Source organism: Streptomyces chlorus (genome assembly GCF_042655885.1).
GTDB classification, from domain to species: domain Bacteria; phylum Actinomycetota; class Actinomycetes; order Streptomycetales; family Streptomycetaceae; genus Streptomyces; species Streptomyces chlorus.
This window is the reverse complement of sequence record NZ_JBHSOA010000070.1, coordinates 44,143-101,813: the sequence shown is the minus strand read 5'-3', so window position 1 is coordinate 101,813 and position 57,671 is coordinate 44,143. Positions and strand designations below refer to the sequence as shown.

Here is a 57,671-nt window from a genome sequence, read left to right as displayed (position 1 = left end):
ATCGCGGGAACTGCCGCCATGGCCGCCCACGCGGAGATCTTCCGCATGTCGTCGTTCTGCCGGACGCTCACCTGGGCCAGATGCGCCGAGAGGATGTCCGAGACCAGCCGGTCCAGGCCCTCCACGGACTCGTTCACCCGCGTGAGGTGATCGTGCACGTCACGGAAGAAGGGCCGCGCCTTCTTGGCCACGAAGGGAACCGCCGCACCGAACGCGCCCGTCCCCGCCAGCCGCGCCATCGGCGCCGTCAGTGGCCCCGTCGCCCGGCGGAACTCCAGGATCTGCCGCTTGAAGGTGTAGATCCGGGACGCGGTGTGCCGCGTACCCGCGACGTCCGGGGAGAAGACCTCCGTCTCCAGCTCCTCCAGGTCGGTCTGCAGCTCGGTCGCCACGTCGAGATAGTGGTCGACGGCGGCGTCGGCGATCGCGTACACCACCGACGTCGGCCCCTTGCCCAGTATTTCCGGTTGGTGCTCCAGACGGCTCTGTACGGCGTTCAGCGGGGAGTCCTCGCCGTGCCGGACGGTCACCACGAACGCGTCCCCCAGAAAGATCATGATCTCGTCGGTGGAGACGGTGCCGCTGCTCGGCTCGTAGACGACCGGCTTGAGGACCATGAACAGCGAGTCGTTGTACACCTCCAGCTTGGGCCGCTGATGCGCCTTGAGGGCGTCCTCGACCGCCAGCGGATGCAGCCCGAACACCTGCGAGACCAGGCCGAACTCGTCCGCCGTCGGCTCGTGCAGCCCGATCCAGACGAAGCCCCCCGAGGTCCGCGCCTGCTCGAGCGCGTCGGAGGGGCCGGCGGGCTCCTCCGACCGGCACCCCTCCCGGTACACGGCACAGTCGACGATCACGGAGCGCACCCTCCCCTCACCGGCCGGACGACGCATCCGGCAGCGCACCGGACAGCACACCTTGCGACGCACCCGGCCACGCACCCGCGCGTGCGCTTACCCTGGGCCGCATGCCCACGTTGCTCCTGGTCCGGCACGGACGATCCACCGCCAACACCGAGGGACTGCTCGCCGGCTGGACGCCCGGCGTCGCCCTCGACGAACGCGGGGCCGCGCAGGCCGCGGCCCTGCCCGGACGACTCGCCGCCCTGCCCCTCTCCGAGGTCGTCGCCAGTCCCCTCCAGCGCTGCCAGGAGACGATCCGGCCGCTCCTGGACGCCCGGCCCGGCCTCACCGCCCACACCGACGACCGCATCGGGGAGTGCCACTACGGCGACTGGACGGGCCGCAAGCTCGACGAGCTGAAGGACGAGCCCCTCATGGAGGTCGTCCAGGCCCATCCGTCGGCCGCCGCCTTCCCCGGCGGGGAGTCCATGCGCGCGATGCAGACACGCGCCGCCGAGGCGGTGCGCGAGTGGAACGCGCGCGTGGAGCGCGAGCACGGCGCCGACGCCGTCTATCTCATGTGTTCGCACGGGGACATCATCAAATCCCTCGTCGCCGAAGCACTCGGACTTCATCTGGACCTCTTTCAGCGGATTTCCGTCGATCCGTGTTCCGTCACCGCGATCCGGTACACGCGGCTGCGCCCCTACCTCGTGCGGCTCGGAGACACCGGCGACTTCGCCGCCCTGGCACCGCGCGACGAGCCGCCCTCCGACGACGCCCCGGTGGGGGGCGGCGCGGGCGCACCGTGATCGTCGGCCGCAGTAGGGTGAAGCCGACGCGGCAGCGCCGTGGATACAGGTACCCACAACTCTCAATGGAGACAGGACGTGTCCCGTCAGGTGTTCCTCTACGACCCACCGGAACGTTTCGTGGCCGGTACGGTCGGACTGCCAGGGCGCCGTACGTTCTTCCTCCAGGCCTCAGCCGGCCCCCGGGTGACCAGCGTGGCCCTGGAGAAGACCCAGGTCGCCGCACTCGCCGAGCGCATGGACGAACTGCTCGACGAGGTCGTACGCCGTAGCGGCGGCAGCGCGGCCGTGCCCGCCGTGGCACCGAACGAGATCGCCGACACCGCCCCGCTGGACGCCCCCGTGGAGGAGGAGTTCCGCGTCGGCACCATGGCGCTCGCCTGGGACGGCGAGGAGGAGTGCATGATCGTCGAGGCGCAGGCGCTCGTCGAACTGGACGCCGAATCCGAGGAGGACCTCGCCGAGGCGGAGGAGCGGCTGCTCCAGGACGAGGAGAACGGGCCCCCGATGCTCAGGGTCCGGCTCACCGGCGTCCAGGCCCGTGCCTTCGCCAAGCGCGCTCTCGACGTCGTCAACGCGGGCCGGCCGCCGTGCCCGCTGTGCAGCCTCCCCCTCGACCCGGAAGGACATGTGTGTCCGCGCCAGAACGGATACCGACGCGGGGCGTGACCACCGCGGACCCCGCCGCGGTGCTGCTCGCCGAGGGCGAGCTGACCGTGCGCGGCCGCATCCGTGAGGCGTCGAACGCGGCGCTGTACTGCACCGTGACCCACGAGGGCCGCGAGGCCGCCTGTGTCTACAAGCCCGTCGCGGGGGAGCGGCCCCTGTGGGACTTCCCGGACGGGACGCTCGCCGGGCGCGAGGTCGCGGCGTACCTGGTCTCCGAGGCGACCGGCTGGGGACTGGTGCCGCCCACCGTGCTGCGGGACGGGCCGCACGGCGAGGGCATGTGCCAGCTGTGGATCGAGACCGCCCCGGACACGGAACTCCTCGCCCTGGTCGACCGGGAGGAACCCGCACCCGGCTGGAAGGCGATCGGGTTCGCCGAGGTGGGCGAGGGACGCACCGCGCTGCTCGTGCACGCCGATGACGCGCGGCTGCGGCGGCTGGCCGTGCTCGACGCGGTGATCAACAACGCCGACCGCAAGGGTGGGCACCTCCTGCCCACCCGGGACGGCCGGCTCCACGGCATCGACCACGGCGTCACCTTCAACGTCGAGGACAAGCTGCGCACCCTGCTGTGGGGCTGGGCGGGGGAGCCCCTGACGGGGGAGGCGCGCGAGGTCCTCGAGGCCCTCGGGAAGGCACTCGCCGAGGGTGGCCCGCTGGCCGCCTCGCTGGCCCCGCTGATCACCCCCGCCGAGATCGAAGCCACCCGCGCGCGTGTGGCGTCCCTCCTCACCTCCGGCACCCATCCCGAGCCCGGCGGGGACTGGCCGGCGATCCCCTGGCCGCCGGTCTGACCCGAGCGCGGTGGTCCGGCCCGGGTCCGGTGGTCCGACCCAGGCCCGGCCTCGGTCCGACCCGCGCCCGGGCCGGGTGGGGACGGCCCCGCACACCCTCCGCCCGCGCGCCACCTGCACGTTCGGCGGTGATGCGCAAGAGTGCCTTCCCGGCCGTCCGGCCTGCTCCGGTTCGTGTCCTGGACCATGGTCCGGTTACGCTCATGACATGCATGCCTGGCCCGCTTCCGAGGTCCCCGCCCTGCCCGGTCAGGGACGCGACCTGAGGATTCACGACACCGCGACCGGGGGCCCGATCACACTCGACCCCGGCCCTGTAGCCCGTATCTACGTCTGCGGCATCACCCCGTACGACGCCACCCACATCGGACACGCGGCGACGTACAACGCGTTCGACCTCGTGCAGCGCGTGTGGCTCGATACCAAGCGGCAGGTTCACTACGTCCAGAACGTCACCGACATCGACGACCCGCTGCTGGAGCGGGCCGAGCGGGACGGTGTCGACTGGGCCGCGCTCGCCGAGCAGGAGACCCAGCTCTTCCGCGAGGACATGACGGCCCTGCGGATGCTGCCGCCGCGGCAGTACATAGGCGCCGTGGAGGCGATACCCGGCATCGTCCCGCTCGTCGAACGGCTGTGCGATCTCGGCGCTGCGTACGAACTCGAGGGCGACACCTACTTCTCGGTCGAGGCCGACCCCCACTTCGGGCAGGTCTCGCGTCTCGACGCGGCCGCCATGCGGCTGCTGTCCGCCGAACGCGGTGGCGACCCGGACCGTCCGGGCAAGAAGAACCCCCTCGATCCGATGCTCTGGTCGGCCGCCCGCGAGGGCGAGCCCAGCTGGGACGGCGGGTCGCTGGGCCGGGGCCGTCCGGGCTGGCACATCGAGTGCGTGGCCATCGCCCTCGACCACCTGGGCATGGGCTTCGACGTCCAGGGCGGCGGCTCCGACCTGGTCTTCCCGCACCACGAGATGGGCGCCTCGCACGCCCAGGTGCTCACCGGCGAGTTCCCCATGGCCAAGGCGTACGTCCACGCCGGGATGGTCGCCCTGCACGGCGAGAAGATGTCCAAGTCCAAGGGCAACCTGGTCTTCGTGTCCCGGCTGCGGCAGGGCGGCGTGGACCCGGCGGCGATCCGGCTGGCGCTGCTCGCCCACCACTACCGCGCGGACTGGGAATGGACCGACCAGGTCCTCCAGGACGCCGTGACGCGGCTCGGGCACTGGCGGGCCGCCGTCTCCCGCCCCGACGGCCCGTCCGCCGAGGCGCTTGTGGACGAGATCCGCGAAGCCCTGGCCAACGACCTGGACGCCCCGGCGGCGCTGACCGCCGTCGACCGCTGGGCCGTGGCCCAGGAGCAGCAGGGGGGCACAGACATGGGCGCGCCCGGGGTCGTCTCCCGCGCCGTGGACGCCCTGCTCGGCGTGGCGCTGTAAGCGACCGAGAACGCAGTGGGGCGCCCCGTCCACCGACGGGGCGCCCCACTCCTGCACGTGTGGCCCTCTGGTTCTCCGAGGAATCCTCTAGTCCTCCGAGGGGTCCTCGCCGTCCGTGTCCGGTTTCGGCGACTTCGGCGGGCGGGGCCGGCCGCCCGGCGTGTCCCGCCGGAACGACGGGCCGTCCCCGCCGTCGGCAGTGGCGTGGCCGCTGGGCTGCGGCGGGCCGGACGAGCCGTCACGGCGCCGCAGATAGCGCTCGAACTCGCGGGCGATCGCCTCGCCCGACGCCTCCGGCAGCTCGGCCGTGTCCCGGGCCTCCTCCAGTGACTGGACGTACTCCGCGACCTCGCTGTCCTCCGCGGCCAGTTGGTCCACGCCCACCTGCCAGGCGCGCGCGTCCTCGGACAGTTCGCCCAGCGGGATGCGCACGTCGATCAGGTCCTCCAGCCGGTTCAGGAGGGCCAGCGTCGCCTTCGGGTTGGGCGGCTGCGACACGTAGTGCGGAACCGCCGCCCACAGCGACACCGCCGGGACGCCCGCGTGCGTGCACGCCTCCTGGAGAATACCGACGATCCCGGTGGGACCCTCGTACTTGGTCTCCTCCAGGTCCATGCGGCGGGCCAGGTCCGGATCGGACGTGGTCCCGCTGATCGGGACCGGACGGGTGTGTGGAGTGTCACCGAGCAGGGCGCCCAGGACGACCACCAGCTCCACCCCGAGTTCATGGGCGAAGCCCAGCAGCTCGTTGCAGAACGAGCGCCAGCGCATGGACGGTTCGATCCCGCGGACCAGCACCAGATCGCGTGGCTTGTCACCACCGACCCGGACCACCGACAACCGCGTCGTCGGCCAGGTGATTTTCCGGACACCGCCGTCCATGAACACCGTGGGCCGGTTGACCTGGAAGTCGTAGTAGTCCTCGGCGTCCAGCGCCGCGAACACCTCGCCCTTCCATTCCCTGTCCAGATGCGCGACCGCGGTGGAGGCGGCGTCGCCGGCATCGTTCCAGCCCTCGAACGCGGCCACCATGACCGGGTCGATCAGCTCGGGAACCCCCTCGAGCTCGATCACCCAGCGCCTCCTTCCGACGTGCCCTCGCGTACGCCCCAACCTTACGGCGTGCCGGGGGAACGCCCGCAGCCCCCTCGCAGGGGGAATGCCCCAACACTGCCCCGGCAGACGCCGGGGGACACCCCGCATTGATCCGAGCTGTCCGGAAGGGCCGCCCGCTCACGGCGCGGACGGCGGGCCTTCACAGCGTGGAGCGCAGCCACTGCTCGACGCTCGCGATGTGGACGGTGGCCCACGACCGCGCCGCCTCCGCGTCCCGGTCGCGCAGGGCCGCCAGGATGGCCCGGTGCTCGCGCAGGGTCCGGCCGACGGTGTCCTCCTGGGCGAGCCCCCGCCGGACGCGGGCCCGGGTGGTGGGGCCGGACAGACCCTCGAGCAGGGAACAGAGCACGGGGTTGCCCGAGCCCCGCGCGATGCCCCGGTGGAAGTCCGGATCGGCGGCGACCAGGGCCTCCACCGACGGTTCGGGGCCCAGCCTGTCCAACTGCTCGGACAGCGCGTCCAGTTCCCGCTCGCTGATCAGGGTGGCCGCGGCGACCGCCGCGGCCGGCTCCAGGATGCGGCGCACGGCGAGGAACTCCAGGACCGTGTCGTCCCGGTGGAAGTCCACGACGAAACTCAGCGCCTCCAGCAGCAGGTGCGGATCCAGGCTGGTGACGTACGTGCCGTCACCCTGCCGCACGTCCAGGAGCCGGATCAGCGACAGCGCGCGCACCGCCTCCCGCAGGGAGTTGCGCGACAGCCCCGGTTCGGCGGCGAGTTCGCTCCTTGGGCAGCCGATCGCCGGGACGCACGTGCCGGCGACGATCATCCCCTTGATCTTCTCGATCGCCTCGTCGGTGACCGCGATCCGGACTCCCTGCGGATCCACTGGGAACAGACGTCCGATGTGTCCGGGGCATTATGCGTGGCCCCGGGGGGCAGGTCCCACAGCCGGAAGGGGCGACTCCGCCGGCCCGCAGGACCGGTCCGGAGTCACCCCTTCGCGTCACCGTCCCCGTGCCGGAGGGAGGACCGCTCCCGCGCGGGCAGGACCGGTGGCCGGTGCGGTCACTTCTTGTCGAGCAGGTCCTGGACCTCCGCACGGACCTCGTCCGTGGCCAGTCCCCGGATCGTCAGCGTCGTACGGCGGCGCAGCACGTCGTCCGCCGTCTCGGCCCACTCGTGGTCCCGGGCCCAGACGACCTGCGCCCAGATCTCCGGCGCGTCCGGGTGGACACGCCGGGCCAGCGACGGGTCGTCGTTGGCCAGCCGGGCGATGTCGAAGGCCAGCGAACCGTAGTGGGTGGCCAGGTGCCGGGCGGTGTCCGCAGCCATGCGCGGGCCGGGCGCGGGGCCGTCCACCAGCAGCCGGTGGGCGACCGCGCGCGGGTTGGCGACCCCCGGCAGCGGCAGCTTGCTCGGCAGCGCCGCCACGGGCTCGAAGTCGTCGCCCAGCGGGTGGCCGGGCAGTTCCTGGAGCTTGCGCATCACCGTGCGGCCGATGTGGCGGAAGGTGGTCCACTTGCCGCCCGCGACGGACAGCATCCCGCCGCGGCCCTCGCTGACGACCGTCTCGCGCTTGGCCTTCGCGGTGTCCCCGGGGCCGCCCGGCAGCACCCGCAGGCCGGCGAAGGAGTACGTGATCAGGTCACGGTCCAGCTGCTGGTCGCGAATGGAGAACGCGGCCTCGTCGAGTATCTGGGCGGTGTCCTTCTCGGTGACCGCGACATCCGCCGGGTCGCCCTCGAACTCCTCGTCGGTCGTGCCGAGCAGCAGCATGTCCTCCCAGGGGAGGGCGAAGGTGATGCGGTACTTGTCGATCGGTGTGGCCAGCGCGGCCCGCCACGGGGCGGTCCGCTTCAGCACCAGGTGCGCGCCCTTCGACAGACGGATGGACGGCGCCGCCTTCGGGTCCTCCATCCGGCGCAGGCGGTCGACCCAGGGCCCGGTCGCGTTCAGCACCAGACGGGCGTCGACGCCGAACTCGTCGCCCGACAGCCGGTCGCGCAGCTCGGCACCGGTCACCCGGCCCCTGGTGAACCGCAGACCGGTCACCTCGGCGTGGTTGAGGACGACCGCGCCCGACTCGGCCGCCGCGCGGACCGTCATCAGAGCCATCCGCGCGTCGTTCATCTGGTCGTCGCCGTACACGGCCACGGCCTTGAGGTTGTCCGTGCGCAGCTCCGGCACGTCCCGCGCGGCCTTGGCGGGGGAGAGCAGATGGCCCACACCGTCGCCGAAGGCGGACAGGGCCGAGTACGCGAAGACACCCGCTCCGAGCTTCGCCGCGCCGTGCGGCCCGCCCTTGTACACGGGGAGGTAGAACGTGAGCGGGTTCGCCAGGTGGGGTGCCACCTGGCGGGAGATCGCACGGCGCTCGAAGTGGTTCTCCGCCACCAGCTTCACCGCGCCGGTCTGCAGATAGCGCAGACCGCCGTGGAGAAGCTTGGAGGAGGCGGAGGACGTGGCGCCGGCGAAGTCACCGGCGTCGACCAGAGCCACCCTGAGGCCGGACTGCGCGGCGTGCCAGGCGGTGGAGATGCCCAGGATGCCGCCGCCGATCACGAGAAGGTCGTACGACGCCTTGGAGAGCTGCTCCCGGGTTTCGGCCCGGCTCGGGTTCGAGCTGGAAGCCGGGCGCGTCCCCAGGGCAGGCACGGACTGCAGGGTGGACTGAGTGGTCATGTCGGGTTCTTGCTCCTCGTCAGGCTGTGTCAGTCTTCGTCGGCGAGCCAGCCCATGGTCCGCTCGACGGCCTTGAGCCAGCTCTTGTACTCACGGTCGCGGATCTCCGCGTCCATGCGGGGGGTCCACTCGGCGGCCCGGCGCCAGTTGGCGCGCAGGTCGTCGGTGTTGTTCCAGAAGCCGACGGCGAGGCCGGCGGCGTAGGCGGCGCCGAGGCAGGTGGTCTCGGCGACCATGGGGCGCACCACGGGTGCGTCCAGGAAGTCCGAGAGGGTCTGCATCAGCAGGTTGTTGGAGGTCATGCCGCCGTCGACCTTGAGGGCGGCCAGCTCGACCCCGGAGTCCTTCGTCATGGCGTCGGCGATCTCCCGCGTCTGCCAGGCGGTGGCCTCCAGGACGGCGCGCGCGAGATGCGCCTTGGTGACGTACCGGGTCAGGCCGGCGATCACACCGCGGGCGTCGGAGCGCCAGTACGGGGCGAACAGGCCGGAGAAGGCCGGTACGAAGTAGGCACCGCCGTTGTCCTCGACCGAGAGCGCGAGGGTCTCGATCTCGGCGGCGGTGGAGATCAGGCCCATCTGGTCGCGCATCCACTGCACCAGCGAACCGGTGACGGCGATGGAGCCCTCGAGGGCGTAGACCGGCTTCTGGTCGCCGATCTGATAGCCGACGGTGGTCAGCAGCCCGCTGTAGGAGTTGATGATCTTGTCGCCGGTGTTCATCACCATGAAGGTGCCGGTGCCGTACGTCGACTTGGTCTCGCCCTCGGCGAAACAGGTCTGGCCGAACAGGGCGGCCTGCTGGTCGCCGAGTGCGGAGGCGACCGGGATGCCGCCGAGCAGGTCGCCCAGGCTGCCGCCCTTGATCTCGCCGTAGACCTCGGCGGAGGAGCGGATCTCGGGCAGCATCGCCGTCGGGACGCCGATGGACTCGGCGATCTTCGTGTCCCACTGCATGGTGTGCAGGTTCATCAGCATCGTGCGGGACGCGTTGGTGACGTCGGTGACGTGCTTGCCGCCGGCCACACCGCCGGTCAGGTTCCAGATGACCCAGGTGTCCATGGTGCCGAAGAGGATGTCGCCCGCCTCGGAGCGCTCCTTGAGGCCCTCGACGTTGTCGAGCAGCCAGCGGGCCTTGGGGCCGGCGAAGTAGGAGGCGAGGGGGAGACCGGTCTCGCGGCGGAAACGGTCCTGCCCCACGTTGCGGCCGAGCTCGCGGCAGAGGGCGTCGGTGCGGGTGTCCTGCCAGACGATGGCGTTGTGGACGGGCTCACCGGTGTTCCTGTCCCACAGCACGGTGGTCTCGCGCTGGTTGGTGATGCCGATGGCCTTGATGTCGTCCCGGGTGATACCCGCCTTCTCAATGGCGCCGGCGACGACTTCCTGGACGTTGGTCCAGATCTCGGTGGCGTCGTGTTCGACCCAGCCCGGCTTGGGGAAGATCTGCTCGTGTTCCTTCTGGTCGACGGCGACGATGCGGCCGTCGCGGTCGAAGACGATGCAGCGCGACGAGGTCGTGCCCTGGTCGATGGCGGCGATGAACGGACCGTGGCCGTGGGAGGCGATGCCGGCGGTGTGGTCGTCGGTCACTGTGTGCTCCTGGAGGTTCCTTGGGTACGGGGCTGTACGTACGGCGCTTCTACAAGACTGGGGGTTCTGTGGCGGCGGGGTCACCCTCAGGCGAAGGCGATGGTGTGGACGCCCGCCGCGAGGGCGCCGCCGATCAGCGGGCCGACCACCGGGACCCAGGCGTAGGCCCAGTCGGAGCCGCCCTTGTCGGGCAGCGGCAGAAGGGCGTGCACGATGCGCGGTCCGAGGTCACGTGCCGGGTTGATCGCGTAACCGGTCGGCCCGCCGAGGGACAGACCGATGGAGACGACCACGAGGGCCGTGATCAGACCGCCCAGCACGCCGAGGCCGTTGCCCGCGTCGTTCAGGCCCTGCGTGAGCACGGCGATGATCAGCACGAAGGTGCCGATGATCTCCGTGGCGAGGTTCTGCACCGCGTTGCGGATCTCCGGGCCGGTGGAGAAGATGCCGAGCACCGGGCCGGCGCCCTTCTCCTGGGCCTCTACCGCCTTGGCGCCGGCGGCCTGCGTGCCCCGGTCGCCGACGATCTCCTTGTCGGTGAGATGCGCCTGGAACTGGCCGTAGTAGGCCACCCAGACCAGCGCGGCGCCAATCATCGCGCCGAGGAACTCTCCGGCGAAGTAGACCGGAACGTTGCTCCAGTCGCCGTCCTTGATGGCGAGTGCCACGGTCACGGCCGGGTTGAGGTGGGCTCCGGAGAGCGGAGCGGAGATGTACACCGCCGTCATGACGGCGAAACCCCACCCGAAGGCGATGGCGAGCCAGCCGGCGTTGCGGGCCTTGGATGCCTTCAGGGTCACGGCGGCGCACACACCGCCGCCGAGCAGGATGAGTATGGCGGTACCGATGGTCTCGCCGATGAAGATGTCGGAGCTGGACACCCGCGACTCCTTTGTCCTTCGTCCAGGGAAGCCGACCCCCGGGTCCCACCGGGGATGGGCGCCCTCAGTGGTGAGAGCGATGCCGATCCTTGTCGCACCCTAACGCGTAGTGCCGGTAGGTGTTCGACAATGCCGACCGATGGGCGGGAGTCTTTCTCCGCCCTCACGTGTGCGTCAAGGGTTTGGCAGTCGAAAGTGCGATCGTTATCGGTTGCCCCGGGATGTCGGTCTCCGGAAGCGATCCATGGGTGTGTCCCGACTGTCCGCCGCGGAGTACGACGACGGCCGGGACGCCGTACGGCGTCCCGGCCCGGGTCTCGTGATGTGTCCGTCGTACCGGTACCGCACGGTGTCCGGCTGGGGTCTCGCCTGTGACCCACGGGGTCTGCCGGGCCCGGCCGGCGCGCCCGCGCCGCGCTCAGAAGCGGCGGGCGCCCAGGTCCCGCGACACCGAGCGGGCGCAGTCCCGGACCGCAGCGATCAGCTCCGGACGCAGCTCGCCGCCCTGTTGCAGCCGCTCCACCGCCCCCGTGACGCCGACCGCGCCGACCGGCATGCGCCGCCGGTCGTGGACGGGGGCCGCGATCGAGGCCACGCCCTCCCAGGTCTCCTCGACGTCCGCCGCGTACCCGTGTGCGCGAGTGACGTCGAGGATCTCCTCGAAGGCGTCCGGATCGCACACCGTGCGGTCGGTGAACGCCTCGCGGTCGGCCTCCAGGGCCTCGCTGTGGGCCACCGGGTCGTAGGCCGCAAGCACCTTGCCCAGGGCCGTGGAGTGCAGCGGCTGCATGGCCCCCACCTCCAGGACCTGCCGGCTGTCGTCGGGCCGGAACACGTGGTGCACGATCAGCACGCCCTGTTGGTGCAGCACCCCCAGATAGACGCTCTCGCCGCTGGAACGGGCCAGGTCGTCCGTCCATACCAGGGCGCGCGCCCGCAGCTCGTGCACGTCGAGATAGGTGGTGCCCAGGCGCAGCAGTTCCGCGCCCAGCTGGTAGCGCCCGGAGGCTTCGTCCTGCTCGACGAAGCCCACCTGCTGGAGGGTGCGCAGGATGCCGTGGGCCGTCCCCTTGGCGAGGCCCAGCGACGAGGCGATGTCCGACAGGCCGAGCCGCCGCTCGCCGCCCGCCAGCAGGCGCAGCATCGCTGCCGCCCGTTCGAGCGACTGGATGTTCCGTGCCATCGCCGTGCTGTCTCCGATCCCCTCGACCGCCGCCCTGCGACGCTGCCACTGTTCGGCAATGCCGAACACTATCGTCCGACGCCGACCTCCCGCCAACGATCCGCCGTCATCGGCCGAGAACCGCGGTGTCGTCCGTCGCGTCACCCGAACGCGGGACACCGGGGCCCGTTCATCATGGTCCGGCTTGTGGACGGCCCGAACATCGGGGAGCGGTCCCGGCTACGCTGGCGGCGTGCCCTGCCCGGGAGGTTCCATCGGAGATCGTTCCGGACAGCCGCAAAGCCGACAGCCGTCGCATTTGAGGAGCCCTTTGACATGGCCTCGTTGCCGCTGACCCCTTCCGCCGACAGCCGGACCCGTGTGTCCGCGCTCCGAGAGGCCCTCGCCACCCGAGTGGTGGTCGCCGACGGAGCGATGGGCACCATGCTCCAGGCGCAGGACCCCACGCTCGAAGACTTCGAGGACCTCGAGGGCTGCAACGAGATCCTGAACCTGACACGCCCGGACATCGTCCGCTCGGTCCACTCCGAGTACTTCGACGCCGGCGTCGACTGCGTCGAGACCAACACCTTCGGCGCCAACCACAGTGCCGCCTCCGAGTACGACATCGCCGACCGTGTGCACGAGCTCTCCGAGGCGGGCGCCCGCCTCGCCCGCGAGGTCGCCGACGAGCACACCGCGCGCGACGGCCGCATCCGCTGGGTGCTCGGCTCGATCGGCCCCGGCACCAAGCTCCCGACCCTCGGCCACATCGGCTACGGCACGATCCGCGACGGCTACCAGGCCAACACCGAGGGCCTGCTCGCGGGCGGCGCCGACGCACTGATCGTCGAGACCACCCAGGACCTGCTCCAGACCAAGGCGTCGATCCTCGGCGCCCGCCGCGCCATGGAGGCGACCGGCGTCGAGGTGCCCTTGCTGGCCTCCATGGCATTCGAGACCACCGGCACCATGCTCCTCGGTTCCGAGATCGGCGCCGCGCTCACCGCGCTGGAGCCGCTCGGCATCGACATGATCGGCCTGAACTGCTCCACCGGCCCCGCCGAGATGAGCGAGCACCTGCGCTACCTCGCCCGGCACTCCCGCATCCCCCTGCTGTGCATGCCCAACGCCGGCCTGCCGGTCCTCACCAAGGACGGCGCCCACTTCCCGCTCGGCCCCGAGGGCCTGGCCGACGCCCAGGACACCTTCGTCCGCGACTACGGCCTGTCCCTGGTCGGCGGCTGCTGCGGCACCACCCCGGAGCACCTGCGGCAGCTCGTGGAACGAGTACGGGACGTCACCCCGCCCGAGCGCACCCCCCAGCCGGAGCCGGGCGCCGCCTCCCTCTACCAGAGCGTGCCCTTCCGCCAGGACACCTCCTACCTCGCGATCGGTGAGCGCACCAACGCCAACGGGTCCAAGAAGTTCCGGGAGGCCATGCTCGAGGGTCGCTGGGACGACTGCGTGGAACTGGCGCGCGAGCAGATCCGTGAGGGCGCGCACATGCTCGACCTGTGCATCGACTACGTCGGCCGCGACGGCGTCGCCGACATGAAGGAACTGGCCGGCCGGTTCGCCACCGCCTCCACCCTGCCGATCGTGCTCGACTCCACCGAGGTCCCCGTCCTGCGGGCCGGTCTGGAGAAGCTCGGCGGCCGGGCGGTCATCAACTCGGTGAACTACGAGGACGGCGACGGCCCCGAGTCCCGCTTCGCGCGCGTCGCGCAGTTGGCCAGGGAGCACGGCGCGGCGCTGATCGCGCTGACCATCGACGAGGTGGGCCAGGCCCGCACGGCCGAGAAGAAGGTCGAGATCGCCGAGCGCCTGATCGCCGACCTGACCGGGAACTGGGGCATCCACGAGGAGGACATCCTCATCGACTGCCTCACCTTCACCATCTGCACCGGCCAGGAGGAGTCCCGCAAGGACGGCACCGCCACCATCGAGGGCATCCGCGAGCTGAAGCGCCGCCACCCCAAGGTGCAGACCACCCTGGGACTGTCGAACATCTCCTTCGGCCTCAACCCGGCAGCCCGCATTCTGCTCAACTCCGTCTTCCTCGACGAATGCGTCAAGGCGGGCCTGGACTCGGCGATCGTGCACGCGTCGAAGATCCTGCCCATGGCCCGCTTCAGCGAGGAGGAGGTCACCACCGCCCTCGACCTGATCCACGACCGGCGCCGCGAGGGCTACGACCCGCTGCAGAAGCTGATGCAGCTCTTCGAGGGCGCCACCGCCAAGTCCCTGAAGGCCGACAAGGCCGAGGAGTTGGCCTCGCTGCCCCTGGACGAGCGCCTCAAGCGGCGGATCATCGACGGCGAGCGCAACGGTCTGGAGGCCGACCTCGACCAGGCGCTCGAGACCCGCAAGGCCCTCGCCATCGTCAACGACACTCTGCTGGACGGCATGAAGGTGGTCGGCGAGCTGTTCGGCTCCGGCCAGATGCAGCTCCCGTTCGTGCTCCAGTCCGCCGAGGTGATGAAGAACGCGGTCGCCCACCTGGAACCGCACATGGAGAAGACCGATGAGGACGGCAAGGGCACCATCGTGCTCGCCACCGTCCGCGGCGACGTGCACGACATCGGCAAGAACCTGGTCGACATCATCCTGTCGAACAACGGCTACAACGTGGTCAACCTCGGCATCAAGCAGCCCGTCTCGGCGATCCTGGACGCCGCCGACCAGCACAGGGCCGACGTCATCGGCATGTCCGGACTGCTGGTGAAGTCCACGGTGATCATGAAGGAGAACCTGGAGGAGCTCAACCAGCGCGGCATGGCCGCCGACTACCCGGTGATCCTCGGCGGCGCCGCACTGACCCGCGCCTACGTCGAACAGGACCTGCACGAGATCTACCAGGGCGAGGTCCGCTACGCCCGCGACGCCTTCGAGGGCCTGCGCCTGATGGACGCCCTCATCGGTATCAAGCGCGGTGTGCCCGGCGCCCAGCTGCCCGAGCTGAGGCAGCGCCGGGTCCGCGCAGCCACCGTGGAGATCGACGAGCGCCCCGAGGCCGGTCATGTCCGCTCGGACGTCGCCGTCGACAACCCGGTCCCGGAACCCCCGTTCCGGGGCACCCGGGTGATCAAGGGGATCCAGCTCAAGGAGTATGCGTCCTGGCTCGACGAGGGCGCCCTGTTCAAGGGGCAGTGGGGCCTGAAGCAGGCCCGCGCCGGCGACGGGCCGACGTACGAGGAGCTCGTGGAGACCGAGGGCCGGCCCAGGCTGCGCGGCCTGCTGGACCGGCTCCAGACGGACAACCTGCTCGAGGCGGCCGTGGTGTACGGCTACTTCCCGTGCGTCTCCAAGGACGACGACCTGATCGTCCTGGACGAGGCCGGCAACGAACGCACCCGCTTCACCTTCCCGCGCCAGCGGCGCGGACGCCGGCTGTGCCTGGCCGACTTCTTCCGCCCGGAGGAGTCCGGCGAGACCGATGTCGTCGGCTTCCAGATCGTCACCGTCGGCTCCCGCATCGGCGAGGAGACCGCGCGGATGTTCAAGGCCAACGCCTACCGCGACTACCTCGAACTGCACGGACTGTCCGTGCAGCTGGCCGAGGCGCTCGCCGAGTACTGGCACGCGCGGGTGCGCTCCGAACTCGGCTTCGCCGGTGAGGACCCGGCCGGAATGGAGGACGTGTTCGCCCTGAAGTACCGGGGCGCCCGCTTCTCCCTCGGCTACGGCGCCTGTCCCGACCTGGAGGACCGCGCCAAGATCGCCGAGATGCTCCGGCCGGAACGCATCGGCGTCCACCTGTCCGAGGAGTTCCAGCTCCACCCAGAGCAGTCCACGGACGCCATCGTGATCCACCACCCGGAGGCCAAGTACTTCAACGCCCGCTGACCCAGGCCCCAGTAGGTCCGTGAGGCACCGGAAGCGGTTGCCCCGGGCGCGACGTACACTGGTCGGTCCACCGCAGGCCGGTTCCCTTTGTGGGAACCGGCCTGATCGTCCCTTTGACGGAGGTACGTGGATGACCAGTACGGTTCCCGCGCTCGACACCCTTCCCCAGAGTCTCCGGCCCGCCCGGGCGGGAGAGCCCCGCACGGCCGGAGGATCCACCCTTCAGGCCGTATTCCTGGACATGGACGGCACCCTGGTCGACACCGAGGGCTTCTGGTGGGACGTCGAGGTCGAGGTGTTCGCCTCCCTCGGCCACACCCTCGACGACTCCTGGCGCCACGTCGTGGTCGGCGGCCCCATGACCCGCAGCGCGGGCTTCCTCATCGAGGCGACCGGGGCCGACATCCCCCTCGCCGAACTGGCGGTGCTGCTCAACGACGGTTTCGAGGACCGTATCGCCGACACCCTGCCGCTCATGCCCGGCGCCGCCCGCCTGCTGGCCGAGCTGTCCGAGCACGGCATCCCCACGGCCCTGGTCTCCGCCTCGCACCGGCGCATCATCGACCGGGTACTCACCTCACTGGGCTCCCAGCACTTCGCGCTGTCGGTCGCCGGTGACGAGGTCCCGCGCACCAAGCCGCACCCCGACCCGTATCTGGCCGCGGCCGTCGGACTCGGTGTGAACCCCCTGCGGTGCGCCGCCGTCGAGGACACGGCGACGGGTGTCGCTTCCGCCGAGGCAGCGGGGTGCCACGTCGTGGCGGTGCCCTCGGTGGCCCCGATCGAGGCTGCCGTCCGGCGGACCGTCGTCTCCTCGCTTGAAGCCGTCGACCTGACCTTTCTGCACGGCCTGATGACGGAAATGCGCTAGGTGTTCACCGAGTGTAGGCCGGTGTAAGGGGCTGGAATTCCAAGGGCCCACGCCCCGGCCGCGCTGATGGGTGCCCGAAGGAATTCGGACTGCTACCGAACGTTGAATTCCGTCCCTCGGGCCGGATTTTATGTGTGATATTCACCACCTTCCGGAGTCTCGACAGGGGGGTCGGCATGTGGTGTCCGCCCCTTTTCGGCGGGCCTCCGCGTTCCCTTGTGTCCCGATTGGTGGATCACTGCACCAATCCTGCCGCACCGACGTTTGTCGGTGCGTTCACACCCGGTTCCACTCCGTGATGGAGGCTCAACTCCAGTGGCGGCGAACCTTCCCGCGGGTGCGGACTAACCTCATCGCGAGAACATCTTCCCCATCCCCGTGATCGGTAGCAACACCCTGTATGCCGCATACACGGAGTCGACAGCTCTGGAGAAACTCGAGCATGAACCGCAAGACTTTGGTGCTGGCGGCCGCGATTGGTCTGCTCGCGCCGGTACTCGCCGGCTGTGGCGATACCGATGGCGGGAGCGGCAACGGCGACGCGATCGTCGTCGGCACCACGGACCGGTTCACCGTCTCGAAGGACGAGCCCGCGCCGGTCGACCCGGCGTACGCCTACGACGTCGGTACCTGGAACATCCTGCGCCAGACCGTGCAGACACTGCTGATCCAGCCGCGCGGTGACGGCGCGCCGGTGCCCGAGGCTGCCGAGAGCTGCGGTTTCACCGACTCCGGCAACGAGCGGTACAGCTGCACCCTGCGCGAAGGCCTGAAGTTCTCGAACGGTGACTCCATCACCGCGGCCGATGTGAAGTACTCCATCGACCGCGCCCTGGCGATCCAGGCCGACAGTGGTGTCTTCGCGCTGCTGTCCACCATCGACACCGTCGAGACGCAGGGCGACCGTGAGGTGATCTTCCACCTCAAGTCGGCGGACGCCACCTTCCCGTACAAGCTGTCCACCCCGGTCGCCGGCATCGTCCCCGAGGACTCCTACGACAAGGACAAGCTGCGCGACGGGTTCGACGTCGACGGCTCCGGCCCGTACACGTTCGAGACCGAGGTCGAGGACGGCGAACTGGTCCGCGCCACCTACGTCAAGAACCCTTCCTACAAGGGATCCCTGAAGGTCGCCCACGGCAGGATCGAGATGCTCTCCTACGAGAGTGCCGAGGCCATGGGCGAGGCGCTCGAGGGCGACGAGATCGACATCATGACCCGCAGCATGTCGCCGGAGCAGATCACAAAGCTCGGCAACGACTCCGACGACACCGTCGACCTCGTCGAGTCGCCGGGTCTGGAGATCCGCTACCTGGCCTTCAACACCAAGGCCCCCTCCGTGGAGACCAAGGCCGTCCGCCAGGCCATGGCCCAGATCATCAACCGCAGCGAGCTGGTCGCCAAGGTCTACGGCTCCCAGGCCGAGCCGCTGTACTCGCTGGTGCCCGCGACCGTCACCGGTCACTCCAACGCGTTCTTCAACAGGTACGGCGACCCCGACGTCTCCAAGGCCCGCGAGCTGCTGGAGGAGGCCGGGATCGCCACCCCGGTGAAGATGACGCTGCACTACACGACCGACCACTACGGTCCCGCGACCAAGGGGGAGTTCGAGCAGCTCAGCGAGCAGCTCAACGGCAGCGGCCTGTTCGACACCGACATCAAGGGCGCGGCCTGGGAAACCTTCCGGCCGGACGGCCAGGAGGGCAAGTTCGACGTCTACGGCATGGGTTGGTTCCCCGACTACCCGGACGCCGACAACTTCCTCGCCCCGTTCCTGGACGCCGACAACTTCCTCAACTCGCCGTACGCCAACACCAAGGTCCGCAAGGAGCTGATCCCGGAGTCCCGCCGTCAGGCCGACCGCCTGGCCGCCACCGGCAGCCTGAACAAGATCCAGGACATCGTTGCCGAGGACGTGCCCGTGCTGCCGCTGTGGCAGGGCAAGCAGTACGTCGCCGCGCACGACAGCATCACCGGTACCGCGTACCTGCTCAACTCCTCCTCCACGCTCCAGCTGTGGGAGCTGGGCCGTGGCGTGAGCGGCTGACACGGCAGGGCCCGGACCGGGCCCGCACACACCGAGGGCGCCTCCCGCAAGTCGGGAGGCGCCCTCGGTGTGTGCGGGTGCGGAGTGAGCGGCGGGCGCCGGGCGAGCGGGTGGGCGCTACTGCGCCCCCGGGCGCACCAACCCGCTCTCGTACGCGTACACCGCGGCCTGCACCCGGTCGCGCAGCCCGAGCTTCGTCAGGACATGACCGACGTGCGTCTTCACCGTCGTCTCGCTGACGAACAGGTCCGCGGCGATCTCCGCGTTGGACAGCCCTCGTGCCACCAGCTTCAGCACCTCGACCTCACGGTCGGTCAGCGTGTGCAGTGTGTCCGGCACCGGCTCGTCACCGGATGGCAGATGCGTGGCGTACTTGTCCAGCAGCCGGCGCGTGATGCTCGGGGCGAGCATCGCCTCACCGGCGGCCACCACCCGGATCGCCTGCACCAGTTCATGGGCCGGGGCGTCCTTCAGCAGGAAGCCGCTGGCGCCCGCGCGCAGCGCCTCCACCACGTACTCGTCGAGATCGAACGTCGTCAGCACCAGGACCTTCGCCGGGCCGTCCCGCTCGGGGCCGGTGATCTGCCGGGTCGCCTCCACGCCGTCCATCCGCGGCATGCGGATGTCCATCAGCACCACGTCGGGCTGCAGTGCCCGCACCTGATCCTGGGCCTGGAGGCCGTCCCCGGCCTCGCCGACGACCGCGATGTCCTGCTCGGCCTCCAGAATCATCCGGAAGCCGGTGCGCAGCAGCGGCTGGTCATCGACCAGTAGGACGCGGATGGCCACGTAAGTCTCCTTCGCTAGTCCGCCCTCATTGTGCCTGCGCCCTCTGTCCAGCCGGAGCCCGGGGCGCATCACACCGCGTCGGACCCGGCGGTCCGTACCGGCAGCGGATAGGGCGGGGGAGTGCCGCCGAACTCCGGGCAGTGCGCCCGGTGGTCGCACCAGCCGCACAGCTTGGTGGGGCGCGGCCGCCAGTCACCCGTCTCCGTGGCCTCCCGGATCGCCTCCCACAACGCCAGCAGCTTGCGCTCGACGCGCTCCAGATCGGCGCGGACGGGGTCGTACGTCACCACATCGCCGCTGCCCAGGTACACGAGCTGCAGCCGGCGCGGGATCACCTGCTTCAGCCGCCACACCACCAGGGCGTAGAACTTCATCTGGAACAGCGCGCCCTCCGCGTACTCCGGCCGCGGTGCTTTGCCCGTCTTGTAGTCGACGATCCGCACCTCGCCGGTGGGCGCCACATCCACCCGGTCGATGATCCCGCGCAGCCTCAGCCCGGAATCCAGCTCGGCCTCCACGAACAGCTCCCGCTCGGCGGGCTCCAGCCGGCTGGGATCCTCCAGGCCGAACCAGCGCTCCACCAGTTGCTCCGCCTCCGCCAGCCAGCGCGCCAGCCGCTCACCCTCCGGATCCTCGGCGAACAGCTCCATGACCTCCGGCCGGGACTCCCGTAGCCGGTCCCACTGCCCCGGTACCAGTGCCTTCGCCCGTCGCGAGGTGCGCTCGGCGGCCGGGACATCGAACAAGTGTTCCAGTACTGCGTGCACCAGCGTGCCCCGCGTCGCCGCCTCGCTCGGCTTCTCCGGCAGCCGGTCGATGACCCGGAACCGGTACAGCAGCGGACACTGCATGAAGTCACTGGCGCGCGACGGGGACAGCGAGACGGGTGGCGCGGAGGGTCGCACGGCAGGCGCTGCAGTGGCCCCGGCCGCCACAGCCGCGTCCCCGCCCACAGCCGTCTCCCCGGCCGCGACCTGCGCATCCACCGCCACGACCGGCATGCTGTCGGACCGCCCCGCGGCCCCGGTGCTCGTCTCCATGTCCACAGACCTTACGGCCCCGCACTGACAGTGATCGCACGGTGCGGGGTGACCGAAGGGGGAGAAGGGGAAGGAGAGGGAGAGCAGGCGCGGTGACGGAGGGGAACGGTCAGGGGTGCCGAGGCGAAACGTGCGGCAACGGCCGCATACCATCGACTCAAGACCATCCCGCCCGGCAGGCGCGGGAGACGCAGCGAACGAGGGGACACCGGTGGACGCAAGCGGCGGACGCGGGCAGCCGCGCTCCGGCAACGACGAGTCGGCCGAGCGCCACGCAGGGCACCCGGCAGGCGAATCCCCCACGGACGGGGGCCGCTTCGACCCGGCCGAAACCACCCAGGACCCCTCGGACGACCGGATCGCCGGGCACTCCGCCGACCGCACCCCGCCGAACTCCGGAAACGCTCCATCGCGGACCGGCGGTGCCCCGGCGGAGGCCGGGACCACGCTTCGGGACGGGGAGCCCGAGCGGCCCTCCGGCCCGGTGCGGCCTCCCGCCGAAGGCACCGGCACCCAGCCGCGGAACGTGGCCGGTCCGGAGCATCCGGAGGAGCCGGGCGAACCCACCGGGAACCGTGCCCCGCGAACCTCGGACGAGACAGACGCTGCCGAGAGCGGCACCGTGGGCCGTCCGCCGGCCGAACAGGCGTCCCCCCGCGAAACCCGCGGGACGGCGCCCCATGCGCCGTCGGACGGCCGGACGGCCGACGCGGGACCCGACGCCCCGTCCGGCAGCCGCGAGGCCGGGCCCTCGCCCGACGCGGCCCCGGCCGGCCGGACCGCGCCCGATCCCGGGCCCCAGCCGCCGTCCACCACCGGACCCGGACCCGGCACCACCCCGACGGCCGGCCACCGGCCCGCACCCGAGCCGGACCAGCCCCACCACACCGACCGCACTCTCGCCCACTCGCCGCTCGGCAAGGAACCCGCCCCCCAGCCCCCGGTGGAGCAGCAGCGCGGCGGACTGCTGATGGGACGTCCTTTCGGCGTGCCCGTCTACGTCGCGCCCAGCTGGTTCCTCGTCGCCATCCTCATCACCTGGGTCTTCGGCGGCCAGATCGACCGCGTGCTGCCCGAGCTCGGCGCCGCCAGCTACCTGGTCTCCCTGTTCTTCGCCGTCGCCTTCTACGCCTCGGTGCTGGTCCACGAACTCGCCCACACACTGGCCGCCCTCCGCTTCAAGCTCCCGGTGCGCCGCATCCAGCTCCAGTTCTTCGGTGGCGTCTCCGAGATCGAGAAGGAGGCCGAGACCCCCGGACGGGAGTTCGTGCTCGCCTTCGTGGGCCCGTTGCTCTCCCTCGTCCTGTCCGGCTTGTTCTACCTCGGACTGCTCGCGGTCGACCCCGGCTCCGTACCCGGCGTCCTCCTGGCCGGCCTGATGATCTCCAACCTCATCGTGGCCGTCTTCAACCTCCTGCCCGGCCTCCCCCTCGACGGCGGACGCATGCTCCGCGCGGTCGTCTGGAAGATCACCGGCAAGCCGATGAGCGGCACTGTCGCCGCCGCCTGGGTGGGCCGCGCCCTCGCCATCTCCGTCCTGGTCGGCCTTCCCCTCCTCACCCAGTCCGGAGCCCTCGGCTCCGACGCCGCGGACGGCGTCGGCATGGACACCGTCCTCGACGCCCTGCTCGCCGCCATCCTCGCGGCGATCATCTGGACCGGCGCCGGCAACAGCCTGCGCATGGCCCGCCTGCGCGAGCACCTGCCGGAACTGCGCGCCCGCGCCCTGACCCGCCGCGCGGTGCCCGTCGAGACCGACACCCCCCTCTCGGAGGCGCTGCGCCGCGCCAACGCCGCCGGAGCCCGCGCCCTCGTCGTCGTCGACGCCGACGGCACCCCGCTGTCCTTGGTGCGCGAGGCCGCCATCGTCGGCGTACCCGAGCACCGCCGCCCCTGGGTCGCGGTCAGCGGGCTCGCCCAGGACCTCACCGACGGCATGCGCGTCTCCGCCGAGCTCGCGGGGGAGGAGCTCCTGGAAGCCCTGCGTGCCGCACCCGCCACCGAGTACCTGGTCGTCGAGGCGACCGGCGAGATCTACGGCGTCCTGTCCGCGGCCGATGTCGAGCGCGCCTTCGTCAAGGCCATGGCCCGCCCCGCCTGACGCCCGCCGCCGCCCGACGGCCGTTCTGTCCGCCGCCCGCCCTCGGAGCCTGGGTGGTCAGTGGTCCGTGCCGGGACCGGTAGGCTGGTCACATGTCCGAACCGACCGGTGCCGCCCGCCGACGCGGGCCCTTCAAGGTCGGGGACCAGGTACAGCTGACCGACCCCAAGGGCCGCCACTACACGTTCACGCTCGAGGCCGGGAAGAACTTCCACACGCACAAGGGTTCCTTCCCCCACGACGAGCTGATCGGCGCACCCGAGGGCAGCGTTGTCCGCACCACCGGGAACGTCGCCTACCTCGCGCTGCGCCCCCTGCTCCCCGACTACGTCCTGTCCATGCCCCGCGGGGCAGCCGTCGTCTACCCGAAGGACGCGGGGCAGATCCTCGCCTTCGCCGACATCTTCCCCGGCGCCCGCGTGGTGGAGGCCGGTGTCGGCTCCGGCTCGCTCAGCAGCTTCCTGCTGCGCGCCATCGGCGACCAGGGCATGCTGCACAGCTACGAACGCCGCGAGGACTTCGCCGAGATCGCCCAGGCCAACGTGGAGCGCTACTTCGGCGGCCCGCACCCCGCCTGGCAGCTGACCGTCGGCGACCTCCAGGACAACCTGTCCGACACCGAGGTCGACCGCGTCATCCTCGACATGCTCGCCCCCTGGGAATGCCTGGAAGCAGTCTCCAAGGCACTCGTCCCCGGCGGCATCCTCTGCTGCTACGTGGCGACCACCACCCAGCTCGCCCGGACCGTCGAGTCCATCCGGGAGATCGGCTCCTTCAACGAGCCGACCGCCTGGGAATCGATGATCCGCAACTGGCACATCGAAGGTCTCGCCGTCCGCCCGGACCACCGGATGATCGGCCACACCGGCTTCCTGCTCACCGCCCGCCGGCTCGCCGACGGCGTGGAACCCCCCATGCGTCGCCGCCGCCCGGCCAAGGGCGCCTACGGCGATGACTACTCGGGACCCAACGCCGACGCGGGCACCGCACGCTGACGCGACCCGCCACCACGACAACGCGCGAGCGCCGTGGCGCAGTTCCCCACCCGCACCGGGAACTGGGCCACGGCGCTCTCGTGTTGACGCGACGGGAGGGGACGCGACGGGAGGGGACGGGACCGACCACTGCACCACAACCGCACACCCCGCCGTTCCCCCGCACTGTGACGTGTGGCACGATGCTGGCCACCCCACCGGCACAGCTCTCACAGGAGACGCTCCTCGTGCAGTCATCCGCCGTTCCGGAGCTCGCGCACACGCACACCCGCCCGATCCACTGGGTCGCCACCGCCACGGCCGTCGCAGGTGTGGTGGCGCTCTCCTCCCTGACGCAGCCCGGAGCCGCGACGGCGGCCCAGACGCCCGCCCTGGAGACGAAGAGCGCCCCGGCGCACATGACACCCCCCGACCCGGCGGCCGTCGAGTTCCCGCTCGAGTGCGGTCCGGTGGACGTGGTGGTCAAGAAGCAAGCGGCCGGTGACCTGGACGGCGACGGCCGGCCCGAGACGGTGGCGGCCGTCCATTGCGACGCCTCCATGGGCACCCCGCCCGACGGCGTGTACGTGCTGACCCAGGCTGCCGGGGCCGACACGCCCCGCTTGGTGGCCACCCTCGTCGACCCCAAGGATCGCACCAACGTCGACGACTTCGCCGTGCGCGACGGCGAGATCACCGCGGCGCTTCTCGGCTACTCGTCCGCCGACGTGCCCCGTTGCTGCCCCGACGTGCGCAAGAGCGTGAAGTGGCACTGGGACAACGGGGTGTTCGTCCAGTCCGAGCCCTCCGGCGCCCGGAGCGTGTGAACCCGGCGGAGGCGCAACTCGGGTCACACGCCCCGGCACGCTCCCACGTGCGCGCTACCGGAGCGCCGGAAAGTGGGTGAGGAAAAGTGGGTGAGGAAGCGGACAGCGGTGACGAGCGGTGCCGAACCGATTACCCGGCGTCCGGCCCGTACACCTCCACGCCGTCCACCACGCGACGCACATGGATGCACTCACCCGGGCACTCCTTCGCGGAATCGACCACGTCCGTGAGGATCGGCAGCGGCACGCGCGTCGTCGCCCCCGTGGCCTGCAACAACTCGTCGTCCGAGCCCTTCACGTACGCCAGTCCATCGATGTCCAGCTCGAACACCTCGGGCGCGTACTGCGCGCAGATGCCGTCGCCGGTACACAGGTCCTGGTCGATCCAGACCTCCAGGGCCTCGCCCTCGACTCCGGCCTCCTGCTGCACGCTCATCTCTCCTGCCGTCTCCCCGTGTCCCGGTCTCCCGCGTCGAACCGAATGGGAATCCGGCCAGCTCCGACGGGTGTTGAACACGTTGACCCTACCTTCGCCGGGGTTCCCGTCACCCTTGGTGGGTATTCCCCTGGCGTGAGGGAGAGCGCAAGGGTGAAGATCGGACACACCTCGACCGTCTTTGTGATCTAGGGGTTTCAATCGACACCCGCCCAGGTAGGGTCTGGAAGCGTCCAGCTCCCCTTGGAGGAGGTGAGGACCGTGGCAGCCCACGACGACGACATGAACCGCGGCATCCGCCCGGGACGCGGGTCCGAGGACCCGGCCGGGCAGATTGCCTACCTTGAGCAGGAGATCGCCGTCCTGCGCCGCAAGCTCGCCGACTCTCCGCGACACACGAGGATTCTCGAAGAGCGGATCGTCGAGCTGCAGACCAACCTGGCCGGCGTGTCCGCCCAGAACGAACGACTCGCCGGCACGCTCCGCGAGGCCCGCGACCAGATCGTGGCCCTCAAGGAGGAGGTCGACCGGCTCGCGCAGCCCCCGGCCGGCTTCGGAGTCTTCCTCCTGGCGAACGAGGACGGCACCGCCGACATCTTCACCGGCGGCAGAAAACTCCGGGTGAACGTGAGTCCCGGCGTCGACCTCGACGAGCTCCGGCGTGGCCAGGAAGTGATGCTCAACGAAGCGCTCAACGTGGTCGAGGCCATGGAGTTCGAGCGCGTCGGAGACATCGTCACCCTCAAGGAGATCCTCGAGGACGGAGAACGGGCACTCGTCCTCGGTCACACCGACGAGGAACGGGTGGTCCGGCTCGCCGAGCCCCTGCTGGGCATCACCATCCGCCCCGGCGACGCGCTCCTGCTCGAACCCCGCTCCGGGTACGTCTACGAGGTCGTCCCCAAGAGCGAGGTCGAGGAGCTCGTCCTCGAAGAAGTCCCCGACATCGGCTACGAGCAGATCGGTGGCCTCGGCAACCAGATCGAAGCCATCCGTGACGCCGTCGAGCTGCCCTACCTCCACCCGGACCTGTTCAAGGAGCACGAACTGCGTCCGCCCAAGGGTGTCCTGCTCTACGGGCCTCCCGGATGCGGCAAGACGCTCATCGCCAAGGCCGTCGCCAACTCGCTGGCCAAGAAGGTCGCCGAAGTGTCCGGTCAGGCCGCCGGCAAGAGCTTCTTCCTCAACATCAAGGGCCCCGAGCTCCTCAACAAGTACGTCGGCGAGACCGAGCGGCAGATCCGCCTCGTCTTCCAACGGGCCCGCGAGAAGGCCAGCGAGGGCACCCCCGTCATCGTCTTCTTCGACGAGATGGAATCCCTCTTCCGCACCCGCGGCTCCGGCGTCAGCTCCGACGTGGAGAACACGATCGTCCCGCAGCTCCTCGCCGAGATCGACGGCGTGGAGGGCCTGCAGAACGTGGTCGTGATCGGTGCCTCCAACCGTGAGGACATGATCGACCCCGCCATCCTGCGGCCCGGCCGGCTCGACGTGAAGATCAAGATCGAACGTCCGGACGCCGAGGCGGCCAAGGACATCTTCGGCAAGTACCTCACCGCGCGCCTCCCGCTGCACGGCGACGACCTCGCCGAACACGGCAGCGACCGGAACATGACGGTCCAGAGCATGATCCAGAGCGCCGTGGAACACATGTACGCCGAAACCGAGGAAAACCGCTTCCTGGAAGTCACCTACGCCAACGGAGACAAGGAAGTCCTCTACTTCAAGGACTTCAACTCCGGCGCCATGATCGAGAACATCGTCGGCCGCGCCAAGAAAATGGCGATCAAGGACTTCCTCGAAAAGAGCCAGAAGGGCCTCCGCGTCTCCCACCTGCTCCAGGCCTGCGTGGACGAATTCAAGGAGAACGAGGACCTCCCCAACACCACCAACCCCGACGACTGGGCCCGGATCTCCGGCAAGAAGGGCGAGCGGATCGTTTACATCCGTACCCTCATCACCGGAAAGCAGGGCTCGGACACCGGACGTTCCATCGACACGGTGGCGAACACCGGTCAGTACCTGTAAAACGCAGGGTGGCTGCGGGTGCCCTCGGTGGGTACCCGCAGCCGACTGTTTTCCCCAGTCGCGTCCGGAACACAGCAATGACGCAAATGATCTCCCCACCAGTGCAAAGGCGTTCTAGGCTCTTCGGTACCGCCGAGTCGCACAGCGCGGGGACGGGCACCGCACACGCACCGGAGCGCCAGCGGTACTTGAGCGGCGCCCCCGACCGGGGACGCCGCCGAGCAAGGAGGGCCGCATGACCGTACGGCGAGTAATGGGCATCGAGACGGAGTACGGGATCTCAGTCCCCGGCCACCCCAACGCCAATGCCATGCTCACCTCGTCCCAGATCGTGAACGCCTACGCGGCGGCGATGCACCGGGCCCGCCGGGCCCGCTGGGACTTCGAGGAGGAGAACCCGCTGCGGGACGCGCGAGGCTTCGACCTCGCCCGCGAGGCCGCCGACTCCAGCCAGCTCACTGACGAGGACATCGGCCTCGCCAACGTCATCCTCACCAATGGCGCGCGACTCTACGTCGACCACGCACACCCCGAATACAGCGCCCCCGAGGTCACCAATCCCCGCGACGCCGTCCTCTGGGACAAGGCCGGCGAGCGGATCATGGCCGAGGCCGCGGAACGGGCCGCCGCGCTCCCGGGCGCGCAGCCCATCCACCTGTACAAGAACAACACCGACAACAAGGGCGCCTCCTACGGCACCCACGAGAACTACCTGATGAAGCGGGAGACGCCCTTCTCGGACATCGTCCGCCACCTCACCCCGTTCTTCGTCTCGCGCCAGGTCTTCACCGGCGCAGGACGCGTCGGCATCGGCCAGGACGGCCACGAGCACGGCTTCCAGCTCAGCCAGCGCGCGGACTATTTCGAGGTCGAGGTCGGTCTCGAGACCACACTGAAGCGCCCCATCATCAACACCCGCGACGAACCGCACGCCGACGCCGAGAAGCACCGCCGGCTCCATGTGATCATCGGCGACGCGAACCTGTCCGAGATCTCGACCTACCTGAAGCTCGGCACGACCGCGCTCGTCCTGTCGATGATCGAGGACGGCTTCATCGCCGTGGACCTCGCGGTCGACCAGCCCGTACGGACCCTGCACCAGGTCTCGCACGACCCCACCCTGAAGCGGCTGGTCACGCTCCGCAGCGGCCGGACACTCACCGCCGTCCAGCTCCAGATGGAGTACTACGAACTCGCTCGCAAGTACGTCGAGGAACGGTACGGAGCCGACGCCGACGACCAGACCAAGGACGTCCTGGCCCGCTGGGAGGACACACTCAACCGCCTGGAGAACGACCCCATGAGCCTGGCAGGCGAGCTGGACTGGGTCGCCAAGCGGCAGGTCATGGAGGGCTACCGGCGCAGGGACGGTCTGGGCTGGGATGCCGCCCGGCTGCACCTCGTCGACCTCCAGTACGCCGACGTACGGCCCGACAAGGGGCTCTACAACCGTCTCGTCGCCCGCGGCAGCATCAAGCGGCTGCTGGACGAGACAGAGGTCGAGCGGGCCCGGACGAAGCCGCCGGAGGACACCCGCGCCTACTTCCGCGGACGCTGCCTGGAGCAGTACGCGGACGACGTCGCGGCGGCCTCCTGGGACTCGGTGATCTTCGACCTGCCGGGCCGGGACTCGCTCCAGCGGGTCCCAACCCTGGAACCGCTTCGCGGAACGCGTAATCATGTCAAAGAACTGCTGGACCGCTGCCGAACGGCAGAAGACCTGGTCAGGGTGTTGTCGGGCAACTGAGTCGGCGCACACGACCGGCCCGCCGGACAGGGTGGAAAGTCCGGCGGAAGGGAATCATCGAGGTGGCCGCCGTACGTTGTAGGAACTGCGGGGCCCATGTCGGACCCTGCTTGTAGGGTCTGATACAAGAACGTCGAACCGAGCGGGGTGAGGGTTATGGCGACCAAGGACACCGGCGGCGGACAGCAGAAGGCGACGCGCTCCACCGAGGAGGTCGAGGAGGCGCCCGAGGCGCAGGCATCCGAAGACCTCAAGGAGCGTCAGGAGCAGCTGAGCGACGACGTGGACGACGTCCTCGACGAAATCGATGATGTGCTCGAGGCCAATGCAGAGGATTTCGTGCGCTCATTCGTGCAAAAGGGTGGGCAGTAAAGGGTTCCGGGTCACTGTGCCTTTGAAGTGAAGGTTACGGGGGGTGGCTGCAGAGGCGCCCGAGAAGCAGTGCACGGGCTGTGAACGGGAGTTGCCTCTCGCAGCTTTCGCGCGGGACAGGAATCGGCGTGATGGCCTTCAGATGCGGTGCCGGGAGTGCGTGGCGGAGTGCAGTGCCGCGCACTCCCCGCGCCGCGGGAGGTCATCGGGAAGACCGTGCGCGAGAAGGTGGACGTCCCGGCTGGACCCAAGCTCTGCCGGACGTGCGACGAGATCAAACCGCACAGCGAGTGGCATATCGTCATGCGACCGCGTCCGACGGTCTCTCGACGCACTGCAAGGCGTGCAGGGCGGCCCAGGGGCGGCAAACCATCTGAAGCGTCAGTACGGCATCACCGAAGCCGAGCGCGACGAGCCGATCGCCTCGCAAGGAGACGCCTGCTGCATATGTTTGTCTGCTCCGGCCGCACATGTGGATCACTGCCACAAGACGGGTAGGGTCCGTGGCGTACTGTGCTTCAGCTGCAATGCCGCGCTGGGGCAGTTCAAGGACCGGCCCGATGCCATAAGGCGGGCTGCCGCTTACGTGGAAGGAATCGCGTGGAAGCCAACACTCGTAGCACCGGGCGTCTACCGGCTGCCTTCCTGACTCCTGGATCGTCGTCCTTCATGGACTTCCTGTCGGAGCATCAGCCGGAGATGCTCCCGGGGAAGCGGCAACTGCCGCCCACCCAGGGCGTGATCGAGGTGCCGCACGGGACCACGATCGTCGCCGTGAGCTTCCCCGGTGGTGTCGTGCTCGCCGGTGACCGCCGGGCCACCATGGGCAATGTCATCGCCCAGCGGGACATCGAGAAGGTGTTCCCCGCGGACGAGTACTCGGCGGTGGGCATCGCCGGCACGGCGGGGCTCGCCGTGGAGATGGTGAAGCTGTTCCAGCTGGAGCTGGAGCACTTCGAGAAGGTCGAGGGCGCGCAGCTGTCCCTGGAGGGCAAGGCGAACCGGCTGTCGACCATGATCCGGTCCAACCTCGGGATGGCGATGCAGGGCCTGGCCGTGGTCCCGCTGTTCGCGGGGTACGACGTGGACCGGGAGAAGGGCCGGATCTTCTCCTACGACGTCACGGGCGGGCGTTCGGAGGAGCAGGGGTACGCGGCCACCGGTTCCGGGTCGGTCTTCGCGCGCAGTGCCATGAAGAAGCTCTTCCGGGGCGGTCTGAGCGAGTCCGAGGCGACCACCCTGGTGGTGCAGGCCCTGTATGACGCCGCGGACGACGACTCGGCGACCGGCGGTCCCGATGTCGCCCGCCGGATCTACCCGATCGTCACAGTGATCACCGAGGACGGCTTCCGCCGGCTCACCGAGGACGAGACGTCCGAGATCGCCCGGTCGGTGCTGGAGCGGCGGCTGGAGCAGCCGGACGGTCCGCGCGCCGCGCTGCTGTAGGGCGCGCGGTTCGTTGATGACGGTCCTCCACTCAGCCTCCATCCAGTGACTTCGACAGAAAGGGACGGTTGACCCGTGTCGACGCCGTTCTATGTCTCACCCCAGCAGGCGATGGCCGACCGGGCGGAGTACGCCCGCAAAGGGATCGCGCGCGGCCGCAGCCTCGTCGTGCTGCAGTACGCCGACGGCATCGTGTTCGTCGGCGAGAACCCGTCCCGTGCACTGCACAAGTTCAGCGAGATCTACGACCGGATCGGCTTCGCCGCCGCCGGCAAGTACAACGAGTACGAGAACCTGCGGATCGGTGGCGTGCGCTACGCCGATCTGCGGGGTTACACCTATGACCGGGACGACGTGACCGCCCGGGGCCTGGCGAACGTGTACGCACAGACCCTGGGCACGATTTTCTCGAGTGCGGCGGAGAAGCCGTACGAGGTGGAGCTGGTGGTGGCCGAGGTCGGCGAGACCCCGGAGGGCGACCAGATCTACCGGCTGCCGCACGACGGTTCCATCGTCGACGAGCACGGCTCGGTGGCGGTGGGGGGCAACGCGGAGCAGATCAGCGGCTATCTGGACCAGCGTCACCGGGACGGCATGACGCTGGCCCAGGCGCTCGCGCTGGCGGTGCAGTCGCTGTCGCGGGACACCAACGGCAGTGAGCGGGAGATTCCCGCGGAGCGGCTGGAAGTGGCCGTGCTGGACCGTACGCGGCCGCAGAAGCGCAAGTTCAAGCGCATCACCGGACGGCAGCTGGCGCGGCTGCTCGCGGCCGACGGCGCGGAGACGGCGTCCGAGGCGGAGGCCGATGTGGAGGCGGAGGACGAGGCCGGAGGGGCCTCCGGGAGCACGTCCGAGGGCGAGGAGTAGATCCGGCCCCGCCCGGCTCGCTCGGGTGAGGTGGCGGGCCCGAGCAGCCCGGTGGGGTGTGCGTCCGTGCCGCGGGCGGACACCCCCGTCCCGTTACCGGACCTGCTGTGCGCGGCCGGTGTTTCCGGGGTGCCGAGGAGTACCCGGGAGCGCCCGCGAGTACTCAGGGGCGGGTGGCGGGCGGGGCCGTCGATCCCCGGATCACCAGGTGGACGGGGATGTCGCCGGCCTCGGGGGTGCGGTTGTCGAGGACCGCGAGGAGGGCCTGCATGCCGCGTTCGCCGAAGAGCTCCGCGTCGAGGCGGACCGTGGTGAGTTCCGGGTCGAGGGCCGTGGCCAGGGCCAGGTCGTCGAGGCCGGTGACGGAGAGGTCGTCGGGGACACGCAGGCCGAGTCGGCGGGCTGCCTTGTAGGCGCCGGCCGCGAGCTTGTCGTCGTCGCAGACGACGGCGGTGGGGCGGCCGGGGGCGGCCAGGGCGGCATGGGCGGCGGTGACGGCGCCCTGGATGGAGATGGGCGACCGGGTGGTGCGCAGGGTCGTGCCGGGGACCGCGGCCAGCTGGGCCGCCAGTTCGCGGGCGCGTACGTCGAAGGTCCAGGAGGGGATGTCCGCTGCCAGGTGGAGGACGTCGCGGTGGCCCAGGTCCAGGAGGTGGCGGGCGATCCGGCGGACACCGTCGGCGATGTCGAGGTTGACCGTCGCGGCGCCCAGGGTGCTCCGGGGGTCGCTGTCGAGCATGACCAGGGGGAGCTGGTCGCCGCGGATCGCGGTGAGGGCGTCCGCGGCCATGGAGGAGGCGATGACGCCGTCGAGGGCGGCCTGCGCGGAGGCGAAGGGGTTGCGGGCGGGGCCGATGCCCTCGGGGGAGGGGTAGAGGACGACGCCGAAGCCGTGCTGGGCGGCGACGCGCGCGGCGCCGGTGTAGACGCCGGCGAAGAACTCGGTGGTGAGGGCGGGGACGACCAGGAGCACCGTGCGGGTGTGGCCGAGGCGCAGATTGCGGGCGGCCAGGTTCGGGCGGTAGCCGAGGGTGTGCGCCGCCTCGCGTACGCGCTGTGCCGTGGTTTCCGAGACGCGGCCGCGCCATTTGTCGCCCATGACGAGGGAGACGGCGGCCTGGGAGACGCCGGCTGCCTGCGCGACGTCCCGGCTGGTGGGGCGGGTCTGGGCTCGGGCCACCGTGGGACCGCTCCTTCGACTGGACTCCGTCTGGACTGGCGAACAGCGGACATGGTACGTATGGAGAACAAGGTTATACGTACAACGTCGGGGTTCCGAGGAGCACCGGCGGGGGAGTGGAGGACGCCGCATGGCCACGGGATACCTGGAGATCCTCCGGGTGCGGCACGCGACCCGGCTGCTGGTGGGCACGCTGGTGGGCCGGCTGCCCAACGGGACCGCGGCCATCGCGATCGTGCTGTTCGTCCGCGCGGAGGGCGGTTCGTACAGTCTGGCCGGCGCCCTGGCGGCGGTGTACGGCGTGGCCAACGCGGTCGGGCAGCCGGTGCTGGGGCGGCTCGTGGACCTGCGGGGCCAGCCGCGGGTCCAGTTGCCGGCCGCGGTGCTGTCGGCGCTGGCGATGGCGGTCTTCGCGTTCGTGGGGATCGATCCGCGGGCTGCGGCGTATGCGGCGGTGGCCGCCGCGGGGCTGTTCACGCCGCCGCTGGAGGGCGGGCTGCGGGCCCTGTGGTCCTCGGTGCTGCACCGCGAGGAGCAGGTGCACCGGGCGTACGCGATGGACGCGGTGGCGCAGGAGGTGATGTTCACCGTAGGGCCGCTGCTCGTGACGGTGTGCGTGTCGGTGTGGTCGCCCCAGGTCGCCCTGCTGGTGCTGAACGGGCTGGGGGTGCTGGGCGCGCTGTCCGTGGTGGTGTCGGCGCCTTCGCGCGCGTGGCGGTCGGCGCCGCGCGAGGCGCACTGGCTGGGTGCGCTGCGCTCGCCGGGACTGCTGGCGCTGCTGGGCGCCTTCCTGTTCGTCGGCATCGCGCTGGGGTCCATCACGGTGGCCTCGGTGCCCTACGGGGACGAACACGGCGGCGGTCATGTGTACGGCTGGCTGATGGCGGGCCTGGGGCTCGGCGCGCTCGTCGGCGGCATGGCGTACGGGGCGCGGCAGTGGGCGGGTGAGCCGGCGCGGCGACTGCAGGTGCTGGTGGCCTTCCTGGCGGTGTGTTACCTGCCGCTGACACTGATGCCCGGGCCGGGGGCGATGACCCTGCTCGCGGTGGTCGCCGGCGTGTTCCTGGCCCCGGCGATCGCATGTGCCTTCGTGCTGGTGGACCGGCACGCACCGGCCGGGACGGTCACGGAGGCGTTCTCGTGGCTGGTGACGACGTTCACCGTGGGCGCTTCGGTGGGAACGGGCCTGGCCGGGCCGGTGGTCGAGGCGGGCGGCGCGCAGGGGGGCTTCGCGATACCGGCTGTCGCGGGTGGCGTGGCTTTGCTGGTTTTGATGTGCACCGGAAGGGTATTGGCGGTTCCCGCAGGCGGGTCCGTAGTTGCGGCCGGTTCGGAAAATGATCCGAACCGTGCCGTCGAACCCCGTTTGGGTTCGGGGGATCGGGCGTAATGTTCAGTCATGGACCGCCGCATTTTCGGGCTGGAGAACGAGTACGGCGTCACGTGCACGTTCAGGGGACAGCGTCGCCTGTCTCCTGACGAGGTGGCGCGGTACCTCTTCCGCCGTGTCGTGTCATGGGGCCGCAGCAGCAACGTCTTTCTGCGCAACGGCGCCCGCCTTTATCTCGACGTGGGTTCGCATCCGGAATACGCCACACCCGAATGCGACAACCTGACCGAGTTGGTCACCCACGACAAGGCTGGGGAGCGCATTCTCGAAGGACTCCTGGTGGACGCCGAACGACGCCTGCACGAGGAAGGAATCGCGGGCGACGTCTACCTGTTCAAGAACAACACCGACTCGGCGGGTAACTCGTACGGGTGTCACGAGAACTTTCTGGTGGCCCGGCACGGGGAGTTCTCACGACTCGCGGACATCCTCATCCCGTTCCTGGTGACCCGCCAGCTGCTGTGCGGCGCCGGGAAGGTGCTGCAGACGCCGCGTGGCGCGGTGTACTGCGTCAGCCAGCGGGCCGAGCACATCTGGGAGGGCGTTTCCTCGGCGACGACCCGGTCCCGGCCGATCATCAACACGCGTGACGAACCGCACGCGGACGCCGAGCGGTACCGCCGGCTCCATGTCATCGTCGGCGACTCGAACATGTCCGAGACGACCATGCTGCTGAAGGTCGGTGCCACCGATCTGGTGCTGCGCATGATCGAGGCGGGCACGGTGATGCGTGACCTCACGCTGGAGAACCCGATCCGGGCGATCCGTGAGGTGAGCCACGACCTCACGGGCCGCCGCAAGGTCCGCCTGGCGAGCGGCCGTGAGGCCTCCGCCCTGGAGGTGCAGCGTGAGTACTACGAGAAGGCGGTGGACTTCTGCGAGCGCCGCGGCATCCGCACCGGCACGGTCGAGCAGGTGCTCGAGCTGTGGGGCCGCACGCTGGACGCGATCGAGGCCGAGGACCTCGACCGTATCGGCACCGAGATCGACTGGGTGATGAAGTACAAGCTCATCGAGCGGTACCGGGCCAAGCACAACATGACCATGTCGCATCCACGGGTCGCGCAGATAGACCTCGCCTACCACGACATCCACCGCCGTCGTGGGCTGTACTACCTGCTGGAGAAGAAGGGGCAGGCCGCCCGGATCTGCAACGATATGAAGATCTTCGAGGGCAAGTCCGTTCCGCCGCAGACCACCCGGGCGCGGCTGCGCGGTGACTTCATCCGCCGGGCGCAGGAGCAGCGGCGGGACTTCACCGTCGACTGGGTGCACCTCAAGCTCAACGACCAGGCGCAGCGGACGGTGTTGTGCAAGGACCCGTTCCGCTCGGTGGACGAGCGGGTGGAGAAGCTGATCGCCGGTATGTGAGATGCGTTGTCCCGCGGTTCTCCCGAACCGCGGAACGCCACACGGGCGCCGTACGTTACTCAGTGCGGCGCCCTTCTCACGCCGTAGAGTTGCTCGGACGCCACCGACAAGATCGATGATTACGAGGCCCCCACCGTGCGCCGACGCTCACTTCTCATTGCCGTACCCGCTGGACTGGCCACTCTCGCCGCGTGCGGCGACGGCGGGTCCGATTCGAGCAAGACCAGCGAGAGCGCCTCGCCGGCCGCGCCGGACGCGTCGGCCGCGCCTCCGCCGAAGATCGTCGACGGCCCGCTGCCGGCGATCACCGCGGGCGTGAAGTTCGGTGAGAAGCCCACCGTTGCCAAGGGCAGCGGTGACCCGTCCAAGGACCTCGCGGTGAAGACCGTCATCGCGGGCGGCGGCAGGGCCATCGCCGAGAACGACTTCGTGGTGGCCCACTACCTGGGCCAGGTGTGGAGCACCGCGAAGGTGTTCGACAACTCCTACGACCGCAAGGCCCCGCTGGCGATCCAGCTGGCCCAGGGCAGCGTCATCGACGGCTGGCGGTACGGGCTGACGGGGAAGAAGGCCGGCAGCCGGGTCCAGATGGCGATCCCGCCCACCTGGGGTTACGGCACGCAGGGCAATGAGCAGGCGGGCATCAAGGGCACCGACACACTGGTGTTCGTGGTGGACGTGCAGGACACATTCAACGCGAAGAGCTCTGCCAAGGGCAGCGAGGTCGCCCAGGACACCATCGATCTGCCCAAGGTCGGCACGAACACGGACGGCAAGGCGCCCTCCATCGAGGTGCCCGACGCGGCCCCCTCGAAGAAGCTCGTGTCGAGCTACATCATCGAGGGCGATGGCGAGGAGGTCACCGCCGACAGCAGTGTGCTCGTGCAGTACAAGGGCGTGCTGTGGGACGGCGGCAAGGAGTTCGACTCGACGTACGGGCGGGGGCAGCTGACCTCGTTCTCGCTGCAGCAGGTCGTCAAGGGCTGGGCGCAGGGGCTGACCGGCAAGAAGGTCGGCAGCCGGGTCCTCATCGTCATCCCGCCGGAGCTGGGGTACGGCGACACGCCGCCGGAGGGCAGCGACATCAAGAAGGACTCCACGCTGGTCTTCTCGGTCGACATCCTCGCGAAGTTGTGACCGCGCGTGATGTAAGACTGTGTCTGTTCGCCTTTCCGTAAACAAGCAGGAGCGTTAGACGTGAGCATCGACAAGCCCGAGATCGACTTCCCGGGTGGCGAGCCCCCGGCGGACCTCGAGATCAAGGACATCTGGGAGGGCGACGGAGAGGTGGCGCAGGCGGGTCAGACCGTCAACGTCCACTACGTCGGTGTCGCCTTCAGCACGGGTGAGGAGTTCGACGCCAGCTGGAACCGGGGCACCCCCTTCCGCTTCCCGCTGGGCGGCGGCCGGGTCATCAAGGGCTGGGACCAGGGCGTGCAGGGCATGAAGGTCGGCGGCCGTCGCCAGCTGACCATCCCCGCGCACCTGGCCTACGGCAACCAGAGCCCGACTCCGGCGATCAAGCCCGGCGAGACGCTGATCTTCGTGGTCGACCTGCTCGGGGTCTGATCACTCGCCGGTCGCCGACCGGTCGCCCGTGCGGACGTCGGGTCGGGTTGCGACCGGAGTCGATCACTTGGGGTCCATGCCTGTCCGGGCGTGGACCCTCGGCTTTTGCCGCGCCACCACGGGGCGGTACGGTCATCGGACTGAGCAGCATGAGGAGGCGAAGGGCGTCGATGGCCATTGCCAAGGCCGAGCGGCTGATGAACCTGGCGCTGTGCCTGCTGGGCACGCGGCGGCCACTGAGCAAGCGTGAGCTGCGCGAGTCCGTCGAGGCCTATCTCGAGGCGGCCTCGGACGACGCCTTCAATCGCATGTTCGAGCGGGACAAGGATGATCTGCGCGAACTCGGGCTCGTCATCGAGACCGTGGAGAACCTCGACGGCGAGGTCGGTTACCTGGCCCGGCGGGACAGCAACCGCCTGCCTCCCATCACCCTCGACGCCGAGGAGGCAGCCGCACTGGGCCTGGCGGCCAAGGTGTGGCAGCAGGCCAGACTGGCCGGCGCGGCCAGCGGCGCCCTGCAGAAACTGCGTGCGGCGGGACTGCCCGAGGACGTCGATCCCTACGGGTTCCACAGCGCGCTCGAGCCCCGCATCCCCGTGCACGAGGCCGCCTTCGAACCGCTGATGCTGGCCTGCCGCGACCGCCGCCCCGTCGTCTTCGACTACCGCAAGGCCAACGCCGCGCAGCCCGAACCGCGCAACGTCGAGCCGTGGGCGCTGGAGTGCTGGCGCGGTCACTGGTACCTGGCGGGCTGGGACCGCGACCGGGGCGCCGAGCGGGTCTTCAGGCTGTCCCGGATCACCGGCAAGGTGCGCTCGCGCGGCAGCCGGTACACCGCTCCGGTGCCGGACGTCGTCACGGTCCGCGAGACGGTCGCGAGCTGGGCGGGGGAGAGCGCCGACCGCTCCGCGCGGATCCGACTGCGCACCGACGCGGGGTACCCCCTTCGGGTGAAAGCCACCTCGGTGCGGGAACTCGGCGGGGGCTGGGAAGAGTTGGAGATTCCGTACGGGCACGGCCTGGACGCCTGGCTGGTGGAGTTCGGAGCGGACGTGGTGGTCCTGGAGCCCGCCGAGCTGCGGGCCGGCGTGGTGGACCGGCTGCGCGCCGTGGCCAAGGGCTGAGGGGGACGGAAAAGGACGTGGCAGGCAAACCGGTGAGGCCAGTGAACGCCATCGACCAGACCCGCAGGATGCTCTCCCTGGTCACGTATCTGAGGGAGCGTCCGGGCGCCCGGATCGAGGACGTGGCGCGCGCCTTCGGCATCACCGAGGACGAGCTGGTCTCGGACCTCGACGTGCTGCCCATGTGCGGCACGAGTTTCCGCGGCGGCGACCTGCTGGACATCGACACCGACGGGGAGCGCATCTGGTGGCACAATCCGGCCGCGCTCGGGGCGGAGGCCGCCGAGCCGCTCCGCCTCGCCGCGGACGAAGCCACCGCCCTGCTCGTCGCCGCGCGTGCCGTGGCCACCCTGCCCGGGCTGCGCGAGAGCGACCGGCAGGCGCTGCTGCGGGCCACCGCCAAGGTGGAGACCGCGGCCGGTGAGGCGGCGGGCGCCAGTGCCCGGCTGTCGGTGACCTTCGAGTCCGAGGGCGGTGTCTTCGCGGACGTCGACCGGGCCATCGCCGAGCGCCGCAGACTGTGGATCCGCTACTACTCGCCCGCCCGTGACGAGCTCAGCGAGCGCGAGATCGACCCCATCCGCCTGGTCAGCGTCGGGCACACCTACGTGGAGGCCTGGTGCCGCCGCTCCGAGGCGCGCCGCACGTTCCGGCTCGACCGGGTCGCCGAGATCAAGATCCTCGACGAGCCGTCCGCGCCGCCCGAGGTCGAACTGCGAGACCTGTCGGAAGGGCTGGTGCAGCCGGCGGCGGAGGATCCGGAGGTCGTGGTCGAGGTCGGGCCGGGCGGTCGCTGGGTCGCCGAGTACTACCCGCACGACAGCGCGGATGAGCTGCCCGACGGCGGGCTGCGTATCACCTTGCGGACACCCGACCCGGCGTCGCTCAAGCGGCTGGCGCTGCGGCTCGGGCGGGACGGCCGGATCGTCGCGCCGGACGACCTCGCGGACAGCGCCCGGCGGGCGGCCCGCGAGGCGCTGGCGGCGTACGACGGCGCCGGGGCGGCCGGATGAGCGGGCCGCACACGGTGTGCGCGGTCCGGGGCGGGCTGGACGACAGGCAGGAGCGAGGACTGTGAGCGAGTCGGCGACCCCTGGAGTACGGGGCATGACGGTGACGTCCGCGTTCTCCGGTATGAGGAGCGTGGCGCCGGTCGTGTTCCGGGCGGGCTGCCCGGACTGCAGGAGGCGTTTCGAGCTGGGCGCGAGCGCGCTGCGACTGGTCATAGGTGCCAGCAGGCGCACCACCTTCTACTCGTTCACCTGCCCCGCGTGCGAGGCGGCGGTCCGTAAGCCGGCGGGGGAGCGGGTCGTCGAACTCCTCACCGGCGGCGGGGTCAGCACCCTGCGGCTGCACTCGACGGCGTAGCGGACCCCGACGGCCGCGGTCCCCTTCCCGGGCGCCGGGCGTCCCGTGCAGGCGGGGACCGTCTAGGCTCCCCTTATGTTCTGGGCGATGTTCGCGATTGCTGTGGGGTTCCTGGGGCTCGTGGTGCTCGGGGTGTTCGCCGTACGGGTCTTCGTCGAGGCGGAGCGGCTCGGCAGACAGGTCACGGACTCGGCGCGGCGCATCAGCCGGGCCGCGGAGGACCTGGAGCGGGCGGCGGCCGGCGCGGCCCGCTCCGCGGAAGCCCTCTGACCCGGACCCGGGACGCCGCCGGGAGCCGCACGCCCTGTCGAGTTGCCGACCCGGGCGGGTACGCTGCTCACCGCGGCCCGGAGAACGAGGCCCGGACCGTGGACGGGAGTACGCACGGGGATTGCCCTACGTTCACCCCTGAGCGTTACGATCGCTGACAACGCGGTCATCGCTCGCGTGTCCGACGTGTGTCCGAACGGTCGGACAGGGCAGCACCCCCACCTCAGCAGCCTCGATGAGAAGGTAAAGACTTATGTTCGGTGGCAAGATCGGCACTTCCGAGATCATTCTCATCCTCGTCGTCATCATCCTGCTGTTCGGCGCGAAGAAGCTTCCGGACATGGCGCGGTCGCTCGGCAAGTCCGCCCGCATCCTCAAGAGCGAGGCCAAGGCGATGAAGGAGGAAAAGGACAAGTCCTCCGCCCCCGCCGACCCTCCGGCCCCCGGCGACGAGTCCCCGGCGCAGCGCACCATCCAGGCCGCCCCCGGCGACGTGACCAGCTCCCGCCCGGTCACGGAGCCGACGGACACGACCAAGCGCTGACGCAGGGCCGGACGCGGTCCGGTCCGCCGCACGAGATGGGAACGTGGGTTGCCCAAGTCTGCCCGCAAGCAGGAGAGGGATCCCGAGGGACGGATGCCCCTCGCGGAGCACCTTCGTGAGCTCCGCAACCGGCTCGCGAAAGCGCTGCTGGCCATCGTCCTGGTGACGATCGGCGCGGCCTTCTTCTATAACGAGATCATCAACCTCTTCACCGACCCGGTGCTCAAGTCGGTCGGCTGCGGCTATTCCTTCGAGGAACTCGCCGCCTCGACACGCGGCGAGGACCCCTGCGCGCAGATCACCATCAACGGCCTGATCACGCCGTTCACCCTGGCGCTGAAGGTCTCGCTGATGGCCGGTGTCGTGCTGGCCTCGCCGGTCTGGCTGTACCAGCTGTGGTCGTTCGTCGCTCCCGGCCTGCACGGGCACGAGAAGAAGTACGCCTACGCGTTCGTCGCCACGGGCTTCCCGCTCTTCCTCGGCGGCGCCTACTTCGCCTACCGGGTGCTGCCGACGACGGCGAAGGTGCTCATCGATTTCACGCCGGCCGGCGTCGACAACCTGCTGCCGCTGGACGATCTGCTCGACCTCGTCACGCGCATGGTGATCGTCTTCGGGCTCTCCTTCGAGCTGCCGCTGCTGCTGATCATGCTCAACTTCACCGGAGCGCTGACCGGCAAGCGGATGCTCGGCTGGTGGCGCGGCATGATCATGGGCATCACGCTGTTCGCGGCCCTGGCCACGCCGAGCACCGACCCGCTGACCATGATGGCCCTCGCCGGACCGATCTGGATCCTGTACTTCGCTGCCGTCGGCGTCTCCCTGTTCAACGACCGGCGCAGACGCCGTCTGGAGGCCGCGGGCCCCGCTGACGACGAGGCCTCCGACCTGGACCTCACCCCCGAGGACATCGGCGAGACCGAACCCGTGTCGGCCAGGAGTGCCCTGCCCGAGCAGGCGGGCACGGACCGGGTCAACGGTTATGACGACGTGACCTGAACACCGGGCCAAAGCTCGTAGGGTCACGGGGTGACCAGCGAGATCACCCTCTTCGTCAACCCCACCGCGGGACGCGGCCGGGGCGCCCGGGCGGCGCTGCCGGCCGCGTCCGCGTTGCGCGCGGCCGGTTTCTCGGTGCGCACCGTGCTCGGCGAGGACGCCGCGGACGCGCTCGCCCGCGCGCGCGATGCCGTGGAGGAGGGCACCGGCGCCCTGGTCGCCGTCGGCGGCGACGGGATGGTGAACCTGGCACTGCAGGCCGTCGTCGGCACCGGCACCCCGCTCGGCCTGATCGCCGCCGGCACCGGTAACGACTTCGCCCGCTCGCTCGGCATGCCGCTGAAGGAACCGGCCGCCGCCGGCCGGATGATCGCCGACGCCCTCAAGTGCGGGCGGGTGCGTGACATCGACCTCGGGCGGGCCGGTGACCGCTGGTTCGGCACCGTCCTCGCCTCCGGCTTCGACTCCCGGGTCAACGACCGCGGCAACCGGATGCGGCTGCCCGCGGGGCGCTTCAAGTACGACCTCGCCATGGTTGCCGAACTCGGGGCCCTGCGCCCGATCCCGTACCGGATCACCCTCGACGACGGCGACGTCCGCGAGGTCGAGGCGACGCTGGTCGCCGTCGGCAACGGGGCGTCGTACGGCGGCGGCATGCGGATCTGCCCGGGGGCCGACCTCACCGACGGACTGTTCGATGTCACGGTGGTCGGCGACTGCGGCCGGGCCACACTGCTGCGGATCTTCCCCACCGTGTACCGCGGAACGCACGTCGACCGGCCCGAGGTGAGCGTGTTCCGGGCGTCGCGGGTGGAGCTGGCCGCCGAGGAGGTCACCGGGTACGCGGACGGGGAACCGCTCGGACCACTGCCGCTGACCGCGAGCTGTGTGCGCGGCGCGGTACGGGTCGTGGGCCCCTGAGCCGGGCGGAACCGCCCCTGAGCCGGGCGGAACCGCCCCTGAGCCGGGCGGAACCGCCCCTGAGCTGGGCGGACCGAGGGCCGGCGGGTGTGGATCCGGATAATGATCGTCCTGTTGTCGGTGCGGCCCGGTACGCTCGAAAGCACGATGACAGAGGATCTTTCACCGGCCGAGCGGTACGCGGCAGCACGCAGGCGCGCTGCCGAGCAGGCCACCGCACTCGCCTCCTTCCGCGAGATGTACGACTTCGGCCTCGACCCCTTCCAGATCGAGGCCTGCCAGGCGCTCGAAGCGGGGAAGGGCGTGCTGGTGGCCGCGCCCACCGGCTCGGGCAAGACGATCGTCGGCGAGTTCGCCGTCCACCTCGCCCTCCAGCAGGGCAAGAAGTGCTTCTACACGACGCCCATCAAGGCGCTGTCGAACCAGAAGTACGCCGACCTGTGCCGCCGTTACGGCGCCGACAAGGTCGGCCTGCTCACCGGTGACAACAGCGTCAACTCCGGTGCCCCCGTGGTCGTGATGACCACCGAGGTGCTGCGGAACATGCTGTACGCGGGCTCGCAGACGCTCCTCGGCCTCGGCTACGTGGTCATGGACGAGGTGCACTACCTCTCCGACCGCTTCCGGGGTGCCGTCTGGGAGGAAGTGATCATCCACCTCCCCGAGTCGGTGACCCTGGTCTCCCTCTCGGCGACGGTGTCGAACGCGGAGGAGTTCGGCGACTGGCTGGACACCGTCCGCGGCCACACCGAGGTCATCGTCTCCGAGCACCGGCCCGTGCCGTTGTTCCAGCACGTACTCGCCGGGCGCCGGATCTACGACCTGTTCGAGGAGGGCGAGGGCCAGAAGAAGGCCGTCAACCCCGACCTCACGCGGATGGCCCGGATGGAGGCGACCCGCCCGTCGTGGGGCGACCGGCGCCGCGGCCGGAACATGCGCGAGGCGGACCGGGAGCGGGAGCGCAGACAGCGCACGCGGGTCTGGACACCGGGCCGGCCCGAGGTGATCGAGCGGCTCGACGCCCAGGGCCTGCTGCCCGCCATCACCTTCATCTTCAGCCGCGCCGCCTGCGAGGCCGCCGTCCAGCAGTGCCTGTACGCGGGGCTGCGGCTCAACGACGACCAGGCGCGGGAGCAGGTCCGCTCCCTCGTCGAGGAGCGCACCGCCTCCATCCCCACCGAGGACCTGCACGTCCTCGGCTACTACGAGTGGCTGGAGGGCCTGGAGTGCGGCATCGCGGCCCACCACGCGGGCATGCTGCCGACGTTCAAGGAGGTCGTCGAGGAGCTGTTCGTCCGCGGCCTGGTCAAGGCGGTCTTCGCGACCGAGACCCTCGCCCTGGGCATCAACATGCCCGCCCGCTCGGTGGTGCTGGAGAAGCTCGTCAAGTGGAACGGCGAGCAGCACGCCGACATCACCCCCGGCGAGTACACCCAGCTGACCGGCCGGGCCGGCCGGCGCGGCATCGATGTCGAGGGCCACGCGGTCGTGCTGTGGCAGCGCGGCATGAACCCCGAGCACCTCGCGGGGCTGGCCGGCACCCGCACCTATCCGCTGCGCTCCAGTTTCAGGCCGTCGTACAACATGGCGGTCAACCTGGTCGAGCAGTTCGGCCGGCACCGCTCGCGCGAGCTGCTGGAGACGTCGTTCGCCCAGTTCCAGGCGGACCGTTCGGTGGTCGGGATCTCGCGGCAGGTGCAGCGAAACGAGGAAGGCCTCGAGGGCTACCAGGCCTCCATGACCTGCCACCTCGGCGACTTCGAGGAGTACGCGCGGCTGCGCCGCGATCTGAAGGACCGGGAGACGGAGCTGGTCCGCCAGGGCGCGGCGCAGCGGCACGCGGAGGCGGCCGTCGCCCTGGAGAAGCTCAAGCCCGGCGACATCATCCACGTACCCGCCGGCAAGTACACCGGGCTGGCCCTGGTCCTCGACCCGGGGCTGCCCGCGGGCCGTGCGGGCGGGCAGCGCGGCGTCGAGTACCACGACGGGCCGCGCCCCCTGGTGCTGACCGCGGAACGGCAGGTCAAGCGGCTGGTGTCGATCGACTTTCCGGTGCCCGTCGAGGCGCTGGACCGGATGCGGATCCCGAAGTCGTTCAACGCGCGCTCGCCGCAGTCCCGCCGCGACCTGGCTTCCGCACTGCGTACCAAGGCCGGGCACATCGAGCCGGAGCGGCACCGCAAGCGGCGCTCCCAGGCGGCCGACGACCGGGAGATCGACCGGCTGCGCAAGGCGATCCGGGCGCACCCGTGCCACGGCTGCGACGACCGCGAGGACCATGCCCGCTGGGCCGAGCGCTACCACCGGCTGCGGCGGGACACCAAGCAGCTGGAGCGGCGCATCGAGGGCCGGACGAACACCATCGCCCGCACCTTCGACCGTATCGTCGCCCTGCTGACCGAACTGGACTACCTGCGCGGCGACGAGGTCACCGCACACGGCAAGCGGCTCGCCCGGCTGTACGGCGAACTCGACCTGCTGGCCAGCGAATGCCTGCGCGAGGGCGTCTGGGAGCAGCTGGGCCCGGCCGAACTCGCCGCCTGTGTCTCGGCGCTGGTGTACGAGGCCCGGGTCAGCGACGACGCGGCGGCGCCCAAGGTGCCCTCCGGCAAGGCGAAGGCCGCGCTCGGCGAGATGGTCCGTATCTGGGGGCGGCTGGACGCCCTGGAGGAGGACTTCCGGATCACCCAGACCGAGGGCGTGGGCCAGCGTGAACCCGACCTCGGCTTCGCCTGGGCGGCCTACCTGTGGGCGTCCGGCAAGGGCCTCGACGAGGTGCTGCGCGAGGTGGAGATGCCGGCGGGGGACTTCGTGCGCTGGTGCAAGCAGGTCATCGACGTGCTCGGCCAGATCTCGGCCGCGGCACCGGCGGTGGAGGGCTCCACGGTCGCGAAGAATGCCCGCAAGGCGGTGGACGGACTGCTGCGCGGAGTGGTGGCCTACTCCTCAGTGGGCTGACCGCCCCGGTGGCTCGCGCCGTCCCGCCCACCCCACCTCGCCAACAGGGCCGGCCGACGGGTCCGGCCCGGCCGGTTCACAGTGAAGCCCGGCGCGCTCCGTGCGCGCCGGGCTTCGGCGTCCGCCGCGCCCCCGCCGGGCCAGGGCCTCTCGTGTGGATCATGCCGGGCTCGCGGGGTCCGGCCTGATCCACATGAAAGACCCTGGGACCGGATGGTTCCGCGGCCGTCGGCGGCGTTCTTCACCCTGCGCGGTGAGTGATTTTCGTATACCCGCATGTCATTACAGTGAGTGTTCGGACAGTGTCTCGGCGTGCAAATGGGCCCGAGCGTACTCCTGTCCCAGGGGTCATTTCCGGCACTTGCCGAATATGACACGGCGTTGATCCTGTCGGACTAAGCTCGCCCGCAGCGCACCGAGTTGGGATGAATTCGTGTGTCTGTTCCCTATTACGCGGATGATTCCCATGATTTCCCGGTCCATCCCCACCCGCATGTCCCCCGACCGTCAGCCGATTCGTTTTCAGAGGCCTACATGGTGAGTGTTCAATCCCCGCCCGGTCGCCGCGAACTTCCCTACACGCGCGTGCTGTTGCTGCCGGCCATAGTGATGGCCGCGGCAACAGGAGCCGCTGTTGCCCTGGTGACGGAGCCCGCCCGGATCGCCGTCGGCGCCTGTGGTGTCGTCGCCACCCTGCTGGTGATCGTCGCCGCGGCCGAGGCGGTGCGCCGCGGCCGCGCCCTGCGGGACGAGCGAGCCGAACACGACCGTCACCGCGCGTATCTGGAAGCCCGTATCGCCGCCCATGACACGGAGACGCTGCACTTCACGGACGCCGTGGTCCCCGAGGCTCTGGACTTCCTGCACCGCGGAAACACTCCCAGGGAAGTGCTCCTCCACCTCAAGGAGGTCAACCCGGCCTGGCTTGATCTGCCCGAGTACCAGATCAAGCTGCTCAAGTCGATGCTGAAGATCATCGACGACGAGGAAACCCTGCGCGACTCCTCCCAGCGCTCCTTCGTCAGCATCGCCCGCCGCGTCCAGGCGATCGTCCACCAGCAGGCCAAGGAACTGAGGGAGATGGAGGAGGACCACGGCCGCAACCCCGAGGTCTTCGACGACCTGCTGCGCATCGACCACGGCACCGCGCTGATCGGCCGCCTCGCCGACTCCATCTCCGTACTCGGCGGTGGCCGCCCCGGACGCCAGTGGCCCGAGCCCGTCGCCCTCTACAGCGTGCTGCGCGGCGCGATGTCCCGCATCCTCGAGTACCGGCGCATCGACCTGAAGTCCATCGCCAAGGTCAACATCAAGGGCATCTCCGTCGAGCCGGTCATCCACGCCGTCGCCGAACTCCTCGACAACGCCACGCGCTACTCGCCGCCCCACACCAAGGTCCACGTCACCGCCATCGAGGTGCAGACCGGCGTCGCCATCGAGATCGAGGACGCCGGAGTCAGCCTCGACGAGAAGGCGCGGGCCCGGATCGAGGACAAACTGGAGAAGGCCAAGGCGGGCGTCGACCTCCAGGACCTCGGCACCAGCCCCCGGCTGGGCCTCGCCGTCATCGGCCGGCTCTGCTCCGGGTACAAGATGCAGGTCTCGCTGCGATCCTCCGCCTACGGCGGCGTCCGCGCGGTCCTCATCGTGCCGAGCAACATGATGACCACCGAGCCCGGCGTCGGTCTCGCCCACGGCATCGGCGCAACCGCGGTGCCCATGCAGGTCGACGCGCTCCCGGGCCCCAAGCGCGTCCCCAAGAAGCGCCGCCCCACCAGCCCGAGCATCCCCGCCACCGTCTCCATGGAGGACGACGTCCCCGAGGTCACCGAATGGACCTCCAACGGGCTGCCGCAGCGCCGCAGCCGGGTGAAGACGTCGCTGACCCAGCGGTACGCCGAGCAGGCCGCCGCCGAACGGGCCGAGCGGGAGGCCGCCGAGCGGGGCGAGACAACCCGGTCCCCCTGGCCGGCACCCGAGCCCGAACCGGCCGAGCCGAAGGACGAGCGCGAACCCGGGCTGTGGGTCGACGCGTTCTGGGACGGCCTGAAGAAGGACCTCGAACCCGGCGTCCATCCCACCGACTTCACCCGGAATCCGACCGCGTACCTGCATCTGATCAACGAACCGGCCCGCACCGAGGCCGACGACGAGGGGGACCTCAAGTGATCCAGCAACGCGCCAACTTCGACTGGATGCTCAAGGAGCTCGCCGACGGCGTACCCGGCGTCGAGATGATCGTGGTGCTCTCGGCCGACGGCCTGCGCATCGCCCGCTTCGGCGGCGAGCCGGACGCCGCCGACCGGGTCGCCGCGGCCTGCGCCGGCGTGCAGAGCCTCGCCGGTGCCGTCGCCGGGGAACTCCCGCGCAGCGACGGCGAGATGAAGATGGTGATCATCGAGATCAGCGGCGGCTACTTCTACCTGATGGCCGCCGGCGCCAACGCCTATCTCGCGGTGCTCTCCGACATGACCTGTGAACCCGGGCGGATGGGGGCCATGATGCGCGACCTCGTCGTCCGCATCGGCGCCCATCTCACCAGCCCGCCCCGCCGGAACGGGACGACCGTATGACTCCTCCGCAACGCCAGAGGCGCTCCCCGCAGGAAGACCCTCCTCCGCAACCGGCCCAGGACAAGAAGGAGGATGAACGGCCCAACCCGGAGCGGCTGTACGTCGTCGCCGGTGCGGACGGGAACCGCGCGGACCTCGACCTCGTGACACTGATCGTGGCGCGCGTCGAGGACCCCCCGCCCTCCGCCACGCCCGAGCAGGCGGCACTGCTCCGGCTCTGCGCCGCCCCCCTGTCCGTGGCCGAACTCTCGGCCTACCTCAGCCTGCCGTTCGGCGTGGTGACCGTGCTGCTCACCGACATGCTGACGGCGGAACTGGTACAGGCGCGCGCCCCGATCGTCCGCAAGGCGCTGCCCGACCGTTCCCTTCTCGAAGCGGTGATGCATGGACTTCAAAGGCTCTGAGACCATCCCGGGCCCACGGACCGAGGATCAGCTGCCGCACACGGCCGAGGCCGCGGCGAAGATCGTGATCGTGGGCGGCTTCGGGGTCGGCAAGACGACCATGGTCGGGTCGGTCAGCGAGATCAAGCCGCTGACCACCGAGGAGACCATGACCCAGGCCGGCGTCGGAGTCGACGACAACTTCGGGTCCGCGTCCAAGACCGCCACCACGGTGGCCATGGACTTCGGCCGCATCAAGATCACCGAGCAGCTGGTGCTCTACCTCTTCGGCACCCCGGGCCAGGAGCGTTTCTGGTTCCTGTGGAACGGGCTGTTCGAGGGGGCGCTCGGCGCGGTGGTGCTGGTCGACACGCGCCGCCTGGAAGTCAGCTTCGACGTCATGGGACGACTGGAGGAACGCGGCGTCCCCTTCGTCGTCGCCGTCAACACCTTCCCGGACGCGCCCCGTTACCCGGTCGCGGATCTGCGGACGGCACTCGACCTGTCCGAGGACGTCCCGATCATGGACTGCGATGTGCGACGCCGCGCCTCCAGCCGGGACGTACTGATCACGCTGATGCGGTTCCTGCACTCGCTCGCCATGACGGGCTCGCGCATCTGACACCCCGACCCCTGCTCTCCCCCCCTGCTCTCCCCCTGTTTTCCGGAGCGACCACTGTGACGCCTGAATCCCACTCCCCGACCGGAACGGACGACTCCCGGGTCGCCCCGCCCCCCGGCTGCCCCGCACACGGCCAGGGCCCCGGGGGACTGCACCGGCTGCACGAATCGGCGGACCTGAAGAACCTGTACGAGGAACTCCGCGCCGCACACGGCCCCGTGGCGCCCGCGCTGCTCCACGACGACGTGCCGGTGTGGGTGGTCCTCGGCCACGCCGAGAACCTGCACATGGTACGCACCCCCGCGCAGTACACCAAGGACAGCCGTATCTGGTCCCCGCTCCGGGACGGCCTGGTCAAACCCGACCACCCGCTGATGCCGCACATCGCCTGGCAGCCGATGTGCGCCCACGCCGAGGGCGACGAACACGAGCGGCTGCGCGGCGTGATCGACTTCGCCGTGTCGACCATCGACTTCCGCAGTCTGCGCCGGCATATCAACCGCTGCACCCAGCGTCTCGTCAACCGGTTCTGCGAAGTGGGCGAGGCCGAGGTCGTCAGCCAGTACGCCGAGCACCTGCCGATGGCCGTGATGTGCCACATCCTCGGCATGCCCGACGAGTACAACGACCGGATGGTCGAGTCGGCCCGCGACATGATCAGGGGCACCGAGACCGCCATCGCCAGCAACGCGTACGTCATGGACGTGCTGGGCCGGCTCACCGCGCGCCGCAGGCTGGAACAGCAGGAGGACTTCGCCAGCCATCTCATCACCCACCCGGCCGGACTGACCGACGACGAGGTCAGGGAGCACCTGCGGGTGGTGCTCATCGCCGCCTACGAGTCGACCGCCAACCTCCTCGCCAACGTGCTGCGCACGGTGCTGGTCGACCCGCGCTTCCGGGCCCAGCTCAACGGCGGACAGATGACCGTGCCGGAGGCGGTGGAGCAACTGCTCTGGGACGAGCCGCCGTTCAGTACCATCTTCGCCTACTTCGCCAAGCAGGAGACGGAACTCGGCGGCCAGCACATCCGCCGGGGCGACGGACTGCTGTTCGCTCCGGCCCCGGCCAACGTCGACCCTCGGGTACGCCCGGACCCGACCGCCCACATGCAGGGCAACCGCTCCCACCTCGCCTTCAGCGGCGGCCCGCACGAGTGCCCCGGGCAGGACATCGGACGCGCCATCGCCGAGATCGGTGTCGACGCGCTGCTGATGCGGCTGCCCGACCTCGAACTCGACGTCGACGACGAGGACCTGCGCCACACCGAGTCGATCGCCTCGCGCCATCTCGTCGAACTGCCCGCCCGGTTCACCCCGAGGGCGCCGCAGGACGTCACCGAGCAGCCGAACCACGACCACCGGCCGGCGGCCCCGCGCCGCGACTGGCACATCGGCAGTCCCGAACCGGGGGAGCCGGCACCGTCGCCCGCCACCCGCCCCGATCCGTCCGAGCACCATGACGTCCCCGCCCCGCGGCCCGCGGCCACGGCAGGGACACCGGGCGCGCAGTCGGCCGAGCCGCTGGTCGCCGAGCCGTCGGTCGCCGAGCCGTCGGTCGCCGCCGGCCCCGCGGAACCGGCCCGCGCGCCGGGCGCCTGGCAGCGCTTCCTGAGCTGGTGGCGCGGCTACTGACCGGAGGCCCGGGGCGCCGGGGGCCGATCCGCAGCGGCCTGGTCCACGGTGGTCCGTGCCTCGGCGGCGCGGTCGTCCGAGGCGCAGTCCTTGGCGGCGTGGTCCTCTGCGGCCCAGTCCCCGTACGAGGTCCATGCCGCGAGCGTTCGGCCACTGCGCAGCCGGTGCCGCGCCCCCGTCACCGGGTCGGTGAACTCCAGTGCCCGCGCCAGCAGTTGCAGCGGTCGCCGGAAATCACCGGCCGGGACGAGGCCGGTGACCTCCGGATACAGGGGGTCGCCGAGGATCGGCACGCCCAGGGTGCTCATGTGCACCCGCAGCTGATGGGTCTGCCCGGTGCCGGGGACCAGCCGGTACCGGGCGAGGCCGTCGGCCCGGTGGTCCAGGAGCTCGACCCGGCTGAGCGCGTTCGGCTCGCCCTCGACCTCGCGGGCGGTCAGCACCCCGCGCTCCTTCACGATCCGGTTGCGCACGGTCCGGGGCAGGGCGAGCGCCGGATCGTGGGGGGCGACGGCCTCGTACTCCTTGTGGATCAGCCGGTCGCGGAACAGCGTCTGGTACGCGCCACGCTCCTCGGGCCGCACGGTGAACAGCACCAGCCCGGCGGTGAGCCGGTCGAGGCGGTGCGCGGCGCCCAGCAGCGGGATGCCCAGCTCGCGGCGCAGCCGGGCCAGCGCGGTCTGGGTGACATGGCTGCCGCGCGGTGTGGTGGCCAGGAAGTGGGGTTTGTCGGCGACGACGATGTGCTCGTCCCGGTACACGACCTCCAGCGGGAAGGGCACCGGCATCTCGGCCGGCAGCTCCCGGTGGAACCATACGAACAGCCCTGGCACACAGGGGGCGTCGGCCGACACGGGCCGCCCGTCCGCGCCCACGATCAGCCCCGCGTCGAACATGCCGTCAACAACACCGGAGCCGGCCGGGAGCCGGGCCACGAGATGGTCCCGTACGGTGGCCCACTGCCCCGTGCCGGGCAGGCGCACCCGCACCGGGTCCACACCGTCGCGCTGCGGCAGCGGGGAGGGCGGGACGGTCCTGCGTCTGCGGGTCACGAGGGCCAAGGCTACGCGTCCGCCCCGCCCTGTTGCTCGTGCCGTACCGCCTGCTTGATCTCGGCCTCGACCACGTGGCGCGGTTTCCCCTCGGCCCGGGCGAATTCGCTCACCGCCACTTGGACGTCACGGGCGAGGTCGCGCCAGGCCCGCCAGGCCGTTTCCCAGGTAGTGGTCTGCCGGCTACTCCACTGGGTGTGCGTGGGAGGCCCGTACGTCTCCTGCAGATGGCGCACGCGGACGTGCGCCTCGTCCGCCGCGCGCTGTTTGGCCACGAGTTCTTCGAAGGTGTTTGTCACGCGCCCGGATCCTCTGGCAGCGGGCGGGGGCGGGACGCCGCGCCACGCCGTCCGCCGCGGCGCGGGGGCCGGGGTTCACCCGACCGGCGCCGCTGCGTGTGCCGGCCGGGACCCCGGGATGCCGGTTCGGCCAGGGCAGCGGATCAGCGGTGGTTCAGGTGTGGCTCAGCGGTGACTCGGTGGCGGCTCAGCCGGCCGCGGCCGGCGACTCCGCCTGCTCCTGCTCCGCCTCGACCCGTGCGTTCCACTCCTGCTTCGAGGCCTGCCAGCCGTCCTCGTTGTGACCACGCCGCCAGTAACCGGAGATCGAGAGGTCCTCGCGAGCGATCTGCCGCTCGACCCGCAGCAGATGGCGCAGCTCCTTCACGAAGTGCGCCTCGCCGTGGACGAAGGCATGCACCCGGCCCTCGGGAAACTCCAGCCCCTGCACGGCCTCCACCAGCGCCTCGCCGACCGGACGGTCCCCCCGGTGCAGCCAGGTGACCGCCACCTCGGAGTCGATCTTCTGCTCCTCCTGGGGACCCTCGACCTCCACGAAGGCGTACACCCTGGCCCCGCTCGGCAAGGCCTCCAGCGACCGGGCGATCGCGGGCAGCGCGCTCTCGTCACCCACCAGCAGATGCCAGTCGGCACTCGGATCGGGGGCGTAGGCGCCGCCGGGACCGGTGAAGAGCACCGTCTCGCCCGACAGGACCCGCCGGGCCCAGGGACCCGCCAGCCCTTCGTCGCCGTGGATCACGAAGTCCAGCGTCAGCTCGCGCTGCTCGGCGTCCCAGTGGCGCACGGTGTACGTCCGGGTCACCGGCCACTGGTCGCGCGGGAACTCCTCGCGGATCCGCCGCATGTCGAACGGCTCCGGGTAGGTGACGCCCTCGGCGGGGAACAGCAGCTTCACGTAGTGGTCGGTGCAGGTGTCCGCCGTGAAGTCGGCCAGGCCCTCGCCGCCCAGCACCACCCGCTGCATGTGTGGGGTCAGCCGCTCGGTGCGAAGCACCTCCCCGGAGTGGGGTGTGCGCGGCTGGCGTCCCGGTCGCTGTGCCATGTGGGGTCTCCCTGTCCATCAGTTAGGTTTACCTAAGTTAGCACCTCCGTTCGGCGATTACCTGTGCACACCGGCAGGGATTCCTACCGCGCGAGGGTCGTCAGCAGCCGCTCCAGGGAGCCGCCGAGGCCCCAGCGGGTCGCCAGTTCCCGTACGGCGTCCGGGTCGCGCGGCGCCCGCGGCAGTGCCGTGTCGACCTCCGGGAGCGGGACGTCGTCCGCGACCCGGACGACCTTCGGGGCGACCGCCAGATACGGGTGCGCCTCGGTGAGGCGCTTGCGCTGGATCGGGGTGAGCCTGGCCTTCGGATCGTCGACCGCCGCCAGGATCCCGGCCAGATCGCCGAACTCGGCCAGCAGCTTGGCGGCCGTCTTCTCGCCCACCCCCGGCACGCCCGGCAGGCCGTCGCTCGGGTCGCCGCGCAGCAGTGCCAGATCCGCGTACCCCGCGCCACCCACCCCGTACTTCTCGCGCAGCACGGCCTCGTCGGTGATCCGGAGCGTTCCGACACCCTTGAGCGGATACAGCACCCGCACCCCGCGCGCGTCGTCCACCAGCTGGTACAGGTCGCGGTCGCCGGTGACGATGTCCACCGGACCGCGCGCCCGCGCGGTGAACGTACCGATCACGTCGTCCGCCTCGTACGCGGCGACGCCCACGCGCGCGATGCCGATGGCGTCCAGAACGGCCTCGATGACCGGCACCTGCGGGGACAGCGCGTCGGGCACCTCCTCCTCGTCGGGGCCCGACGGACGCTCCTCGGCCACGCGGTGCGCCTTGTAGGAGGGGATCAGCTCCACCCGCCACGCCGGGCGCCAGTCGGCGTCCATGCACGCCACCAGATCGTCCGGGTGATGGTCCTTGACCAGGCGGTCGATGAAGTCGAGCAGCCCGCGCACGGCGTTCACCGGCGAGCCGTCCGGGGCCCTGACGGAGTCCGGGACACCGAAGTAGGCACGGAAATAGAGGGAGGCGGTATCGAGCAGCATCAGTCGTCCGGTCACGCTCCGCATCATGCCGCACGCCACCGACAGTGCCCCGCAGCCGCATGACCGCGAGGCGGGACGCGACACCCGTCGTATACGAGGGGGCCCTTGAAGCGTGAGTCACCCGTCGGACGAGGCGGCCCGATTGTGAAGCAGGACACGTACGTGTTTGCGACCGGCGAAACGGGGGAGACGCGGCTCCGGAGTGACGCCGGTTGCGGGTTCAGCTGTCAGGAACCCGTGAACCGCCCGACGGGTGCCGCTCCTCTCCCTTGCTGTCGAGCCAAGAGGTACGCGTGTCAACGAGGCTAGAGGCCGAGCATCTGTACAAGGTGTTCGGCAGACGACCGGGCCAGGCGGTCGAGAGACTGCGTCAGAACAAGGCCGAACGTGAGGAGTTGCGTGCCCAGGGCACCACGGCAGCCGTCATCGACGTCTCGTTCACCGTGGAACCCGGCGAGATCTTCGTCGTCATGGGCCTGTCCGGTTCCGGCAAGTCCACCCTGCTGCGCATGCTGAACGGCCTGTCGGAGCCGACCGCCGGACAGGTGCGATTCGACGGCCAGGATCTCACCGCGCTGTCCGACCGCGAGCTGCGCGAGGTCCGTTCCAAGAAGATCAGCATGGTCTTCCAGCACTTCGCGCTCTTCCCGCACCGCAGCGTTCGCGAGAACGCCGCGTACGGCCTGGAAGTGCAGGGCGTGCCCCGCGCCGAGCGCGAACGCCGCGCCGACGAGGCGCTCGCCCTGTGTGGCCTGGCCGGCTGGGAGCGGTCCTGGCCCGACGAACTGTCCGGCGGCATGCAGCAGCGGGTCGGCCTGGCCCGCGCGCTCGCGACCGACGCCGACCTGCTGCTGATGGACGAGTCCTTCAGCGCGCTCGACCCGCTGATCCGCCGCGACATGCAGGACCAGCTGGTGGAGCTGCAGAAGAAACTGAAGAAGACGATCGTCTTCATCACGCACGACCTCAACGAGGCCATGCGCCTGGGCGACCGCATCGCGATGATGCGTGACGGCCGCATCGTGCAGATCGGCACCGCGCAGGACATCCTCATCCGCCCCGCCAACGACTACGTCGCCTCCTTCACCCAGGACGTCGACCGCTCCCGGGTGCTGACCGCCGGAGCCGTGATGGAGCAGGAGGTGCGCGGCGACGAGGCCGACTGCGCCTGCGAGACCGCGACGGCGCAGACGCCGTTCACCGACCTGTGCGCGATGAGCGCCCGCGCGGCGCACCCCGTGGCGGTCCTCGACGGCGAGGGCACGGTCATCGGCGTAGTGCCCCGGCAGCGACTCGTCGGCTTCATCGGCGACGAGGACGGTGCCCCCGGCACCTGCGACTCCCCGCGCGGCGAGGGCGAGAAGGTGTTGGCCCGTGCCTAGGATTTCGCTCGGCGATTGGGTCAACAGCGCCGTCGACTGGCTGCTGGCCCATGTGGCCTGGCTGTTCGACTTCTTCAAAGCCGTCTTCACCGGCGCCTACGACGGCGTCAACGCCGTCCTCCAGGCGCCCGAGCCGCTGCTGCTCGCCGGTATCTTCGCGGTGATCGCCTTCTGGCTGCGCGGCACCGTCGCCGGTGTCCTCACCTTCGTGGGATTCGCCTTCATCGACTCCCTCGAACTGTGGGAGGACTCGATGGTGACGCTGGCCCTGGTCGTCGTCGCCACCGTCATCGCGCTCGTCATAGCCGTGCCCGTGGGCATCTGGGCGGCACGCTCGGACCGGGTCAGCGCCTTCGTGCGCCCGGTCCTCGACTTCATGCAGACGCTGCCCGCGATGATCTACCTCATCCCGGCGATCCTCTTCTTCGGGACCGGCTCCGCCCCCGGCATCGTCGCCACCCTGATCTTCGCGCTCGCCCCCGGCGTGCGCATGACCGAGCTGGGCATCCGCCAGGTCGACAAGGACCTCGTGGAGGCGGCCGAGGCGTTCGGCACCACGCCCCGCAACACCCTGCTGCGCGTCCAGCTGCCGCTGGCGCTGCCCACCGTGATGGCGGGCGTCAACCAGGTGATCATGCTCGGCCTGTCCATGGCCGCGATCGCCGGCATGGTCGGCACCGGCGGCCTCGGTGGCGCCGTCATCGAGGCCATCGGCCAGCTCAACGTCGGTCTCGGCGCCGAGTCCGGCCTCGCCATCGTCATCCTGGCGATCTACCTCGACCGCATGACCAGTGCCCTGGGCACCCAGGTGTCCCCGCTCGGCCGCCGCGCCGCCGCCAAGGCCCGCGCCGCGCAGGGACTGAAGATCTGGTCCTACCGGCCGCGCCCGCAGGTCGCCGTGATCGGTGTCGTCGTCCTGGCCCTGGTGGCCGGTGGCATGGGCATCTTCGGCGGCATCGGCAAGAGCGGCGGTACGGACACCGTCGCCGACGCCGAGAACGTCGGCAACGGCAAGAAGATCTCCATCGGTTACATCCCCTGGGACGAGGGCGTCGCCTCCACCTTCCTGTGGAAGGAGGTCCTCGAGCAGCGGGGCTTCGAGGTCGAGGCCACGCAGTTCGACGCGGGCCCGCTCTACACCGCGCTCGCGCAGGGCAACATCGACTTCCAGACGGACGCGTGGCTGCCCACCACCCACGACGCGTACTGGAAGAAGTACGGCAAGCAGCTCGAGGACCTCGGCACCTGGTACGAGGAGACGTCGCTCGAACTCGCCGTGCCCGCCTACATGGAGGACTTCGACTCCCTCGAGGACCTCAAGGGCAAGGCCGGCACCTTCGGCGGGGAGATCACCGGCATCGAGTCCAGCGCCGGAATGATGGGCCTGCTCAAGAACAAGGTTCTGCCGGGCTACGGCCTGGACAAGGAGTACAAGGTCGTCGACAGCTCCACGCCGGCGATGCTGGCCGAGCTCAAGCGCGCCTACAGCAAGCAGGAACCGGTCGTCGTCACACTCTGGTCGCCGCACTGGGCGTACAGCGACTACGACCTGAAGAAGCTGAAGGACCCCAAGGGCACCTGGGGCGAGGGCGACGGCGTGCACACCCTGGCACGCAAGGGCTTCACCGCCGAGAACCCCACCGTCGGCCAGTGGATGAAGGACTTCTCGATGACCGAGGAGGAACTCACCAGCCTGGAGGCCGAGATCAACAAGGCCGGCAAGGGCAAGCAGCAGGATGCCGTCCGCGCCTGGCTCAAGGACCACCCGGGCGTCGTCGACAAGCTGGCGCCGGTGAAGTCCGGTTCCACCGCCGCACCGGCCGAGGCGAAGCGCCCGCTGACCGTCGCGTGGTTCCCCTGGGAGGAGGACATCGCGATCACCTACCTGTGGAAGAACGTCCTCGAGCGGCGCGGCTACAAGACGAACCTGAAGCAGATGGAGGTCGGCCCGGTCTACACCGGCCTCTCCACCGGGGACATCGACCTCAACTTCGACGCCTGGCTGCCCCATGCCCAGAAGAACTTCTGGGACCAGAGCAAGGACAAGCTGGTCGACCTCGGCACCTGGTACGAGCCGACCTCCCTGGACGTCGCCGTTCCGTCGTACGTCGAGGGCGTCGAGTCCTTCGAGGACCTCAAGGGCAAGGCCGACCTGTTCGACGGGCGGATCATCGGCATCGAACCGGGCACCGGCCAGATGGACCTGCTCAAGAACAAGGTTCTGCCGGGCTACGGCCTGGACAAGGAGTACAAGGTCGTCGACGGCTCCACGCCGGCGATGCTGGCCGAGCTCAAGCGTGCCTACTCCAAGAAGGAGCCCGTCGCGGTCGTTCTCTGGTCGCCGCACTGGTCGTACAGCGAGTACGAGCTGACCAAGCTGAAGGATGACAAGAAGCTCTTCGGCGAGGGCAACACCATCCGCACCATCGCGAACAAGGCGTTCCCCGAGCAGTACCCCGAACTCGCGAAGTGGATCAAGGGGTTCACGATGAGCGAGGACGAACTCGGAACGCTCGAGAAGGAGATCAAGGGCCGGGGCCAGGGCAAGGAGGAGGCGGCCGTCGCCGCCTGGCTCGAGGAGCACCCCGACGTGGTGGGGCGCATGACCCCGCAGTGACGGCGACGTCACCACGGTGATCACCGGTTGCCGTGGTGACGCCGCACCGCTCGCCCCGAGGG

Annotated in this window: 49 protein-coding genes and 1 pseudogene (1 of these 50 running past the window's edge); 35 read left to right on the top strand and 15 right to left on the bottom strand. The window is 70.3% G+C overall.

Annotation, left to right across the window (positions count from 1 at the left end; translation table 11 throughout):
• Window positions 1–857: the 5' portion of a magnesium/cobalt transporter CorA gene (corA, locus tag ACFPZI_RS28600; protein WP_381368851.1), read on the bottom strand. Its footprint begins 139 nt before the window's first position; the window shows 857 of its 996 coding nt (coding positions 1–857); its start codon is at window positions 855–857; its stop codon lies off the left edge, out of view.
• A 110-nt stretch (window positions 858–967) separates the two neighbouring features.
• Between corA and ACFPZI_RS28595 the strand changes: the two genes are divergently transcribed.
• The 4 genes from ACFPZI_RS28595 (at window position 968) to mshC (ending at window position 4,555) form a co-directional block, all read left to right on the top strand.
• Window positions 968–1,654 (top strand): histidine phosphatase family protein, encoded by a 687-nt coding sequence (locus ACFPZI_RS28595; RefSeq protein ID WP_381368849.1) that lies wholly within the window; start codon window positions 968–970, stop codon window positions 1,652–1,654.
• A gap of 78 nt (window positions 1,655–1,732) precedes the next feature.
• Window positions 1,733–2,323, top strand: coding sequence for a DUF3090 domain-containing protein (locus ACFPZI_RS28590; RefSeq protein WP_381368846.1), 591 nt, complete (start codon window positions 1,733–1,735; stop codon window positions 2,321–2,323).
• A complete protein-coding gene (locus ACFPZI_RS28585; RefSeq protein WP_381368843.1) occupies window positions 2,320–3,117 on the top strand; it encodes an SCO1664 family protein in 798 nt (265 codons plus the stop codon). Before ACFPZI_RS28590 ends, ACFPZI_RS28585 begins: the two co-directional genes overlap by 4 nt.
• Before the next feature lie 208 nt (window positions 3,118–3,325).
• The gene (gene mshC, locus ACFPZI_RS28580) at window positions 3,326–4,555 is read left to right on the top strand and encodes a cysteine--1-D-myo-inosityl 2-amino-2-deoxy-alpha-D-glucopyranoside ligase (RefSeq protein ID WP_381368840.1); all 1,230 of its coding nucleotides are present in this window, start codon (window positions 3,326–3,328) and stop codon (window positions 4,553–4,555) included.
• An 87-nt stretch (window positions 4,556–4,642) separates the two neighbouring features.
• Here the strand turns inward: mshC and ACFPZI_RS28575 are convergent, their stop codons facing one another.
• The 6 genes from ACFPZI_RS28575 to ACFPZI_RS28550 all read right to left on the bottom strand — a co-directional run bounded on the left by ACFPZI_RS28575 (window position 4,643) and on the right by ACFPZI_RS28550 (window position 11,949).
• Window positions 4,643–5,629 carry a PAC2 family protein gene (locus ACFPZI_RS28575; protein ID WP_381368838.1) on the bottom strand — a complete coding sequence of 329 codons (987 nt, stop codon included), beginning with the start codon at window positions 5,627–5,629 and terminating at the stop codon, window positions 4,643–4,645.
• A gap of 181 nt (window positions 5,630–5,810) precedes the next feature.
• Window positions 5,811–6,500 (bottom strand): FadR/GntR family transcriptional regulator, encoded by a 690-nt coding sequence (locus ACFPZI_RS28570; protein WP_381368835.1) that lies wholly within the window; start codon window positions 6,498–6,500, stop codon window positions 5,811–5,813.
• 179 nt (window positions 6,501–6,679) lie between these two features.
• Window positions 6,680–8,296 carry a glycerol-3-phosphate dehydrogenase/oxidase gene (locus ACFPZI_RS28565; protein ID WP_381368832.1) on the bottom strand — a complete coding sequence of 539 codons (1,617 nt, stop codon included), beginning with the start codon at window positions 8,294–8,296 and terminating at the stop codon, window positions 6,680–6,682.
• A 29-nt stretch (window positions 8,297–8,325) separates the two neighbouring features.
• Window positions 8,326–9,885: a glycerol kinase GlpK gene (gene glpK / locus ACFPZI_RS28560; RefSeq protein ID WP_381368829.1), complete on the bottom strand. Its 1,560-nt coding sequence runs from the start codon at window positions 9,883–9,885 to the stop codon at window positions 8,326–8,328.
• Window positions 9,886–9,971: 86 nt separating this feature from the next.
• Window positions 9,972–10,766 carry an MIP/aquaporin family protein gene (locus ACFPZI_RS28555; protein WP_381368826.1) on the bottom strand — a complete coding sequence of 265 codons (795 nt, stop codon included), beginning with the start codon at window positions 10,764–10,766 and terminating at the stop codon, window positions 9,972–9,974.
• A 418-nt stretch (window positions 10,767–11,184) separates the two neighbouring features.
• Window positions 11,185–11,949 (bottom strand): IclR family transcriptional regulator, encoded by a 765-nt coding sequence (locus tag ACFPZI_RS28550; protein ID WP_381368823.1) that lies wholly within the window; start codon window positions 11,947–11,949, stop codon window positions 11,185–11,187.
• A 315-nt stretch (window positions 11,950–12,264) separates the two neighbouring features.
• On the opposite strand from ACFPZI_RS28550, the gene metH reads away from it, so the two are divergent.
• The 3 genes from metH (at window position 12,265) to ACFPZI_RS28535 (ending at window position 18,695) form a co-directional block, all read left to right on the top strand.
• Window positions 12,265–15,777, top strand: coding sequence for a methionine synthase (gene metH, locus ACFPZI_RS28545; protein WP_381368821.1), 3,513 nt, complete (start codon window positions 12,265–12,267; stop codon window positions 15,775–15,777).
• 130 nt (window positions 15,778–15,907) lie between these two features.
• Window positions 15,908–16,648, top strand: coding sequence for an HAD family hydrolase (locus ACFPZI_RS28540; RefSeq protein ID WP_381368818.1), 741 nt, complete (start codon window positions 15,908–15,910; stop codon window positions 16,646–16,648).
• Between the two features lie 442 nt (window positions 16,649–17,090).
• On the top strand, window positions 17,091–18,695 hold the full coding sequence (locus ACFPZI_RS28535) for an ABC transporter substrate-binding protein (RefSeq protein WP_381368815.1): 1,605 nt from the start codon (window positions 17,091–17,093) through the stop codon (window positions 18,693–18,695).
• 117 nt (window positions 18,696–18,812) lie between these two features.
• Here the strand turns inward: ACFPZI_RS28535 and ACFPZI_RS28530 are convergent, their stop codons facing one another.
• Window positions 18,813–19,484 (bottom strand): response regulator transcription factor, encoded by a 672-nt coding sequence (locus ACFPZI_RS28530; RefSeq protein ID WP_326751830.1) that lies wholly within the window; start codon window positions 19,482–19,484, stop codon window positions 18,813–18,815.
• A gap of 68 nt (window positions 19,485–19,552) precedes the next feature.
• Window positions 19,553–20,524, bottom strand: a complete 972-nt coding sequence (locus ACFPZI_RS28525; RefSeq protein WP_381368812.1) for a RecB family exonuclease — start codon at window positions 20,522–20,524, stop codon at window positions 19,553–19,555.
• Between the two features lie 526 nt (window positions 20,525–21,050).
• Here ACFPZI_RS28525 and ACFPZI_RS28520 point away from each other — a divergent pair.
• From ACFPZI_RS28520 to ACFPZI_RS28510, 3 genes are all read left to right on the top strand, one after another.
• Window positions 21,051–22,625 (top strand): site-2 protease family protein, encoded by a 1,575-nt coding sequence (locus ACFPZI_RS28520; protein ID WP_417801261.1) that lies wholly within the window; start codon window positions 21,051–21,053, stop codon window positions 22,623–22,625.
• A gap of 92 nt (window positions 22,626–22,717) precedes the next feature.
• Window positions 22,718–23,620 (top strand): tRNA (adenine-N1)-methyltransferase, encoded by a 903-nt coding sequence (locus ACFPZI_RS28515; protein WP_381368806.1) that lies wholly within the window; start codon window positions 22,718–22,720, stop codon window positions 23,618–23,620.
• Window positions 23,621–23,847: 227 nt separating this feature from the next.
• Window positions 23,848–24,426, top strand: a complete 579-nt coding sequence (locus ACFPZI_RS28510) for a hypothetical protein (RefSeq protein ID WP_381368803.1) — start codon at window positions 23,848–23,850, stop codon at window positions 24,424–24,426.
• 130 nt (window positions 24,427–24,556) lie between these two features.
• On the opposite strand, the gene ACFPZI_RS28505 is transcribed toward ACFPZI_RS28510, so the two are convergent.
• On the bottom strand, window positions 24,557–24,862 hold the full coding sequence (locus ACFPZI_RS28505; protein ID WP_381368800.1) for a ferredoxin: 306 nt from the start codon (window positions 24,860–24,862) through the stop codon (window positions 24,557–24,559).
• 261 nt (window positions 24,863–25,123) lie between these two features.
• On the opposite strand from ACFPZI_RS28505, the gene arc reads away from it, so the two are divergent.
• From arc to prcA, 6 genes and pseudogenes are all read left to right on the top strand, one after another.
• Window positions 25,124–26,890 carry a proteasome ATPase gene (gene arc, locus ACFPZI_RS28500; protein WP_381368797.1) on the top strand — a complete coding sequence of 589 codons (1,767 nt, stop codon included), beginning with the start codon at window positions 25,124–25,126 and terminating at the stop codon, window positions 26,888–26,890.
• 235 nt (window positions 26,891–27,125) lie between these two features.
• A complete protein-coding gene (gene dop, locus ACFPZI_RS28495) occupies window positions 27,126–28,637 on the top strand; it encodes a depupylase/deamidase Dop (protein WP_381368794.1) in 1,512 nt (503 codons plus the stop codon).
• A 156-nt stretch (window positions 28,638–28,793) separates the two neighbouring features.
• Window positions 28,794–29,009 (top strand): ubiquitin-like protein Pup, encoded by a 216-nt coding sequence (locus ACFPZI_RS28490; RefSeq protein ID WP_055571807.1) that lies wholly within the window; start codon window positions 28,794–28,796, stop codon window positions 29,007–29,009.
• A gap of 43 nt (window positions 29,010–29,052) precedes the next feature.
• Window positions 29,053–29,658 (top strand): annotated as a pseudogene (locus ACFPZI_RS28485) (endonuclease VII domain-containing protein).
• Window positions 29,610–30,455 (top strand): proteasome subunit beta, encoded by an 846-nt coding sequence (prcB, locus tag ACFPZI_RS28480; RefSeq protein ID WP_381368791.1) that lies wholly within the window; start codon window positions 29,610–29,612, stop codon window positions 30,453–30,455. Before ACFPZI_RS28485 ends, prcB begins: the two are co-directional and overlap by 49 nt.
• A 75-nt stretch (window positions 30,456–30,530) precedes the next feature.
• On the top strand, window positions 30,531–31,322 hold the full coding sequence (gene prcA / locus ACFPZI_RS28475) for a proteasome subunit alpha (RefSeq protein WP_381368788.1): 792 nt from the start codon (window positions 30,531–30,533) through the stop codon (window positions 31,320–31,322).
• 163 nt (window positions 31,323–31,485) lie between these two features.
• On the opposite strand, the gene ACFPZI_RS28470 is transcribed toward prcA, so the two are convergent.
• Window positions 31,486–32,502 (bottom strand): LacI family DNA-binding transcriptional regulator, encoded by a 1,017-nt coding sequence (locus tag ACFPZI_RS28470; protein ID WP_381368785.1) that lies wholly within the window; start codon window positions 32,500–32,502, stop codon window positions 31,486–31,488.
• A 130-nt stretch (window positions 32,503–32,632) separates the two neighbouring features.
• Between ACFPZI_RS28470 and ACFPZI_RS28465 the strand changes: the two genes are divergently transcribed.
• From ACFPZI_RS28465 to ACFPZI_RS28385, 17 genes are all read left to right on the top strand, one after another.
• Window positions 32,633–33,892 carry an MFS transporter gene (locus tag ACFPZI_RS28465; RefSeq protein WP_381368782.1) on the top strand — a complete coding sequence of 420 codons (1,260 nt, stop codon included), beginning with the start codon at window positions 32,633–32,635 and terminating at the stop codon, window positions 33,890–33,892.
• Window positions 33,893–33,901: 9 nt separating this feature from the next.
• On the top strand, window positions 33,902–35,263 hold the full coding sequence (gene pafA / locus ACFPZI_RS28460) for a Pup--protein ligase (RefSeq protein WP_381368779.1): 1,362 nt from the start codon (window positions 33,902–33,904) through the stop codon (window positions 35,261–35,263).
• A gap of 135 nt (window positions 35,264–35,398) precedes the next feature.
• Window positions 35,399–36,400, top strand: a complete 1,002-nt coding sequence (locus ACFPZI_RS28455) for an FKBP-type peptidyl-prolyl cis-trans isomerase (protein WP_381368776.1) — start codon at window positions 35,399–35,401, stop codon at window positions 36,398–36,400.
• 60 nt (window positions 36,401–36,460) lie between these two features.
• Entirely contained in the window at window positions 36,461–36,832 is a 372-nt protein-coding gene (locus ACFPZI_RS28450; protein ID WP_360033895.1) for an FKBP-type peptidyl-prolyl cis-trans isomerase, read from the top strand.
• A gap of 170 nt (window positions 36,833–37,002) precedes the next feature.
• Entirely contained in the window at window positions 37,003–37,956 is a 954-nt protein-coding gene (locus ACFPZI_RS28445; RefSeq protein WP_381368773.1) for a helix-turn-helix transcriptional regulator, read from the top strand.
• A gap of 17 nt (window positions 37,957–37,973) precedes the next feature.
• On the top strand, window positions 37,974–38,969 hold the full coding sequence (locus ACFPZI_RS28440) for a helix-turn-helix transcriptional regulator (RefSeq protein ID WP_381368770.1): 996 nt from the start codon (window positions 37,974–37,976) through the stop codon (window positions 38,967–38,969).
• A gap of 61 nt (window positions 38,970–39,030) precedes the next feature.
• Window positions 39,031–39,324: a hypothetical protein gene (locus tag ACFPZI_RS28435; protein ID WP_381368767.1), complete on the top strand. Its 294-nt coding sequence runs from the start codon at window positions 39,031–39,033 to the stop codon at window positions 39,322–39,324.
• A 75-nt stretch (window positions 39,325–39,399) separates the two neighbouring features.
• Window positions 39,400–39,594 carry a hypothetical protein gene (locus ACFPZI_RS28430; RefSeq protein ID WP_381368765.1) on the top strand — a complete coding sequence of 65 codons (195 nt, stop codon included), beginning with the start codon at window positions 39,400–39,402 and terminating at the stop codon, window positions 39,592–39,594.
• 253 nt (window positions 39,595–39,847) lie between these two features.
• A complete protein-coding gene (tatA, locus tag ACFPZI_RS28425; protein ID WP_381368762.1) occupies window positions 39,848–40,138 on the top strand; it encodes a Sec-independent protein translocase subunit TatA in 291 nt (96 codons plus the stop codon).
• A gap of 48 nt (window positions 40,139–40,186) precedes the next feature.
• Complete coding sequence (gene tatC, locus ACFPZI_RS28420) at window positions 40,187–41,137, top strand: twin-arginine translocase subunit TatC (protein ID WP_381368757.1); 951 nt, start codon at window positions 40,187–40,189, stop codon at window positions 41,135–41,137.
• A 30-nt stretch (window positions 41,138–41,167) separates the two neighbouring features.
• Window positions 41,168–42,058 (top strand): diacylglycerol kinase, encoded by an 891-nt coding sequence (locus tag ACFPZI_RS28415; protein WP_381368754.1) that lies wholly within the window; start codon window positions 41,168–41,170, stop codon window positions 42,056–42,058.
• 102 nt (window positions 42,059–42,160) lie between these two features.
• Window positions 42,161–45,016, top strand: a complete 2,856-nt coding sequence (locus ACFPZI_RS28410) for a DEAD/DEAH box helicase (RefSeq protein WP_381368751.1) — start codon at window positions 42,161–42,163, stop codon at window positions 45,014–45,016.
• 534 nt (window positions 45,017–45,550) lie between these two features.
• Window positions 45,551–47,185, top strand: coding sequence for a sensor histidine kinase (locus ACFPZI_RS28405; protein WP_381368749.1), 1,635 nt, complete (start codon window positions 45,551–45,553; stop codon window positions 47,183–47,185).
• A complete protein-coding gene (locus ACFPZI_RS28400) occupies window positions 47,182–47,589 on the top strand; it encodes a roadblock/LC7 domain-containing protein (RefSeq protein ID WP_381368746.1) in 408 nt (135 codons plus the stop codon). Before ACFPZI_RS28405 ends, ACFPZI_RS28400 begins: the two co-directional genes overlap by 4 nt.
• Entirely contained in the window at window positions 47,586–47,993 is a 408-nt protein-coding gene (locus tag ACFPZI_RS28395; RefSeq protein ID WP_381368743.1) for a DUF742 domain-containing protein, read from the top strand. The genes ACFPZI_RS28400 and ACFPZI_RS28395 overlap by 4 nt, the downstream gene beginning before the upstream one ends.
• On the top strand, window positions 47,974–48,594 hold the full coding sequence (locus ACFPZI_RS28390; protein WP_381368740.1) for a GTP-binding protein: 621 nt from the start codon (window positions 47,974–47,976) through the stop codon (window positions 48,592–48,594). Before ACFPZI_RS28395 ends, ACFPZI_RS28390 begins: the two co-directional genes overlap by 20 nt.
• Window positions 48,595–48,650: 56 nt before the next feature.
• On the top strand, window positions 48,651–50,228 hold the full coding sequence (locus tag ACFPZI_RS28385; protein WP_381368737.1) for a cytochrome P450 family protein: 1,578 nt from the start codon (window positions 48,651–48,653) through the stop codon (window positions 50,226–50,228).
• Here ACFPZI_RS28385 and ACFPZI_RS28380 read toward each other — a convergent pair.
• The 4 genes from ACFPZI_RS28380 to ACFPZI_RS28365 form a co-directional block, all read right to left on the bottom strand.
• The gene (locus ACFPZI_RS28380; protein WP_381368734.1) at window positions 50,222–51,280 is read right to left on the bottom strand and encodes an RluA family pseudouridine synthase; all 1,059 of its coding nucleotides are present in this window, start codon (window positions 51,278–51,280) and stop codon (window positions 50,222–50,224) included. The two genes, ACFPZI_RS28385 and ACFPZI_RS28380, sit on opposite strands and share 7 nt — an antisense overlap.
• 11 nt (window positions 51,281–51,291) lie before the next feature.
• Window positions 51,292–51,579 (bottom strand): hypothetical protein, encoded by a 288-nt coding sequence (locus ACFPZI_RS28375; RefSeq protein ID WP_381368731.1) that lies wholly within the window; start codon window positions 51,577–51,579, stop codon window positions 51,292–51,294.
• Window positions 51,580–51,766: 187 nt separating this feature from the next.
• Window positions 51,767–52,621, bottom strand: coding sequence for a siderophore-interacting protein (locus ACFPZI_RS28370; RefSeq protein ID WP_381368729.1), 855 nt, complete (start codon window positions 52,619–52,621; stop codon window positions 51,767–51,769).
• An 83-nt stretch (window positions 52,622–52,704) separates the two neighbouring features.
• Window positions 52,705–53,634, bottom strand: a complete 930-nt coding sequence (locus ACFPZI_RS28365) for a 5'-3' exonuclease (protein WP_381368983.1) — start codon at window positions 53,632–53,634, stop codon at window positions 52,705–52,707.
• Window positions 53,635–53,903: 269 nt separating this feature from the next.
• On the opposite strand from ACFPZI_RS28365, the gene ACFPZI_RS28360 reads away from it, so the two are divergent.
• Together ACFPZI_RS28360 and ACFPZI_RS28355 are read left to right on the top strand one after the other, a co-directional pair.
• Complete coding sequence (locus ACFPZI_RS28360; protein WP_381368726.1) at window positions 53,904–54,992, top strand: quaternary amine ABC transporter ATP-binding protein; 1,089 nt, start codon at window positions 53,904–53,906, stop codon at window positions 54,990–54,992.
• Complete coding sequence (locus tag ACFPZI_RS28355) at window positions 54,985–57,609, top strand: ABC transporter permease/substrate binding protein (RefSeq protein ID WP_381368723.1); 2,625 nt, start codon at window positions 54,985–54,987, stop codon at window positions 57,607–57,609. Before ACFPZI_RS28360 ends, ACFPZI_RS28355 begins: the two co-directional genes overlap by 8 nt.
• The last annotated feature ends 62 nt before the right edge of the window (window positions 57,610–57,671 follow it).

What these genes read in the sequence shown, in the direction of transcription:
- ACFPZI_RS28535 (WP_381368815.1), top strand. Translation starts at nt 17,091, where the DNA reads ATGAACCGCAAGACTTTGGTGCTGGCGGCCGCGATTGGTCTGCTCGCG.
- ACFPZI_RS28540 (WP_381368818.1), top strand. Translation starts at nt 15,908, where the DNA reads ATGACCAGTACGGTTCCCGCGCTCGACACCCTTCCCCAGAGTCTCCGG.
- tatA (WP_381368762.1), top strand. Translation starts at nt 39,848, where the DNA reads ATGTTCGGTGGCAAGATCGGCACTTCCGAGATCATTCTCATCCTCGTC.
- ACFPZI_RS28390 (WP_381368740.1), top strand. Translation starts at nt 47,974, where the DNA reads ATGGACTTCAAAGGCTCTGAGACCATCCCGGGCCCACGGACCGAGGAT.
- mshC (WP_381368840.1), top strand. Translation starts at nt 3,326, where the DNA reads ATGCATGCCTGGCCCGCTTCCGAGGTCCCCGCCCTGCCCGGTCAGGGA.
- ACFPZI_RS28595 (WP_381368849.1), top strand. Translation starts at nt 968, where the DNA reads ATGCCCACGTTGCTCCTGGTCCGGCACGGACGATCCACCGCCAACACC.
- pafA (WP_381368779.1), top strand. Translation starts at nt 33,902, where the DNA reads ATGGACCGCCGCATTTTCGGGCTGGAGAACGAGTACGGCGTCACGTGC.
- ACFPZI_RS28525 (WP_381368812.1), bottom strand. Translation starts at nt 20,524, where the DNA reads ATGGAGACGAGCACCGGGGCCGCGGGGCGGTCCGACAGCATGCCGGTC.
- ACFPZI_RS28430 (WP_381368765.1), top strand. Translation starts at nt 39,400, where the DNA reads ATGTTCTGGGCGATGTTCGCGATTGCTGTGGGGTTCCTGGGGCTCGTG.
- ACFPZI_RS28370 (WP_381368729.1), bottom strand. Translation starts at nt 52,621, where the DNA reads ATGGCACAGCGACCGGGACGCCAGCCGCGCACACCCCACTCCGGGGAG.
- ACFPZI_RS28505 (WP_381368800.1), bottom strand. Translation starts at nt 24,862, where the DNA reads ATGAGCGTGCAGCAGGAGGCCGGAGTCGAGGGCGAGGCCCTGGAGGTC.
- ACFPZI_RS28365 (WP_381368983.1), bottom strand. Translation starts at nt 53,634, where the DNA reads ATGCGGAGCGTGACCGGACGACTGATGCTGCTCGATACCGCCTCCCTC.
- ACFPZI_RS28490 (WP_055571807.1), top strand. Translation starts at nt 28,794, where the DNA reads ATGGCGACCAAGGACACCGGCGGCGGACAGCAGAAGGCGACGCGCTCC.
- ACFPZI_RS28410 (WP_381368751.1), top strand. Translation starts at nt 42,161, where the DNA reads ATGATCGTCCTGTTGTCGGTGCGGCCCGGTACGCTCGAAAGCACGATG.
- ACFPZI_RS28445 (WP_381368773.1), top strand. Translation starts at nt 37,003, where the DNA reads ATGGCCATTGCCAAGGCCGAGCGGCTGATGAACCTGGCGCTGTGCCTG.
- ACFPZI_RS28395 (WP_381368743.1), top strand. Translation starts at nt 47,586, where the DNA reads ATGACTCCTCCGCAACGCCAGAGGCGCTCCCCGCAGGAAGACCCTCCT.
- metH (WP_381368821.1), top strand. Translation starts at nt 12,265, where the DNA reads ATGGCCTCGTTGCCGCTGACCCCTTCCGCCGACAGCCGGACCCGTGTG.
- dop (WP_381368794.1), top strand. Translation starts at nt 27,126, where the DNA reads ATGACCGTACGGCGAGTAATGGGCATCGAGACGGAGTACGGGATCTCA.
- ACFPZI_RS28515 (WP_381368806.1), top strand. Translation starts at nt 22,718, where the DNA reads ATGTCCGAACCGACCGGTGCCGCCCGCCGACGCGGGCCCTTCAAGGTC.
- ACFPZI_RS28465 (WP_381368782.1), top strand. Translation starts at nt 32,633, where the DNA reads ATGGCCACGGGATACCTGGAGATCCTCCGGGTGCGGCACGCGACCCGG.
- ACFPZI_RS28565 (WP_381368832.1), bottom strand. Translation starts at nt 8,296, where the DNA reads ATGACCACTCAGTCCACCCTGCAGTCCGTGCCTGCCCTGGGGACGCGC.
- ACFPZI_RS28550 (WP_381368823.1), bottom strand. Translation starts at nt 11,949, where the DNA reads ATGGCACGGAACATCCAGTCGCTCGAACGGGCGGCAGCGATGCTGCGC.
- ACFPZI_RS28405 (WP_381368749.1), top strand. Translation starts at nt 45,551, where the DNA reads ATGGTGAGTGTTCAATCCCCGCCCGGTCGCCGCGAACTTCCCTACACG.